Origin of the sequence: Algoriphagus boritolerans DSM 17298 = JCM 18970 (assembly GCF_900108085.1) — a bacterium.
In the GTDB taxonomy this organism is placed as follows: Bacteria; Bacteroidota; Bacteroidia; order Cytophagales; family Cyclobacteriaceae; genus Algoriphagus; species Algoriphagus boritolerans.
This window is the reverse complement of record NZ_FNVR01000011.1, coordinates 78,537-136,207: the sequence shown is the minus strand read 5'-3', so window position 1 is coordinate 136,207 and position 57,671 is coordinate 78,537. Positions and strand designations below refer to the sequence as shown.

The following is a 57,671-nucleotide window of genomic DNA, read 5'->3' as shown; positions in this document are numbered from 1 at the left end:
TAGGCTTTTTCGTCTAAAAGAAGTAGGGTCTTTTCGAAGTTCTCCTTACTTCCGCCAATGATCCACTTCATTTTAGCGATTGTCCCCATACCCGCTTCTACTGCCACCCCTGCTGTGGCACCCAAAAGTCCTGACTTAAATTAATGGGTCGGCACTCCCCCAATCCAATAAATCAGTACACTTCTCACTTTGCTTCCTTTTCAGAAGGCTACACTTAGTTTCCTAACCCAACTTTTCAAAAAATAATAAGCTTAAAAAACTGATTTGCAGATTTTACTTTTTTAAACCCTTACCTTTCAGAATCTTTGTATAAATCAGTCAATTACACTAGTTAATTTTTTAAAATATGAGCAACGCAAAAAAAAGATGCTTCGTAGTCATGGGATTCGGAATTAAAACCGACTACATCAATGGCCGAAAATTAGATCTGAATAAATCCTATCGCCTACTGATCAAACCCGTGGTGGAAGCCAAAGGAATAGATTGTGTCCGGGCAGATGAAATTACGCATTCCGGTTCTATTGATGTACAGATGTACAAAGAACTGCTTCAGGCCGATCTTGTAATTGCTGACTTATCCACGCTAAATGCCAATGCGCTCTACGAATTGGGGGTTCGGCATGCACTGCGACCCTACACCACGATTGTTATTTCTGAGGATAAGTTGATGTATCCATTCGATCTCAATCATGTGGTCATCCATAGCTATCAGCACTTGGGCGATGCGATAGATTACGAGGAAGTGGAGCGTTTTCGGGGAGCTTTGGGAAATATAATTCAGACTGTGCTGGACAAAAATGAAGCTGACAGTCCAGTCTACACCTATCTCAATTCGCTAATCCCGCCAAAACTACAGGCTGAACTGGAAAAAGCGGTGGTCGATAGCGAAAAGAAAAAACCGACTCAAGAGGTAGGCAAAGCACTTTCGCTGATTATCCAGGAAGCCGAAGACGCCATAGATGTGATGGAGTTTTCCAAAGCAAGGGATTTATTCCGGTCTGCCATCTTTCTTTCAGGAGGCAATATCGGTCAAAGAGACCACTACCTCATCCACAGACTTTCATATACCAATTACAAGGCCGAGGAACCTGATCTGATTACAGCATTATACCAATCGTTGAGCTATTTACAATCCATTAATCTAGCCCATTCCAATGATCCTGAGACAGTGTCCACGGCGGGAGCAGTAGAGAAAAAACTATTTGAATGCGGGGAAGGTGAGCAGCATCTTGAAGATTCTATCCTGTACTTCCAAAGAAGTTATTATCTCCTCAACAACCGATATAATGGTATAAATCTGGCCTTAACTTTTGTCTATCGCGCTACTTCCAAATTGGCCAATTGCGATCAGGAACGAATTGCTGATCTGGTTTTTGCACAGCGAACCTGGAAGCGAGTCTTGTTTTTGTGTGATCGGGATTGGGATATGATTTTCGAAAAAGAAAAAAATGATCAGACTTTGATCAACGACGGTACTAAAGAAGGAAAAGAATTACAGGAATATTACAACATTCAGAAATACTGGATTTTAGTAAATCGAGCCGAGTCCTACTTCGGATTGGGTGATTTTGATTTGTATCGGAAAAATAGGGACGCGTCGAATAATGTTCCTTTTCACCAATGGCAACTCGAAAGCTTTACTGAACAAATTGGTAAATTAGCTGCTGAAATGAAAAAAGTGGGGCATCTCCTCGAACCAAAATGGATTTCTCCCGATTAATTACCCAAACGATTATCCTTTCCCATGACCAACCCTCTTTTGGCTGATTTTTCCAGCCCTTTTGAAACTGCACCTTTTGACCTAATAAAAAACGAACATTTTCTTCCAGCTATCCGGGAAGCCATCAAGTGGGCCAAATCAGATATTGAAAGAATTAAAAAAGAATCCCGTCCTACTTTTGAAAACACCCTCGAGGCCCTCGATCGCTCAGGGAAGAAACTAAGTGTCATTTCAGCTATATTTTTCAATCTCAATTCAGCTGAGACGAATGATGAAATACAAAAACTCGCGCGGGAAATTTCCCCTCTTTTGACAGAATACTCCAATGACATTCTCCTGGATCAAGAGCTATTCCAACATGTAGCGCAGGTCTTTTCAGAAAAAGAAAAACTCAGTCTGACACCCGAGCAAACTACGCTATTGGAAAAAACCTATAAGTCATTTGTCCGTAATGGCGCAAATTTAAATTCTGATGACGCCGCCAAACTCAGAAAAATCGATCAGGAACTTGCTCAGTTGAGTTTAAAATTTGGCGAAAATGTACTGGCCGAAACAAACAAATATGTTCATTTTGTTGAAGATGAAGCTGAAATTGAAGGCTTACCGGAAGGAATCAAAGAGGCTGCAGCACAGATTGCAGCGGAAAAAGGACAACCGGACAAATGGGCCTTTACGCTGGACTACCCAAGCTATGTTCCTGCTCTGACTTATGCCAAAAATCGGAATCTCCGAAAAACTCTTTTCCTAGCCTACAATACCAAATCAGCCAAAGGCGATGAACTTGATAATCAGGAGATCATCAAAAATTTGCTTAACCTTCGACACCAACGCGCAAATCTATTGGGATACGCCTCTCATGCTGATTTTGTTTTGGAGGAGCGAATGGCCAAAAGCCCAAAGGCCGTCATGGATTTTTTGGAGTCTTTACTCGAAAAAGCAAAACCAAAAGCAGAAAAAGAAGTCGAGGAAGTCACCGAATTCGCAAAGAAACAGGATGGGTTGGAGCGATTGGAGCGTTGGGACTTTGCCTACTACTCCGAACAGCTCAAGAAAGAAAAATATGCTTTGGATGATGAGTTGTTGCGTCCATATTTCAAATTGGAAAATGTAATAGAAGGGGTTTTTCAAACAGCCGGAAAGCTATTTGGGATTACATTCCACCCCAACACCGAAATACCCACCTATCATCCTGAAGTAACAGCATACGAAGTGAATGATCGAAACGGGAAGCATCTAGCGGTATTTTATGCGGATTTTTTTCCTCGACCGGGAAAAAGAAACGGTGCTTGGATGACCTCATTTCGAGGTCAAAGCAAGGAAAACGGCATCGATCGCCGTCCTCACATTTCTATTGTCTGCAATTTCACCAAACCGACCAAAAGTAAGCCCAGCCTTCTGACATTTATTGAGGTGACTACCCTTTTTCATGAATTTGGACATGCCCTTCACGGAATGCTCGCCAGAGGCACTTATGAGTCACTTACAGGCACCAGTGTTTTCTGGGATTTTGTGGAATTACCCTCTCAGATCTTTGAAAACTGGTGTTACGAGAAAGAATGCCTTGATTTGTTTGCAAAGCATTACCAAACGGATGAGAAAATCCCGGAAGAACTGATCGAAAAAATCAAAAAATCGGCAAATTTTCAGCAAGGCTACATGACCATGCGTCAGATCAGTCTTGGACTACTCGATATGGCCTACCACAGTAAGGATCCAAGTGCAATTGCCGACCTTAGGAAATTTGAGGAGGAAGTGATGGAAAAAACAGATTTACTTCCAAAAGTACCCGGGACCATGGCCAGTACGAGCTTTTCGCATATTTTCCAGGGAGGCTATTCATCAGGATATTACAGCTACAAATGGGCTGAAGTCTTGGATGCAGATGCGTTTGAATTGTTTTTGGAGCGGGGAGTATTCGATCAGAGAACTGCAATTTCTTTTGAAACCAATATCCTTTCTGCCGGAGGGACAGAGCATCCCGCCATTCTGTACAAGCGATTTAGAGGTAGGGACCCGAAGGCGGATGCTTTACTGAAGCGATCAGGACTTATTTCGGCTTAATTGTATTATCAGTGGAATTACCCTATCTTTTTGAAATTTCAACTTTTCAAATTATGGAATCAAAACGTCTGGAAATGCAGCCCTACCTGAAAGCACTGTCTGTCATGGTATTTATCATCGTTCTGATTTTTTTCCTGATTATCGGAAGGAGTCTCTTGATTCCCTTATTTATGGGTGGATTTTTTGCGATACTGTTTACACCGCTTACCATCTTTCTGGAAAAACACAAAGTCCCAAAAACCCTGGCATCCGTTATTTCCCTGTTGTTGATGGTTGCATTGGTTGCTGGACTGATCAGTTTTATCATCAGTAATGTAGTGAGCTTCACCAAAGACTTTAACAATGTCTCCGATCGACTGGTAACCGTAGCTGAACAGATTGATAACTGGACAGCTAGGGTATTTGGAATAAATGAAAATCTGGCAGAAAAGGCAGAGTCAAAATATCTCGTGGAGCTGCTCAACCAAAACAGTTTAAGTATTTCCGCTTTTGCCTTGAATGCGATCGGCTCACTTTCAGGCTTGGTTTTGATACCTGTTTTTATGTTTTTCTTTCTCCTATACCGCGATCATCTCACCAAAATGATGGTTTTGATTTATCGTGATAGAGATCCTGTTTTGGTTAAAATGAGAATTACCAACCTAAGAAAGGTCATTCAAAACTACATCACAGGAGTCGGCAAGGTGATGGTGATCCTGGCCGTTTTGAATATTTCCGCCTATTCTATTTTGGGGATTAAGCATGCGATTTTCTTTGGAATAATTGGTGCAGTCTTAAATATCATTCCCTACGTGGGCCCCTTCTTTGGAGTACTGCTCCCCATCGTTTATTCGTTTTTGACGATGGACAGCCTGTTTTATCCAATAGCCGTGCTGGTGATCTATCAAGTCATTCAGATGGTAGAAGGTAATTTTCTGACTCCAAAAATCGTCGGTGGCAATGTGAACCTGAATGCGTTCATTACTTTCCTTGGTTTGCTCGTCGGAGCGGCAATCTGGGGAGTTGCCGGAATGATCTTGGTCATTCCGACGATGGCTATTCTACGGGAGATTTTTGAGTTAAGTGAAAACACCAAACCCTTCGCATTACTTTTGGGAGAGGAAAAAGACGATGAGAAATATCAATCAAAAGATGAGAATAAGGAATAAAATCATAGTGGCTTTTTTCCTGTCGGCATTGATAAGTTGTGACTCTGACGAAACGAAAAAAGGAAGATTTCTTTTGAAGGGAAATGAAAAACTCGAAGAAAACGACCCTAAATCCGCAATTGCATTCTATAATGAAGCCATCAGCATGGACTCCACCTATGCTGATGCTTATTTTAACAAAGCAATGGCTCACCTTCGACTGAATGAGCTGGAAGAATCCATAGCTGATCTCAGCCTTGCCATTAAGTTTCGGCCGGATTACTTTGAGGCAATTTTTCAAAGAGGATTAGGCTATCTCGACAATGGTGAATTTTACAAAGCCCGTGAAGATTCTGAAAGGCTTCTAAAGCTGGATTCTGACCATTGGAAATCACATTTTTTGGCTGGATTAAGTCAGGAAAAGCTTAAAAATTTTCCATCAGCTTTGACCGCGTTTGAAAATGCCGCCAAACTTCAACCTGACAATTCAGACCTCTTGGTCAATCAGGCTACTATTTTGTACTATCAGAAGAAATTTGGGGAAGCTCAAGCCCTTCTTTTGAAAGCGGAGGAAATGAACCCAAACGAACCAAACTTGCATAACCTGAAGTCGATGATCCTTTTCGAAGAGGGTAAGCTACCAGAAGCGCTGAATGCTGTCGAAAAAGCCATCACGCTTGATAACAGACAGGCCTACTTTTACAATAACAAGGGGTTGTATTTGCTTTTTTTGGATCGACCTGAAGAAGCCATCGAGTTAATTAACCAGAGTATTCAGATGGATCCTAAAAACCCCTTTGCTCTCCGGAATAAGGGGATTTATTATGTAATAAAAGGTGACAAAATCTCCGCATTGCAATACCTGACGGATTTGGCTACTGATTATCCTGAAATGGAGCTGGTGAAAGAATATTTGCAAAAGGCTCAGGACTTGTAGATTTTCTCCGCAATTACTTCTTTGATTTTTTTCAAAAGTTCGGCAGCATCAATCGGTTTGGCTACAAATCCCTCAAATTCGCAAGCATCAATACGCTCCATGATTTCAAGTTTTGCGGCGGCTGTCAGTGCGATAATTGGGGTATCTGAAAACTTCTTGATTTCGACAGTTGCTTCAAAACCGTCCATCACAGGCATTTGAATATCCATTAGGATGCAGTCAAATTTACCTTTCCTGGCAGCTTCCACTGCTTCTTTGCCATCGTGAACCCGCTCATAAGTGTATCCCCATTTTTTGATAATCTTGCCCAATACAAGAGAATTCACCTCATTGTCCTCTGCCATCAACAAATGCAGTCCAGCATAGGACGGGGTATTTGATTCCGTTCTAGGAATTGAATTCAAGGATTCTTCTGCTTTTTCAAATTCCAGTTCAAAGAAAAATCTACTCCCCTTGCCCACTTCGGATTCCAATTTAATTTTACCCCCCATCAAATTGAGCAGTTTTCTGGTAATGGATAATCCCAGACCAGTTCCGCCGTATTTCGAATTGAAGGTTGGCTTTACTTGATCAAAATCGTCAAAAATCTTTTCCTGATGCTCAGGAGCAATTCCGATTCCGGTATCCTTTACCTCAAAATAAACTTTAACCTTATTTTTCACCTGACTCAGCAGCTCAACTTTCACATCCACATTTCCACTTGGTGTAAATTTGAGTGCATTGGTAATCAGATTGTTCATTACCTGCGAAAGCCGGGTTTTATCTCCCTTCACGGAAATGTTGAGGCCTTCTGAGAGATGGAGATCCAGCTTGTTTTTACTGTCTTTGGCATGGAAAGACAATCCTTTTAGCACCTGTTCCAAAAGATTTTGCAAGTTGAAAGGAACCTGCTCGATGGTGAGTTTACCTGCTTCAATTTTTTGGAAATCAAGGAGGTCATTGATCATGATAATCAAATTATCCACCGCAAAATTGATGGTATTCAAGGCTGATTTTTGATTCTCTGTATGATCCTCTTGGAATAGCGAATAAACTGACCCTGAGATGGCATTGAGCGGAGTCCTCAATTCATGACTGATCATGGAAAGGAAATCGGACTTGATCTGATTGGCCTTTTCAGCAGCCATCCGTGCTTCATCCAGTTTGGCTTCAAATTCCTTCTGCTTGGAAATATCAGTGAGGTAGCCGTACCAAACCATGTCGCCATTTTCCAATGCCTGTGGCCTCGCCGCCCCCAAAACCCATTGATACTCCTGATTATTCTCTCCTGATTTGACCCGAAATTGGCACTGCCAAGGCTCCAACTTACGTGCAGAGGCTACTGATGACATGATGACCTGGGGAAGGTCCTGAGGATGTACCTTTGAGATCGCGGACGAAATGTCGGTGAATTCATGGATTTTTTGCGGGGACAGTCCCAGCACAGAATTGATTCCTTTCGAAAGGAAGGAGAAATTCATTTGTCCTTCGGTGTTCAAAACCAGCTGATATAAACCTCCCGGCACCTGATCAGTTAGATTCATCAAGAAATTGCTGCTCGCCTCGACTTCCTTCTCCAGATGTATTTTTTCAGATATATTTCTGAAGGAAAGTGTGAAAAACTCAGCTTGGTCAAACTCCATCTTGCTGACCGCCAATTCCAATGTAAGTTGATTCCCTCTTTCGTTAATTAAAAGGGTAGAAAACCTTGAGATTGTCGTATCACCTTTGGCAGAGTTAATCCACTCTGACCAATCATAGGCCTCTTCAAAAAACACACTCAAATCCTCCAAATGAGAAATTTTGGTGTTTTTCTCAAAACCGAAAAGTTGAATGACTTCCTGATTGGCCAACACCACCTCCCCGTTTGGCTTAACGATTATCATCGCCTCAGGACATTCCATCCAAGCCTTGGTATAGAAATCCAAGTCCTGTTGAATCCTTTGGCTTTGGCTCTTATCCCAAATCACCCCCCAGACAATGGACTTACCCTTCTCAGGAAAAAAAGCAGTGTAATTCACTTTATTCTTTCTCGAAACCGAGAGTTGTCCTGCAAATTCCTGTTGCATGGGATCTAAGGTTGCAACAGTTTCTTTGATTTGATTTAATAAACTAAGTTGGGTGGCTTCCAAGGAAACCTCTTTATCCAATAGGGCTTCGATTATTCTCTCAGAAGATTGATCCAAGACCACAACTTCCGCTTCTAAATCAAACTTCCACTTACCGGATTTAGTCATCTCCGGGACCTCGTCGCGCAGGGAATCCAGTTTTTTATCATTGGCTGCTTGTGCATGCCGATATGAGACATCTCGGGCTATGACGAAAAAGGTTTCAGGATTAAACTGAATAGAGCACTCCAAGTGCCTGTAGTTCCCGTCTTTTCCCAAAAATCGAAATTCGAGAAAAGTTACCTCTTGGTTTTTCTGAATTGCTTTCCAGATTTTTTGAACCCGCTCCAGATCATCTTCATGAATGAAAGGGCAAAGGTTGGTATTTAATAATTCCTCCACTTCATAGCCCAAAACTGACAAAACGGTAGAATTAAGATAAGTCAGGTGGTCGTACTTTCCGATAGCGATCAGGTCAAGCTTGGAAGTAAAAAACTGGTAGGCCTCCCTTCTACTTGGAAGCCCATGTGTTTTGACTTCTTTTCCTTTATAAAAAAGAAAATAATTGGAGCCGCTATCCTGTGGCAATTCCAGCTTGAAGGAGAAGTCCTTCTTTCCATGTGAAAGGATAAGCTCTTCTTTAAAAATATACGCATTGATATCAAGCCCTAACCCTACCAAGGTCTTTTCTTTCAGCGCACCTCCAATCTCCTCTTCGAAGGACTCATTTCCGTAAAAAATGGAATATGGATAAGAATCATCAGCAAGAAAGACCATTTCCGAGGATTCGTAAATGATCTTCTTAAATGTGCTGTTTATGCCTTTATCCTGCATCGAATTTTTATTGCTGAGCTGAAATGATTTAAAAAGAGTAACCCTCTTTCTAAATTTCATCAAACATACAGCAATTTGTATTTCATAGCAAGCTTTTTACTTTTTGAATACTATTTTTCGCTTTAAAAATTATAGTAATAACTGATTTTTGCCCATAAACGCGTCCTGAACCCTTCTTGAATAAAACCATCTGTGCGATAATCCACAGCCCATTCCAATTTTTCATTGGAATTGAACAATTTTCCCAGTGCTATCGCCGTCCGATTTTCGATTTCAAACTCACCCCCTTTACCACTAAAAATCGGTTCCTCAGAAATCACTAAATAAAATTCGGTTGGATCTACCTCATCACCCTCCAAGGGAATCTCAACAGAAAAACGGTATCTAAAACGTAGTTCAATATCGTCATTCCGTGTAAAAGTCTGATCTGTCCTAAATCGGTGATTGATTCTCAGATTACGCAAGCGCTGTAACAAAGCTAACTGCTGGATTATCCTATTTCCATCTTCATTATCCTGAAACCGATGAAATACACCCAAAGCCACACTCACTCCCGGACGTAGACTTCGGTCAAAAAACAACATCAGGTCAGTTCGGTAATGGGTAAACTGAGGATTTTCAAATTCCGTGTCCCTATTATCAAAAATCACCTCCTGATTTTCAACCTTGAAATTCAACTTATTCCGTTGGCTAATCTTTTTGGTTAAAGAAATTTCAGGGAAAATACCCGTGAAAAAGATCTGTTTATCCTGTGCAGCTGAAGTCTTTATAATAAAAAGCAGAGCTATTAAAAAGATTAATCTTCTCATTAAAAAATCAGATTATCGACTGGACGGATTTGTACTTTTAATTTTGAAATAAACTTGCCCGAATCATCAAAAACAGCTTCCCAAAGCTCCCAAAGCTCATTTTTCCCTTGATACACTATTTCATAGCGGGTCAACACAGCTTCGGAATTTCCTTCCTTGAAAAAATGTTTCAACCCTGATTTTGATCCGGTAAATTGTCTTTGGATCTTTTCCACCTTTACCTGTCGGTATTCGGATTCAAAATAATTCCGGATTTCCTTCCAAACTTCCTGAGCCACCTCTGACTCCATTATTTCAATTTCTATGTCTTGGATATTCCCCAAAGAATCAAACTCAACACTATGGTAGTGACCTTGATATTGAAACTTTGCTTCATAAGATTTTCCAGTTTGAGAATATTCAAGAAACCATTTCGATTTTCCAGACTCTCCAAAAGCACCCCTCAACCAATCTTTTGCGTTTTCAGGAACTTCCCCCGTTTTTATCCTTGATTCTTTTTCGAATTTCTCCTGGGAAAAAGAGAAATTAAAAATCCCAAGGCTAAAAATTAGAATTGGGATAATTTTGAATGAATTGGAAAACATCATATCTAAGAAAAGCCGCGGGATTTAACTCCGCGGCTTTTGATTTATTTTACAATAGCTGCCTTGATCAAGTTCAAAGCAGAACCTGCCTTGAACCATTCGATCTGACCTTCATTATAAGTATGATTCACCGAGATGGTATCACTTGAACCATCTTTATGATTCAATACTACTTGAAGTGGTTTACCAGGCGCAAATGAAGTCAATCCAATGATATCTATCGTATCATCTTCCTGAATCAATTCATAATCGGAAGGATTGGCGAAAGTCAAAGCCAGCATGCCTTGTTTCTTCAGGTTAGTCTCGTGGATTCTGGCAAAAGATTTCACCAGAATAGCGCGAACTCCAAGAAATCTAGGTTCCATGGCCGCATGTTCTCTCGAGGAGCCTTCCCCGTAGTTTTCATCTCCCACTACGATAGAACCAATTCCATGCTGCTTATAAATTCGCTGAGTAGCCGGCACTTCACCATATTCACCTGACAACTGATTTTTCACCCTGTTGGTGGAGTCATTGAAATAATTGACCGCTCCAATCAACATGTTGTTGGAAATATTGTCCAGGTGACCTCTGTACTTAAGCCAAGGGCCAGCCATGGAAATATGATCGGTAGTGCACTTTCCTTTGGCTTTAATCAGGAGCTTCAATCCTTTCAGGTCGGTACCTTCCCAAGGTTTGAAAGAATCAAGCAATTGAAGACGGTCTGAATTGGGGTCAACCACCACGCTTGCTTTTGAGCCATCCTCTGCAGGAGCCTGATAACCGGCATCTTCTACCGCGAAGCCTTTGGTTGGAAGTTCCAAACCAGTAGGTTCATCCAGCTTTACAGCATTTCCATCAGCATTGGTCAGGGAATCGGTAAGAGGATTGAATGTCAAATCTCCTGCAATTGCCAAAGCAGTCACAATCTCAGGTGATGCCACGAATGCATGCGTATTGGGGTTACCATCCGCTCGCTTTGCAAAGTTTCTGTTGAAGGAAGTGATGATGGAGTTTTTCTCTTGCTTTTCAGCACCATGACGTGCCCACTGACCAATGCAAGGTCCACAAGCGTTGGCAAGAACCACACCACCCATTTTACCGAAAGTATCCAAAAATCCATCACGCTCTACGGTGAAGCGAACCTGCTCCGATCCCGGAGTAATGGTAAATTCTGATTTTGCCGTCAATTTTTTATCCACGGCTTGCTGAGCTAGAGAAGCAGCACGTGAAATATCTTCGTAAGAAGAATTGGTACAAGAACCAATCAAACCCACATCCAATTTAGCTGGCCAGCCATTTTCCCTGACAGCAGCGCCAAACTTAGAAATAGGCCAAGCCAAATCCGGGGTAAAAGGACCATTGACATGCGGCTCCAACTCAGAAAGGTTGATTTCGATGACTTGATCAAAATAGGACGCTGGATCAGCATATACTTCAGGATCACCGGTAAGATGCTCAGCTATGGAGTCAGCAAGTGTCGCCACATCCTCACGACCTGTTCCTTTAAAATATGCTGCAGATTTTTGGTCATAACCAAAGATCGAAGTGGTAGCTCCGATTTCCGCACCCATGTTACAGATAGTGCCTTTTCCTGTGGCAGAGAGCGAACGAGCTCCTTCGCCAAAATATTCTACTACCGCTCCTGTGCCACCTTTCACAGTCAGGATTCCGGCGACTTTAAGTATTACGTCTTTGGCAGAGGTCCAGCCGGACATTTTTCCGGTAAGTTTTACGCCGATTAATTTTGGAAATTTAAGCTCCCAAGCCAATCCTGCCATCACATCGCAGGCATCAGCTCCGCCTACGCCAATGGCAATCATTCCGAGTCCACCTGCATTTGGGGTATGAGAATCAGTTCCGATCATCATTCCACCCGGAAAAGCATAATTCTCCAATACTACTTGGTGAATAATCCCAGCTCCCGGTTTCCAAAATCCAATTCCATATTTGTTGGAAACTGAAGCCAAAAAGTCATACACTTCTCTGTTTTTGTCCTTGGCTTTGGACAGATCTTTTTCTGCCCCAACTTCCGCTTGAATCAAGTGATCGCAATGAACAGTAGAAGGAACTGCCACCTTATCTCTTCCTGCCTGCATGAACTGTAGCAAGGCCATTTGAGCAGTCGCATCCTGCATCGCGACACGATCCGGCTGAAAATCAACATAGGAAACACCTCTTTTATAAGCCTGAGAAGCAGGACCTTCGCTCAAGTGAGCGTAAAGAATTTTTTCTGTCAAAGTAAGTGGTTTCCCCACAGCTTTGCGTGCTGCAGCAATCCGCTCCGGAAACCGGGCATACACCGCTTTGATCATCTCGATATCAAAAGCCATTATTTTGGATATTTATGTGGATAAAAGGTTCGATTTTTCGAATGCGAATATATGAAAAAGCCCTAAGAAAAGGTAATCCATAACAAACTCGATTGCAGGTATTGATCCCCTTTTAGGGCAATTCAATTCATTATTGACTCAAAAAAACAAGAAAAGAGACATACTCAGCCAAAATAATCCAACGATAAAAAAAATCAGGGTGTACGGGAATATTTTCCTGACCGAAACGCCGGTAATCGACAAAAGCGGAAGTGCCCAGAAAGGCTGTAAAAGATTACTGATCTGATCGCCATAGGCAAAAACCATGATCATTTTCCCAGTATCCAAGCTAAGCGCTGTCGCAGTTTCAAAAATAATCGGACCCTGAATAGCCCATTGCCCACCTCCCGAAGGCACAAATAAATTGACCAATCCTGCACTGAAAAAAGTGAAAATAGGGAATAATTCAGGACTTATCAATTCAATACTCACCTCTGCAAAAGTGGCTAAAAGACCGGAGTCAGTGATCAGTCCCAATATTCCGGCATAAAATGGAAACTGAATAAATATATCAGCAGAACTTTTCAGTCCCTTGGCTACTGCATTCGAAAAATTCACGGGGCTTCTGTAGACGATCAGCGTAACCGCAAAAAGCAGAAAATTTATCCAATTGAGCGAAATGAAACCAAGCCCCTGATCTTTTCCAAAAACAACTCCTAAGATCACTAGAAGGAGCATAAACAATCCTGCAACCCTTGCCAGATTATTTTCAACTCCAGGCCCCATCGGATCTAGGGATACTGCTTCATTCCCCTCGTAGGATTTGGAACCGGACTTTGCCAAAAACCATGCTGTAAGCAAAAAAACAAATACAAGTCCACCTGTAATAAGAAGGTTAAACTCTGAAAAAATTGTCGCCTCCACGGGGATCACTCCTAGTTCCTTTTCCAGAAAATGTCCCTGCTCTGCTACGGTCAAAGGCGCGGATCCTGACAGACCTCCATGCCAAACACTCATCCCAAGGTATCCCGTTGCGGCCAGTAGCGCAGCATTGGTTCCAATCCCTTTCTCTACTAACGCTTCATGAACAAACCGAGCTAGCAAAGCACCCACAATCAATCCAAAGCCCCAATTTAGCAAGCCGGCAACCAAGGTGACTGAAGCAGTAAGCAAAACCGCGGTAACCAAGTTTTTTGGTATCTGTGAAATAGATCTAAGAAATGAATTGACCGGTTTAAAAATTGCCAAGGCATATCCAAAAACCAAGATCATCATCATTTGAAGGGTAAACCCCATCAACCCAAAAAATCCATTCTGCCAAAATCCAAGAACCTCCCCTATTCCGTAGCTTGTACTCAAATCCTCTTTAGAATTATTAGTCAGAACTAAAAAAAAAGTGAAAAATGTAAGAATCAGCACTAAGCCAAAAGGCGAAACCAACGATTCCAAATGGTTTTTTGCAGGTGATTTTCCCAACACTTTTTTAAGTCTAGTATTAAAGTTTAATATTGAATTTCCGATTCAAACATTCCAGTCACAGGTAGGTCATTTTCAAATTACGTGGAACTCACTCTCAATCCCTACGCTTCTACGCTGATTCTGTCAAGCCTTCTGGTAGCCGGTCTTTCGGTCTATATCGGTCTCAAATTAGAGGATTCTGTTCGATGGATTGTATTTGCGATGGCCTCATTTTCAGTTTGGGGATTTTTTTATGGCATCGAATTAGCTTCTCAGACTGTCGATAGTATGCTCTTTTGGAGCAAATGGCAATACATAGGCTTGGTCTTGGCGCCTGCGTGTTGGATGGTTTTTACCCTGAAGTATACCGAATTTGACACTTCAAAAAAGCGCTGGATTTACCCGTCCATTTTTTTCCTGCCCATCATCACCTACCTGATCGTACTGACCAATGATTGGCATCATCTTCATTATAAAAGCAATTGGCTGATCACCTCAGGACCTTTTCCGATTTTAGGAGTGGAAAAGGGGGTCTGGTACCCTGTTTTGGTAGCCTATTCGTATTTATTCTATTTTCTGGGGACCGTCATACTTTGGAGAAGGTTTCGCTATGCAAATATTCACTTCAAACTTCAGACAAGACTGTTGATTATCGGAGGTTTTTTCCCTTTGATCATTAATGTATTTTACCAACTCTCTTGGATCAAACCGTACGAAGGACTGGATTTGACTCCTTACGCGTTTCTATTTACCTATTTCTTTATTGCGATTGCCATTCTTCAATTCAATCTGCTCAACCTAAAACCTGTAGCCAGAGATAAAATCCTCGAAGTAATGACCCGTGGAGTTTTGGTTTTTGATCATCGGAATAAACTGATTGATTTCAACTCGGCTTCAAAAAAGTTTAGCTTCCAACCGGAGCAAATTAAAATTGGACAACACGCCTCGATAATCTTTTCAGAAAGGCCTGAAATCTTGGATTTAATTCTTGGAAGAGAAAATAAGACCATTGAGAGTCGATTCACAATCGATCATTCGGAGCGGGTGTTGCGTGTCGAATCAGTTCAAATCGCTGATCAAAAATCATTGGTTTTAGGCATCTTGGTACTTTTCGATGATATCACCGAACAAATCAAAACTACTGAACAGCTCAAGAAACAAGCTGAAGAACTTACAAAACTCAATGAACTCAAGAATAAATTTTTCAGCATCATTTCTCATGATTTAAAAGGACCTGTATTTGGGGTAAAGGAACTCATCCATTTGACCCAAAACGGACTGGTGACTGAAGAGGAGTTTTTGGAAATGCTGCCGGAAGTTTCCAAAAACATGGAAAACGTAGCTTTGCTTTTGGAAAATTTATTGGCTTGGACCAGTTCACAGATTTTGGGGGAATTCATTCAGGCTCAATCCATCGATTTATTCAAGCTGGTAACCAGTCAAAAGAATCTTCTAAACCGGATGGCATCGGAAAAATCTGTAGCGATCGAACTTCTGGGATTTGAGAACACTTGGGCGTATGGGGATAAAAACATGTTGGAATTAATCGTAAGAAACCTGATATCCAATGCGGTTAAATTTTCCAAGCCAAACGATCAAATCCTGATTTCCTGTGAAACCAAAAATGAAAAACTGAAGCTCTGCGCTAGGGATTTTGGAATTGGTATATCGGAAGAAAACCTCAAAAAATTAAACGAGGGAATTTCCTTCACAACCCGAGGTCAGGCCAATGAGACCGGAACGGGTCTTGGCCTAATCCTGGTCCGCGAGTACATCGTGAAAAACGGCGGAACGATGACCGTCGAGTCAGTTTTGGGAGAAGGAACAAAATTCTGCGTAACGATTCCGGAGGGAATTAATCCACACAAGGCTTAAATCATCCAAGTGCAATCAGAAACTTCATCGTATCCACCTTGTCAGCGTAATCCCAAGGTTCGGGATATTGAGCCTCACCAAATGGTGTAGCACCGGGAATAACTTCCGGATCAGCAACAATGCATTGAATTTTAGATTCCTGGGATCTAAGCAATTCCAGCAAATCCTCAGTGGAATCATATACTTCATAAAACAGGACTCCGATCGGAGAGACAAGGTCTTTGCTTTCTCTAAGGATCAAAAATCCATTATCCAAATGCGGCTCACTATTAACCAGGTAAATGGACTTGATGTAGTCGTAATTATTGAGGTATTTGTGATTCAATGCTACCCACTTAAACTTCTCCATCACATCCAAAAAATGCTGCAACTGCTCCACATTTTTAACAAAAATCTTTGAGACATTTCGGCAGCCGAGTCCGAAGTAGAGAAAAATATCATTCCCAAATTTATTTAAGGCATCTTCACTTTCCTCTCCAGTCAAAACACCCACAGAAGTCCGATTTGCCCTTATTATGCTTGGATATTTCCCGAAGTAGTAATTGAAATATCGGGCTGAATTGTCACTTCCCGTGGCAATGTAAGCATCCATCCCCTTGAGCATCTCTTCGATTTGAAGGTGTTTTTCAAATCTTGGCTCCACTTCTATTAATTTTTTGATCAACCAATTGGAAAACAAAGAATCCGCCGAACTCAGTTTGACTACTGCAGTGTGGCCTGAAATCAACACACTCATTAAGTCGTGAAATCCAACGCCAGGAATATTTCCGGCCATCAGAATTCCCACTTTTCGAGGAGACACAATTTCTGGAAATGAATAGGTAGCCAGCCATTTTTCCAGTTTTTGTTTTTCCAAAAGACGTAAAATTCCGGTCAACGCCGAATCCATTGAAACTTGGGTAAACCAGCTATTTTGGTTATTGGCCTTTTGGAATAAAACTTCCTTTTCCTCGGTATTCAAGTTGCGTAGCGAATCTCCGAGTCGACAAAATGCTTCAATTCTCTCTTTTGACGATAGTGTTGCTGTCATTCGGCAAAGGTACCAAAACAGCCCAAGCTTGGAATAAATTTAAATTAATTAGTATGACAACTTTTTTATTGCCTTGGAGCTATTGAGATTGTACTTTTGGAATCTTAATCGATTGAACCATGGCAATAATGATTACGGACGAATGCATCAATTGTGGTGCATGCGAACCTGAATGTCCGAATACAGCAATTTATGAAGGTGGGGTAGAGTGGACTTGGGGCGGAGGTACAGCTCTTAAGCAAGTGACACTCGAAGATGGATCGGTAATAGACGCTACCGCAAAGCAGGCGCCTATTTCAGACGAGTTCTATTACATCGTGACTGCTAAATGCACCGAGTGTAATGGCTTCCATGAAGAACCTCAGTGCGCGGCTGTTTGTCCCGTCGACTGCTGCGTAGACGATCCTGACCATCGGGAAACAGAAGAAGAATTGCTTGCTAAAAAAGCTTTTTTGCATGGCGAATAAGAGTGGTCCAAAGACCACTCTTTTCATTTACAAATTCAGCGAGTTGAAAACCTTTTTTTAGCATTCTGTACCCAATCGGAAAAATCAATTTAAAAAAAATCAAAAATCATTTTTGAATTCTACGAGGCTTTTGTTTTACTTTATCTCATTATTTAGTACAACCCAACCCTAAAATCAGAAAGCACTGTGGAAGATCATCGAGGATACGACAGAGAGGAAATTTTCTCCAAAAAAGTAAAAGCCGGGAAAAGAACTTATTTTTTTGACATCAAGTCCACCCGGGCAAATGACTACTACCTCACCATCACTGAGAGTAAGCGAAGAATGAACGGCGACGGCTTTACGTATGAAAAACACAAAATTTTCCTCTACAAAGAAGATTTCTTCAAGTTTGTAAATGCGCTCAACGAAACTGTGGATCATGTAAAGGAGGAGCTGATGCCTGAGGTTGATTTCACCCAGTTTGAAAAGGAAGACTCAGAAAATGAAATCAAGGACGAACTGAAATGGGAATAAATCCACAACCAATTGGAGGTTGCAAAACCCGCATTGATTAAATTATATTTAAGGGGGCAAGTGCCTCCTTTTCTTTTGTAGCCATGCAGCGGTTTTTCGTTTATCTCGTTTTGTTAATAGCAGCCTTTTTACTGTTTGGCTGGTATTTTTCCAATGTCACCCTGTACCTCATCATTTCATTGATTTTGGCTGCCTTACTCCGGCCTTTGACTAACCGAATCCATGATTTTCATCTAGTCAAACAGCATATTCCGAGATGGTTGGCCATTCTTATCTCTTATGCGGCCATTATTTTATTGATATTTCTCCTGAGTTTGATGTTTTTACCACTGCTAAACGATCAGTTACTGATCCTTTCCGAAATGGATCTTGAAGGTATTTACACTCAAATCCAAGAACCGATCAGCCGAATGGAGCGCTTTTTATTTCGCTACCAGTTGCTGGAAAACAAGCCGGGATCGTTGTTTGAGGAGCTCAAAAATTCTATAATTGATTTCATCAAGACCTTTGATTTTGGTGGCTTCATCAGCGGCTTGATCACCTTGACCAGCAGTTTGCTGATCGGGGTCATTGCAGTAGCATTTATCACCTTTTTCTTATTGCTGGAGAATGGACTTCTTCGCAGAAATCTGTTGAATCTGATCCCAAACGCCTATTTCGAATTGTCAGTGGCCACCTTCACAAAGGTGGAGAAACTACTATCCAACTACCTTTTTGGACTGTTGATACAGATGCTTTTCATTTTTTCACTTGCCAGCCTAGGACTTACCCTGGCAGGTGTAGAATATGCGCTGACTATCGCCCTATTCGCAGCGGTGGCCAACCTTATTCCCTATGCAGGACCTATTCTTGGTTCAGTTTTTGGAATTGTAGTAGGCATCTCGACGGGTACATTCGGCAGTGATGCGGAGTATACCTATTTCCTTTTTAAGATTCTTTCAGTTTTTGCGATAGTGCAACTCACGGACAATATAGTACTCCAGCCGATGATTTTTTCCAAAACAGTAAAGGCACACCCGCTTGAGATATTTGTTATTATCTTTGTCGGGGCAAAAATAGCGGGTATCCTGGGGATGATCTTTGCGATCCCGGTTTATACCATTTTCAGAGTCTCCGTGATGGAGTTCTTCAGAGGGTACAAATCCTATCGAATATTTAAAATTAAAGCAACAAATTAATGGCATTACAATGTGGCATTGTTGGACTCCCTAATGTGGGAAAATCTACCTTGTTTAATGCGCTTTCCAGCGCCAAAGCTGAAGCAGCAAACTTCCCTTTTTGTACCATCGAGCCTAACGTAGGTGTAGTTTCAGTGCCTGATAAGCGCTTACAAATCCTTGAAGAATTGGTCAATCCCCAACGTGTGGTTCCCACGATTATCGAATTTGTGGATATAGCAGGTCTCGTAAAGGGAGCTTCAAAAGGAGAAGGACTGGGTAATAAGTTCTTGGCAAATATTCGGGAAGTAGACGCAATCATTCACGTAATCCGATGCTTCGAGGATGACAATATTGTGCACGTGGCCGGTGGTGTGGACCCTATTTTTGACAAGGAGGTAATCGATACTGAACTTCAGTTGAAGGATCTGGAATCTGTGGAGAAGAAAGTTCAGAAAGTAGAAAAGATCGCTAAAGCAGGAGATGCAAAAGCCAGGGTCGAACTAGAAATCCTCAACAGATTTAAGCAGGGACTTTCTTCAGGATTGAATGCCAGAGCTATCGAAGCTGACAAGGAAGAACTTGAAGCGGTAAGAGATTTACATTTGTTGACCATCAAACCGGTGCTTTATGTCGCAAACGTAGATGAAAGCAGCATTCTGACGGGCAACAAATTTGTGGACATACTAAAAGAAAAGGTAAAAGAAGAAAACGCAGATGTGATTCTTCTTTGCGCAGCAATTGAATCACAAATTGCAGAATTTGATGACCCGGAAGAAAAAGCAATGTTCCTCTCAGAGTACGGATTGGAAGAAAGTGGTCTGAACCGTCTGATTTATGGAGCATACGCATTATTGGATCTGATTACCTATTTCACTGCAGGGGTCCAGGAGGTCCGGGCTTGGACTATTAAAAAAGGATGGAAAGCACCTCAGGCAGCTGGAGTCATTCATACTGATTTTGAGCGGGGATTTATCAAGGCAGAAGTTATCAAACTCGCTGATTACCAACAATTCAAAAATGAAGCTGGATGCCGTGAAAATGGAAAAATCTCAATCGAAGGAAAAGAATATGTCGTAAAAGATGGTGACATTATGCATTTTAGATTCAACATTTGACTTTTTTTAAAATTTATTTGTATTTTTACGCTCGCTTATTCACCCAAACAAGTAAGTATTTTCATTCATAATTGTCTCATTTTATTTTTAATTCACCGTGAGAGTTAGACTAATATTTTCACTTAAGAACAAAGGCTCCTACTTGCCTTTCCATCACCAGTATATCCTGGCGCAATTCCTCAAGGGGTTAATTGTGAAAGGAGGAAGAGAAGAATTCTTCAACTACAACTTCTTTAATTTCTCCGGCCTCAAAGGCCAGACGAAAGTAAGTAGAAGTGGCTTGCATTATTATTCAAGTCTGGTCACCCTGGTTCTATCTTCGCAGAGCGAAGATTTCATGGACTACTTGCTTGAGCAGGTTTTTGCTACGCAAAAAATCGAACTCGGCAACTTGATCCTATCGCCTGAGTACACCGAATTGGAAACCGAGCCTACCCTGGAGACCAATAATAAATTCGTGTGTATTTCACCGCTTGTATTAATCACTCCGGCTTTTAATGAAGAAGCAGGGAAGCGATTTATCAATCCGGACAGCGATGAATTTTCTGATTTGCTTTACGAATCTACCTTGACCCGAATGGAAAAATCCGGCTGGTATACTCCTGAGCAGATGGAATCCTTCTTTAAGTTCCAGGTAGTTCCAGACATGGTTTACGTCAACAAGCTAAAAGAGCAACAGAAGAAATTTGCCAGGATCTATGCTGTTTATGACATGGATGTGAAATATGAAGTTCGAGGCTATACACTTCCGTTCACACTCTATGCTGCACCTGAAGTTCAGGATTTTGTCTTCAAATGTGGTTTAGGAGCATTTACTCACAAAGGTTTCGGAATGTTGGACCTGGCCAATCATCCGGCAGGATCAAACAGAACCACAAGCTACAAGTTCAAAAGAGAGGGCTTCGTTCCCTACAAACCTACCGAGCGAGTGAGGCAAAATGTAGCCCCATCCTCGGAAGAAGGTGAAAGTGATCTTCCTGAAGAATTATAACAAATCAAATCCTCTCCCATCGAGAGGATTTTTTTTTAGATTCTTCTGCGGTTTGGATGCAAGTACACATAACCCACGAGCTGATCATATCGGGAACCCAAAGCCCGATAGTAAACCAAAACCTCGTACTCATTTTCTGTCTCAAAAAAACTTCCTTCAATCGGATCGGACTCGTATCCATTAGCAGTAGGAAATCCAAACTGATAATCATACCAACCCTGCTTCGTCAAGATAGAAGTACTGTATAATCCGGATTTTGGGTCATAAACCATTTTGGATTCAGGGCTTTTTCCCCAAGCGGTCAAGGCCCCGAGCATGACTATGTCACGTCCGGGATCTGCCTGAAGATAAAAAGTAGTATAAATGTATTCACTTTCTACTTCGGGGTCTCCACCGGGACGGTCATTGGTAAAAACGATGTATTGCCCATTCAAATCAAGGTATTGAGAATATGTGCCACCCGGCCTGGGTCTATCCACTAAGGTGTTGGCTAAAATTACGGTTTCCTCGACTTTCACTTCGGCAATATTTACTCCGGTAGCCCGAATAAAACGAAGGTCCACAAATCGGAATTCATTTCCAGCTCTGAATGTATTGGATCCGTCAAATGGCTCATAGCGAATGCTTTTTGAGCTTTGATTCAGGAATGTCGGCTTCGCCAGAAACTTTGCATTATCCCAGCGCTGATTTTGGCGAATGACTACCTTGACTTGTGTCGTTGGATCAATCAGATCTACTTTCGAGTAATTAACCGCCACATTCACCTGTTGCAAAGCACGGCGTTCTTCGGATTGTGTAGGTGGTACGATCGAAGCTCCCACGGTAAAGAGTTCTTCATAAACCATAAACCTACGAGTCAGAATAACCTCCTTCTCGTCCCTGTTCCGATATACCTTTACTACATAATTCCCTGACTTTGTAACTCTGGGGATTGTAAAGGCATAATGAATGTAAGGTATTCGAGTATTAACCGAATAGCTGTATTCCTGAATATTAAATTCATTGAAATTCACTGAAAAATCATTGTTCCTGAGCGCTGATTGCTTCCAATCTGCATCACAGTGAATCAATTTGGCAGAATATTGCTCCGGATCGTAGGCGATGTCATCGAATAACAAAACAAGTTGCCTCGAATCTGACAAGGAGACTACAGGAGCATCCAACTGACTGTCCTGCTGTGCTCCCTGAGGGAATAACCTCACCGAATGAATGTGCTCAGAAAACACCCTATCCTCGAGGATTTGGGAATAAGTGACACCAATCCCGAGAAAGAATACCACTATTAAACTAAAGAAATTTTTATTTGACATGATTCAAAATAGCAATTTTAGATTGAAATCAGTTGCTATTACCCTGCCAATTCCTGCAAAGATGAGATTTGATCCACAAGTTGTTCCCATTTTGCATTTAATTCATACAAACTGTTTTGGATGTTTTGGTAACTATCCTGGAGTTTTTGCGCTTTCACTTCATCCACATAAATGTCCGGATCAGCCATTTTCTTCTCAGTTTCAGTCTTCAAAAGTTCCAGGGATTCAATTTCCTTTTCGATTTTAGAAACCTGCTCTTCCAGTTTTTTCAAATCCTTTTTAGCCTGTATCGCCTCCGGAGTCGATTTCAAAACTGTCGGCTGTGGCTTTTTTTCTAACTTTTCTACAGGAGTTGGCACGACTTTCACCTCAGATTGCTGACTTTTCCAAAATTCATACTCATCGTAAGTACCAGGGTATTCTTTGATCTCTTGGTCCTCGATATACCAAATCTTATTGGCAACACCTTTAATAAAATGACGGTCGTGAGAAACGGTGATAAAAGTCCCTTCGTATTGTTGAAGGGCTTGAATGAGGATATTTACCGACTGAAAATCCAAGTGGTTTGTTGGTTCATCGAGCAAGAGAAAATTGGCTTCTGAAATCAGGGTTTTGGCCAAAGCAACACGGGATTTTTCCCCTCCTGAAAGTACTTTGATCTTCTTGAAGACCTCCTCATTGGAAAAGAGGAAGCAGCCCAATACGCCACGAAGTTCCATTTCCGTTTTCTTAGTTCCAGCCTGCGCCATTTCCTGAATGATTTCATTATCCAAGGTCAGTGCTTCGAGCTGATGCTGTGCAAAGAAAGCTTTGATCACATTATGTCCTTCAATCCTTTGGCCCTCGAATTTTTCAGTCCCGTCTATTACTCTGAGCAGCGTGGATTTACCTTTACCGTTGGCTCCGATCAAAGCAATTTTATCTCCCCTTTCGATTCTTGCGGTGGTGTTTTTCAAAATGACCAAATCCCCATAGGATTTGGAGATATTGTCCAAAATCACCACGTCCCTGCCTGATTTTTGCGAGAACTTGAATTTGAAGTTGACAAAGGCCTCATCGTTTACCACCTCATTGACCCGATCCAAGCGATCCAGTGCTTTGATACGGGATTGAACTTGATTTGACTTGGTGGCTTTGGCACGAAATCGCTCAATAAATCGCTCCGTCTGCTTGATCATCTGCTGCTGATTCTCATAAGCATTTTGCTGGAGTTCCATTCTGAGCTTCTTCTCTTCCTTGTAAAAGGAGTAATTGCCCGGATAGGAAGTCAACGTTTGATTTGCCACCTCCACAGTAGTACTAATGCAATTATCCAGGAAGGTCTGATCATGAGAAACGACAATCACGGCGCCTTCATAGTTTTTCAGGTAATTTTCCACCCATTGAATGGAAGGTAAATCCAGGTGGTTAGTAGGCTCATCAAGCAGCAGAAGAGCGGGTTTCTCCAAAAGCAGTTTTGCCAACATCACCCGCATTCTCCAACCTCCGGAAAAATTCCTCAATGGCCTGTCCAAATCAGCGGTCTGGAAACCAATTCCTTCCAAAACTTCCTCTGCCTTGGCTTTGATGGTGTATCCTTCATTGGATTCAAATCGTTCCTGAAGAAATGCCAGTCGATTAATAATCTCTTCGGAGTAATCGGTTTCCATTTTCTTCAAAACTTCATCAATTTCATCCTGAAGTTTAAGCGTTTCTTTGAACGCTGCTAAAGCCACATTCAGAATACTTTCATCCGACTGAAAAGAAAGAAGGTCTTGATTCAAAAACCCAATGGTACAATCTTTGGCTTTTTGTACTTCCCCTGTAGTTGCTTGATAGTCGCCGTTGATAATTTTTAGCAAAGTAGACTTTCCCGTCCCGTTTTGTCCAACGAGTCCGATTTTGTCTTTCGGCTTAATGTGAAGGTTAGCATTTTCGTAGAGCGGTCGCCCTCCGATGAAATAAGAAAGATTACTGATTGAAAGCATGGCGCAAAAATAACCATTAACCCGTTTATACCCCTTTGCTGGGAAAACAATCTTAAAATGTTTAGCTTATTTTATCAAATCGAACCCCATGAATCAATTCAAACCCCTAGTTATAATTCTTAGCCTTGCTTTGGTATCATTGCAGACAAGCTGTCAGAGCAATTCTCAGGAAGCAAATATCCTAAATGGCCAAAACAAAATAGACATCAGCAATGCAAAGGCAGAAGTTCAGTTAGATCAAATCAAGCTTCAACCCGGCTTCAAAATCGAAGTTTGGGCAGGGGATGTCCCCAATGCCAGGTCCATGGCCATTTCTGACGGTGGGATTGTTTTCGTGGGTAATCGGCAAGGCAATAATGTCTATGCCCTCGTCGACGAAAACAGTGACGGAAAAGCGGATACCAAGTATATTTTGGCCGAAGGCCTAAAAATGCCCAATGGTGTCGCCTACAAAGATGGAGACCTCTTCGTCGCAGAAGTCAGCCGAATACTCCGGTTCAAAGACATCAAGAATAACTTGAATACCCCAAGCTACGAAGTGGTGTACAATCAATATCCAACCAAAACCCTCCATGGATGGAAATTTATCGCCTTTGGACCGGATGGAATGCTTTACGTTCCTGTTGGCGCCCCTTGCAATATCTGCGAATCCGATGAGGAAATTTTCGCCAGCATCACACGCTTGGACGTCGATACACCCGGCTCAAAACCGGAAATAGTAGCTCATGGGGTTCGAAATACGGTTGGATTTGATTGGCATCCCGAAACTAAGGAATTGTGGTTTACGGAAAATGGCCGAGACATGCTGGGAGATGATACACCGGATTGCGAGTTGAACCGAGTCGCTGCTGAAGGACAACATTTTGGGTACCCCTATTGGCACGCAGGAACAGTAAAAGATCCCGACTTTGGCTCTAGGGGAAAAGATGCATCAGCTTATGTCGCACCTGCTGCTAAACTCGGGGCCCATGTGGCACCGCTCGGAATGCGTTTTTATAAAGGGACAATGTTTCCAACTTCATTCAAAAACCAAATCATCATTGCAAAGCATGGCAGTTGGAATCGGAGCAAAAAATCTGGCTATGAGGTTGTATTGACTGAATTAGACAATTCGGGAAATGTGACAGAGCAAAAGGTCTTCGCAAGTGGCTGGCTGGACGAGGCATCTCAGGAAGTCTGGGGAAGGCCAGTTGATGTCCAGGAATTACCTGACGGGAGTCTGTTGATTTCAGACGATATGGCTGGTTGTATCTATCGTGTCAGTTATTCGAAATAAATAGAAAAGGAAGGTTAAAAGCTCCCCAATCTATTTAATCAAAAGCTGAACAGGAATGTTAAATTCATCCCGAAGGTTTTTTATCTGCCTTAAGCTTAAAGGTCTTTTTTTGTTCAATATTTCTGAAACTCTACTTGCTGGCCCTAATGCTGGAATTAGATCTTTTTGTTGTAGTCCTTTTTCCTCCAAAAAATAGTTTAACCAATCAATAGGATCAGATTTCAGCCCCTCCAATTTATATCCTTTTTCTTCCTCATATTTTTCAATAAGAACAGATAGAACCTCCAATGTATTTTCCTCTTCTGTTCCGGGTAAAGCAAACCCCTCATCAATTAGATATTTTACATATTCTAAAGCTTGTTCATACTCGGCATTGGTTTCGAGGATTTTCAGCTTGGGCTTATCAATCAGTTCCATTGTAATTTAGATTTTGTTTGCATCAATTTTGTCATACTCAGCATGAGTTCCTATCCAAATCGTAAATACAATATCCTGTTTTCCAGGCTGTGCTAAATGAATACCAGTAATTAATCTATACTTGTTTCCACTGATATTAAATACGATTCTATTTTTGGGAAGAATATCAGCTGACCTGAAATATTCTTTAATCTGATTTAAGTTTGTAAGCTTTAGACTTTTAACGGTCTCTTTCCATTTTTCTAAAGAAGACCTTGAGTCAGGATGGCTCCTAACAAAGTCAACCAGCACTTTTTCAGAAATGATACACATCTCATCAAAAGTTATACTTTTTGGATAGGAAACAAATAAAATCCCCGAAAAATTCGAGGATCTGTATTTCTAAACTTTGTCTTATTTCAACCAATCCGGCTTAGTAGTAATCACCTCAGCCTGAAGCTGATTGAGCAGATTGTATAGCCCAAAATAGGTTCTGTTGATGTATAAGCCATGTCGTGAACCTCTAGCTTGTCTGGACTTTCGGAACATTTTGTCATTTGAGATTCGATCACCCAATTGGAAAATCTGCTCAAAGAAACTGTCATCCGCAAAGTCAAACTTTTCTACATGGAATGGCTTGCCCAGTAGTGAGATCATTTCCCGGAAAACACCTTTGAAGTAGACCTGCTCAGTCTCATTATCTTTATCCGAAATGAATTCCAAATCAAAGAAAATCTGATCCAACTCTTCCTGATTGATCAGCAATTCCTTTTTGATAAGCGCAAAATATCCTTGATAAAAATCCTCAGGAATTACCTTTACGCAGCCAAAATCAATGATTCCCAACTGATCGCCTTCTTGTATAATAAAGTTACCGGGATGGGGATCGGCATGAACCTGCTTCAGATTGTGAACTTGGTGGTGATAAAAATCCCAAAGCGCTTGGCCAATTTGATTTTTGGATTCCTGAGAGGGATTGGTATCCATCCATTCTTTGATATGCTTACCGGAAATCCAATCCATCGTGATGATCCGATCCGAACTCAATTCATCATAATAAGTTGGAAACCTGAGATTTGGAATGTGAGCACATGCCTCAGAAATCTCCCTTGAGCGCTCCACTTCCAGGACATAATCCGTCTCCTCCACGAGTCTTTCCTCCACCTCTCCCATATAATGGTCGAGTTCTTTTTCATTCATATTAAGCAAGCGAAGTGCAAAAGGTCTTACCAGCTTTAAGTCTGAACTGACAGAATCAGCCACCCCAGGATATTGGATTTTAACAGCGAGGGTTTTGCCGTTTTGAGTCGCCTGATGGACTTGTCCAATGGAGGCCGCGTTGACAGCCGACCTGGTAAATGTATCAAACATCTGATCGGGAGTCTTGCCAAAACACTTCTGAAAAGTCTTGACTACCAATGGATAAGATAACGGAGGCGCGGAGTATTGCGCCATCGTAAATTTGTCCTGATAGGCTCTTGGAAGTAAGTTCTTATCCATGGACATCATTTGGGCTACTTTCAAGGCCGAGCCTTTCAATTCACTCAATGATTTATAGATATCGGTGGCATTATTCTGATGAAGTTCTTCCTTATCCATCGATGGATTGACCATCTTTTTGGCATAATGCTTCACATAATTTCCTCCAACCTTGGCTCCCGTGGTAATAAATTTAGCCGCACGCTGTACTTTGGATACCGGGATGGTTTCCTGTTCTGATACCTTGGTAGCCATGATTATTTGTTTTGATAAAGGAACTTTGCGAAGTCTAAAAAACTATCCAATGCGCTTTTGCCCATCAGATCAAAGGTCAAATTCACGGACTTTTCGATAGCAGCGTCGGTTTTTTCAAACCTTGGCGAGCGATCATCCAACCAATACCTGAAAATAAATGCAACCTGAAGCCAAAGTGCTTCATCGTATCGATCAGAAATAATAGGTCTATTGGCTATTTCCTGCGTTTCTTTTCCCTCAAGAATTATTTCTCCTGCAAAATCCTTAAACTTCTCCTTAAACTCTTTCGCATCCAAAGTCAGGGATTTCATGGGTTGAGTTTTGTCCTGATATAAGCTCAAAAGGTAAGACCTGTTCTTTTTCAGCTCCTCGATCCAGGTAAAAAGGAAACTCAGGAATTTTTCTCTTACGCTATATTCTTTGAATACTTCCTGGGATTCGATCTGATCTAGGGTACTGTCGAAAATCGATACCCAGATTGCGGATTTGATGGACTCAAATGAAGTAAAATAGGTGTAAAATTCCTCTTCCTTCATTTTAAGATCCTTTGCAAATTTGAAAACCGACTTTGGTGCATTGCCATGCTCAAGGACATGAGTGACAAAACCCTCCAAAATCATTTTTCTATAATCCTTCTTTGCGGTCTTTTTTGTTGTTGTAGTTTCCATGTGGTGAAATCAATTCACGTCAATAACAGCAATAACTAGGGTGGGGTTTGGAAAAGGCACAAAAAAACCGAAGAAATATCCTTCGGTAAGCTTTTGGTCGATTTAACTCTTTACTTTTTCGATGACCAAGTTGTGATTGGTATAGATGCAGACATCCGCCGCTATATGCAAACTTTCCCTTACCATATCCTCAGCGGTCATGTGGGGAGCAAACTGTTTCATTGCACGCGCAGCCGATTGTGCAAACATACTTCCTGAACCGATCGTCGCGATTTCCATATCCGGCTCAATAACGTCGCCCGTCCCGGAAATAATCAAAATATCGTCCTTATCGGCCACGATCATCATCGCTTCCAAGCGACTGAGCATTCGATCCATTCGCCATTCTTTGGCTAATTCCACGGCAGCTCGCTTCATATTATTGCCGAAAGCACCCAGTTTTTCTTCAAATTTTTCTAAAAGTGTAAAGGCATCCGCTGTAGACCCAGCGAATCCAGTGACTATTTTACCTCCCTGAAGTACACGGAGTTTTTTTACCGTACTTTTTGCTACAGTGTTCCCTAAAGTCGCCTGCCCATCAGCTCCAATGACGACTTGTCCATTATGTCGAATAGCAACTACGGTTGTTGATTTGATTTTTTCCACGGGTAAAAGTGATTGGTTATTAGTATGTAAGTTATTGGTTATTAAGTTATTGGTTAGCTAAAGTTAGCATCAAGATGGGATAGAAGTTAATGGTGTTGGAGTTATTGGGATCAACAATTTCTAAATCCCGAAATAGGCCTATGGCACTATTCACTAATTCCCAATAATTGAATAACTACTGCACCAATAACCATACAAAAGCCAAAAAGTCCTGCTGAAACAGGACTTTTTGGCAGATATTTTTTAGATAAGGATTCTGACGGGATCTTCGAGTAGACTTTTCAAGGTCAGGAGGAATGCGGAGCCAATTGCCCCATCTACGACTCGGTGGTCACAGGAAAGTGTCACTTTCATCACATTTCCGATCTTCATTTGACCGTCTTTGACAATGACCGTTTCTTTTATACCCCCTACTGCCAGAATACAGGCATCGGGTGGATTGATAATCGCTGTAAATTCATCAATCCCAAACATTCCCAAATTGGAAATCGTGAAGGTATTACCTTCCCAATCTTTGGGTTGCAATTCCTTGTTTTTGGCTTTACCACCCAACGTCTTTGCTTGATTGGAGATCTGGGAAAGTGAAAGCTGATCTGCAAATCTAATGACTGGTACCAGCAAACCTTCGTCCACCGCCACTGCCATACCGATATGAATGTGGTCGTTGTAGCGGATTTTATCTCCCAGCCAGCTTGAATTTACTTTAGGATGCTGGCGCAAAGCTGCAGCTGAAGCTTTGATTACCATATCATTAAATGAGATTTTTACGGGAGAAATCTCATTCATACTCTTCCTGGCTTCCATCGCTTTGTCCATATTGATCTCCATGGTGAGATAGAAGTGAGGCGCTCCAAACTTGCTTTCAGCCAGTCGTTTTGCAATCACCTTTCTCATTTGGGATACTTTCTCCTCATGGAAGCTTTCCTGTCCTAATGCAGGGGTGGTAGCACCCGAAGCAGTCGCTACTGCAGCTGCAACCGCAGGAACAAAATTCTCAACATCTCGCTTGACGATTCGTCCCCCCTCACCTGAGCCAGACACCGCTCGGATATCCAAGCCTTTTTCCTCTGCAATTTTCTTTGCCAATGGAGAAGCTTTTACTCTTTCTCCTGTAGAAGATCCAGACCCTGTATTGGCAGACACTTGGGTTACAGGAGCGGAATATCCAGCTGGATTTTCAGTTTTCGGTTCCTGTTTTGGCGCTTCTTTATTCTCAGCCGGAGCTGATTCTTTTCCACCGGATTGTTGGGCCTTCAGCAAGGTCTGAAAATCTGCTCCTTTCTCTCCAATCACCGCAATGACTCCATCTACAGGAACACTTTCTCCAGCCTCTACTCCAATATATAACAGAACTCCGTCTTCGTAGGATTCCAATTCCATGGTGGCTTTGTCGGTCTCCACTTCGGCGATGATTTCGCCTGACTTCACGGTATCACCTACTTTTTTCAACCAAGTAGAGATAGTCCCTTCCTGCATGGTATCACTCATTTTAGGCATGGTGATTACCGTTGCGTTGATATTGGAAGTATCTATTTTTTCCTCAGGAGCTTTTGGTTTTTCAGTTTCTGGTTTTTTTACCTCTTTAGTTTCCAGTTTTTGTTCTTCCGATTTTGAGGTATCAGCTTTGGATTCAGTTGAGGGATTTGATCCATTAAGCAAGTGCTCGTAAGCCTCCCCTTTTTCACCAATGATTGCTATCACACCATTGACAGGCACTGAGTCTTTCTCTTGCACACCTATATATAACAGGACTCCCTCATCATAGGATTCCAACTCCATCGTTGCTTTGTCAGTCTCCACTTCGGCAAGGATATCTCCCGGCTTGACAGTATCTCCTACTTTTTTCAGCCAAGAAGCGATCACCCCCTCTTCCATTGTGTCACTCATTTTTGGCATTCTGATTATTTCGGCCATAGGTAATTTCGAGCTTTATCGTTTTTTAAAGTGTCCAAAAATAGTTTTTAAAAACGCTTTATTCAAATTTATATCCTGTATTTTCCAAGTTGAATTAGGCCAAGTCATTTCATGCCACTCATCTCCGAAAGCTTTTACCAACGACCAAAATGGCTATTTAGCGGACATTTGGAAACTATTTACCCTGCCCTTTTCAGACAGGTAGCCTTACAAGAACCTGAGAGAGAAAGAATAACGACAGAAGACGATGACTTTCTCGACCTGGATTGGTACAAGAAAGGAAACAGCCGACTGGTAGTCCTCAGTCACGGTCTGGAGGGCAATAGCACCAGACCCTATATGCTGGGAATGGCTCGGGAATTTTTACAGAAAGGCTTCGATGTCCTAAGTTGGAACTACCGGGGTTGCAGTGAAGAGCTGAATCAAAAGGTGATTTTCTACCATAGTGGCGCCACTTACGACCTGGATGCCGTAGTCCGCCATGCAGCGAAAAACTATTCGGAACTATTCCTGATAGGATTCAGCCTGGGAGGGAATCTTTCACTGAAATTCCTGGGCGAAAAAAAACTTTCTGTCCAAAAAATAAAAAAAGCAGTCGCTATTTCTGTTCCGTTGGACCTTGCAGGTTCCTGTGAAAAGATCTCCTCAGGGCAAAATATCATTTACTCCAAACGCTTTCTAAATACGCTTAAAGAAAAGGTGATTAGAAAATCACTGGCATTCCCCGGGGAGTTACCGGTAGGACTCTTAAGGAAAATTAAAACACTTCGGGATTTTGATGACTATTTCACAGGACCACTACATGGATTTTCAGATGCAGCGGAATATTACCGGGTCAACTCATCCTTGCAGTTTTTGGAGCATATAGAAGTGCCAACGCTGATCCTAAATGCCCAAAATGATCCGTTTCTAAGCGAGTCATGTTTTCCCGTCAAACTGGCCAGAAGCTTGAGAAATATTCATTTTGAATTCCCCAAACATGGAGGTCATGTGGGCTTCACCGGTCCATCCCACCAAAAAAGCTTCTACTCTGAGCTTCGGGCAGTTGAATTTATAACCCGTGATCTCTAACTTCCGAAAAAATCTATTAATGTCCTGACTATGTGCGGAAGATACTCCCTTAGCAAAAGTAAAATTGAATTGGAAGAACGGTTTCAGGCGGAGCTGGTGGCAGATTTTAATCCAAGGTATAATATCGCTCCTACACAACTCCTGCCCGTCATCACTTCCGACAGTCCCAAGGGATTTTCATTCTTTTACTGGGGAATCACTCCTGATTTCGGGCAAAATAAACCCGTTGCCCAAAAGCTAATCAATGCCAAAGCCGAAACTATAAATGAAAAAATCTCCTTTAAGGGATCTTTTCAAAAAAGACGCTGCCTGGTTCCCGCAGATGGTTTTTTTGAATGGAAGAAACTTGGAAAAAAGACTAAGATTCCCTATCGCTTTACACTTAGGGACGAGGCTTTGTTTGCTTTTGCCGGGATTTGGGAAGAATATGAGACCGTCTCAGGGGAATCTCATCATACTTTTTTGATTTTGACCTCCCAGCGCAATGAAGTGGTAGGCGAAATTCATGACCGAATGCCTGTAATTATCAGTCGGGATCAAGAAAAAAAATGGCTGGATAAGTACACTTCAGAGTCAGATCTTTTAGCCATGCTGAAACCCTATCCGGGAGAACTAATGATGAGTTATACTGTCTCGCCTTTGGTTAATTCAGTTCAGAATGATTCGCCTGGGATTATTCGGAAAACCTCTCCAATGGATCAATTTGGAAACTATACCCTATTCGGATAAATAAAGTATTCCCCATTCACCTGATTTCGCTTTTGCAGTATGCCTCCGATCACCGATATTGGCGTACTTTTTTATTTTTCCAATTATAGACCCAAATACTAATGAAAAAGTCCAGAATTCTTGGAGCAGGTCACTACGTGCCTGAGCGAATCGTGACAAATGAGGAGCTTTCCAAAATGATGAACACTACGGATGAATGGATCGTGGAGCGAACTGGGATTCATGAGCGACGATGGTTTACCCCTGGTGTGGACACCGTGACTAATATGTCTTTGAAAGCCAGCAGAATGGCAATGGAACGGGCTGGAGTCGGGGCTAAGGAGATTGAATTCATCGTCTTTGCCACCATCACCTCTGACTATTTCTTACCCGGGAATGGAGTTTTACTACAGCGGGAATTAGGACTCTCCAGTATTGGAGCTATTGACATCAAAAATGCATGTTCCGGTTTTGTTTATGCACTTTCGGTGGCAGATCAATTCATCCGATCCGGGATGTACAAGAAAATCCTGGTGGTGGGTGCTGAGATCCAGTCCTCAGCTTTGGACAAAAGCGACGAGGGTCGTTCGAGTGCTGTGATATTTGCTGATGGTGCCGGAGCTGTAGTTTTGGGGGCTGTAGAACCAGATCAGCATGGAATTCTTAGCACCCATCTGCATGCCGATGGTTCTTTTGCGGAGGAGTTGTATTGCATAGCTCCGAGTAGCAGCGGGAAAGTGCGACTCTCACAGGAAATGATCGATCGAGGTGATTTTTTTCTCAAAATGAATGGAAATGCGGTATTCAAACATGCCATAGTCCGATTCATGGAAGTGATCAAGGAGGCTTTGGATCACAATGGTTTCACTAAAGAAAACCTTGACCTTCTTGTGCCTCATCAGGCAAATCTGAGAATCAGCCAATACATCCAGCAAAAACTTCAACTTCCTGACGAAAAGGTATTTAACAACATCATGTATCTGGGAAATACAACTGCAGGGACAATTCCGATTGCCCTATCACAAGCATGGGAACAAGGAAGATTGAAAGAAGGAAATTTGGTATGCTTGGCGGCCTTTGGTTCTGGGTTTGCTTGGGCTTCCGCATTGTTACGCTGGTAAAAAAATGGACTCCTTCCAAAAACCCATTGACCTCAAACTCTGGTTGAATGCAGACTTAATTCAACAGCAAAATCTGCTAAAAAGGCAATTCACTGCTATTTTTGAGGAAGTTGGCTCAGCTTTTTCACAGAAGGAACTACAGCAGATTTCGCAGAAATCAAGAGGAGTCAAACTTTCCAAGGGAAATGATTTGCTGGGATTTCCATATCAGGTACTTGACTTGATTCGGGACTTCGACCTGATGAGTGGCGCAAATATTCGAATTCTTAATTGGTTTGGAAATGGGATCTACACCACAGTTTATCTTGGAAAAAACCGAAAAAACCCCATTCATGAGCTAATTTCCTCGGGTTTCTCTTTTGGCTTAAGCACAAATCAATGGGACTATGCTGATTTGATATTGAATAAAAATCTCACCGACTCAGCGCCGGAGATAACAGGCACAAAGCTTGAATTCTATCATTGGATAAAGAAAGTTGAACCGACGCCTAATCCCACTTCACTTCAGGAAGGGCTGACAAATGAGCTAAAAAAAATCCTTGATATTCTGAGACTTTCATAAGAACTCCACAGGAATTAAATTAATTTTAAACAGGATTTGGATTCATACGTAAAATCATTTCGAATCTGTTAATTTGATCGTTCACCTATGAATTAAAACGATCGTTACCGAAACCTACGAGATATGAGATATTTGCTTTTTGCAGTTTTTACCTTCTTTTATTTTTCAGCCTTCTCGCAGGAAGCTCAGGTTATCCAGCAGTTCAATTCCGACTCAACTTTGATGGCGACTGGCGTAGTATCCAATAACCAACGAGAAGGACTTTGGAAATTCTACAACCCAAAAACCAACACGCTTTTAGCTGAGGGCAATTTTTCAAAAGGAAAAAGAGAAGGAACTTGGTCCAAATATTACCAAAACGGCAAAAAAGCAGAAATCGCGGAATATCGCGATGGTAAACTATTTGGTCCGGCCCAATACTTTGATGCTGATGGAGCCCTGAAAAAACAAATGATTTTCCAGGATAGCATTTTGGTAGGTAAGTATGTGGAGTATTTCGGAAAAACCGGAAACCCAAGCTACATTGATCCAAACCAGGTTATGGTGGAGGGGCAGTATGAAAATGGCAGACGGACGGGTCAATGGGTTACTTTTTATGATTTTGGAGAGTTAGCCATTCGAGAATTCTATCAAAATGGACTTCGGGAGGGGCCTTATTTGGAATACGACCCGGAAGGAAATGTCATCACAGAAGCAACCTACTCCAAAGGTCAGATGGAGGGGCAATTTAAGCGATTTGCATTCCCCAACCTCCCTCTGGAGTTAGGGACTTACAAAAACGGAGAAAAAGTTGGTGAGTGGAAGAGGTATTTTCCAGGGACTAAGATAGTGGAGGCCGAAGAGTATTACGATCAGGATGGAAACAGAAACGGAGAATGGAAATATTACTATGAATCCGGAAGACTGGCTAGGATCGAAAAATACAAGGATGATATAGCTGTTGGTGTTTGGGAGGAATATTTTCCCAACAAATCACTATCCAAACGAAAAACCTATGAATTGGGCGTACCGGTAGGAGAGTATACGGAATACCACAGTACAGGTAAGGTATCTGTGCAGGGTCAATATCAAAATGGTGCCAAAACAGGGATTTGGAAGAGCTTTTTCCCGGACGGAGAAATTTATTCCATCGGAGAATATAGAAATGATCTCAAATCCGGTCTTTGGAAATACTTTAATAAAGTAGGGATTCTCATCGCCGAAGGCGAATATACCCTAGGGATGGAAACAGGTCAATGGTTCTATTACTACGACGGAGGACAACTCAAGTCAGTAGGCTCTTACAATCTGGGGTTTGAAGACGGGATTTGGGGACTTTTCTACGATAATAAACAATTAACCCAAGAAGAATATTGGGAAAACGGCCGATTAAAAAACGTAGGAGATTACTTCAGCTATGATGGCCAACGAAAGTTGGAAAAAGGAACCCTTAAAGACGGAAACGGCACCCGAATCACCTATTATGTAAATGGTCAAAAGGAATCCGAAGGAACTTTTAAATCCGGTAAAGCAGAAGGTCTATGGATATTCTACCATGAAAATGGAAGAAAAGCCTCAGAAGGTACAATGATAGATGGCAAAAAAGAAGGTCCGTGGAGGTATTACAACCCTGCCGGGAGGTTGGAAGATCTGATCAATTTCAAAAATGACGAAATCGTCGCTTCAAACTGATCTCGAGAATAGAAATTTGAACATTGGGGCTATTGATTGGTTCATTTAGAAAATCAACACTTATGTTCGGATTATTCAAGAAAAAATCAGAAAAACAAAAGCTACAGGACACTTACGCAAAGATGTTGTCTGAAGCGCACAAACTATCGCATTCCAATCGTACCGCCGCTGACAAGCTCATGGCGGAAGCGGAAGAAATCGCCAAAAAAATCGAAAAACTCTAATTCACCCAGAAAAAAAACACAGGCAATAAATTTCGCTTGTAATTCTTTGGATTTTAAATCTTTATCTTTAATTTCATTGACTTCTTTGGACTTGTCCGCAGTCGTTTTTTATACTTTGATTGATTATTTTAAGGGTGATTGAGCTACGGACTACTATTTCAAACTTTTAGAGCTCGGGGCAAAACCCCGAGCTTCTTTATTTTCTGGAGTAATCATCCTGTAGTCTGATGATATCATTTTCGTCCGATGGATTCTCGGGATCAGCGTGCATCCAAATCTCCGCTACCACTCCCCAATTGTCAGTTCCGATAAGTCGGTGGCGTTCGCCTTTATCCAGTGAAACCACTTCGCCCAAAGTCATTTCCTGCACCGGGCCCTGTTCGTCGGAGTGACTCCTGGAGATGGATGACTTTCCCGCGATCAACTTCCAAAGCTCGGATCTTCTATGGTGATATTGCCAGGAAAGTCTGGCTCCAGGCGCGACAAGAAGAAATTTTGGACTTAATTTTTGCTTCAACTGTGATTCAGTCAAACCTACTTCGTTGAAAAAGTGCTCCCTAAATTTTAAAATCTGGGATTCATCGAGGACAAAAAATCCTCCCCAGGGCCGGTTCAAATCCTTGGAAGAAACTACAAACCCTAATTCGTCAAGAAAATCACCGACAGTTTCAAAAACTTCGGATTTACTCAAATGAGCTGCAACAGATATTTTTTTCATAATTAAAAATCAAACTACAAACATAACGAAAGTCTAATGAACTGAAAATTCAAGTTTGAAATTTTAAATCTTTTTCAAAAACCATCTCTTATTCAAAAATAAATTGCCTTTCCTTCAAGAAATATGTACTCATTAGACGATATTTTTTAAGAAGTCTTTTTTGAAATCTAAAATTCACCTTAATTCAGGCATCACAATTTGCCATGAACCTAAAAAACCCTCAAGAAATCATCTCCAAAATGGATGGTGTGGTAGAAATCAAAAGCTACCTGAATAAAATCAAGATCATCAAAAACCTTTACCTCAAAGGAGCAAACACCGCAAGTGAAATCTGCAATGAAGTCGGAATATCACTTCCAACCGTGAATGCCCTCTTGGGAGACCTGATGAGCAGTGGTGAAGTAATCAAACAAGGTCGGGCCGAATCACAGGGCGGTCGAAAGCCTGATCTCTACAGACTGGCGGAAAATGCCTTTTATGTGCTTTCGGTTGACCTCTCCAAATTCAACATGCACTTGGCTCTTTATTCCTGCAATCATGAGTTGGCTTTTGAAAAAGAAAATCATAAAATCACCCTCAACAATGAAAAGGAGACTTTTGACCAAATCTGTAGTCTGATAGATTCTTATTTGGAAAAAACCAAAATCACCGCGGATAAGATCATTGCGATCGGATTCTCCATGCCCGGTTTGCTCGATTCGGTCGGAGGCGTGAATTATACCTATCTTAGGTTTGGCAAGAAGACACTACAGGAAAATCTGGAAACCCATTTTCAAAAAAAGATCTTTCTGGAAAATGACGCCAGAGCCATGACACTGGCGGAATATAAATTTGGTTCCGAACACAACTACAAAAATGTCCTTGGACTTTTTATCGGTTGGGGAATCGGATTGGGGATCATCATCGATGGCAAGATCTATCAGGGTGCCTCGGGATTTGCAGGAGAATTTTCCCACTCTCCTATCTTCGAGTCGAGAGACATCACCTGTACTTGCGGCAAAAAAGGCTGTTTGGAAGCCGTTGCATCCGGTACTGCGATCGTTAGGATGGCCGAAGATGCGATAAAGCTCGATAAGGACAGTATTCTGGCGAGAATGGTAAGAGATCACGAGGGTGAACTCGAACCTGACTTGGTGGTAGAAGCCGCCCTTGCGGGAGATCAGCGGGCCATTACCATTCTCTCAGAAGCCGGTTTGGATTTGGGTCGGGGGATTTCGATGCTGATACAAATCCTCAATCCAGAGCTGATCATCATCGGAGGCTCTGTCGCCGAGGCAAATCAATACCTCATTACACCAATTCAGCAGGCTCTCAACATCTACAGTATGGCAAAATCCCGTGAAAAGTCTAAACTGGCACTTTACCAGCTCGGTAAAGACGTCGGATTGTTGGGAGGAGTGGCAGTGGTCAATGAAAAATTATTTGACGATGTCATTAACAGGTTGGGTTAAAATGACTTATTAAATCATGCGTACCGAGTTTAGATTCCTGAGTTTTTTCTTTTTTGGCTTAGGATTGGTTTGCATTCACTCCTTTCAATTAATTGCTCAGGTCAATCCTGTAAAATTTGAAAAGCTTCCTCAAAAAAAGACAGGGATCAACTTCAAAAACCAGCTCAAAGAAGACTCAAAAAACAACATTCTCCGCTACGAATACTTCTACAATGGTGGTGGAGTAGCAGTTGGGGATTTAAACGATGATGGCTTAGACGATATTTTTTTCACCGGAAACATGACCGGGAATAAACTCTATAAAAACCTCGGAGCACTCAAATTTGAAGAATTAACTAAGTCAGCAGGCGTGGAAGGAAAAGACACCTGGACCACCGGCGTCAGCTTTGCAGATGTAAGCGGAGACGGTCTGCTTGACATCTATGTCTGCTATTCGGGAAAGGGATCCCCCGAATCCCGGAAAAACGAACTATGGATCAATCAGGGGAATTTCAAGTTTGTGGAGAAAGCCGAAGAGTTTGGAATCGCTGATCCCTCCAACAGTACCCAGTCCTTATTTTTTGACTTTGACCAAGACGGAGATCTTGATCTTTACCTACTCAACCATCACATCCAAGTGATCAATGAAATGGAATTTGACGCCGCAAGGGATACCCGTCATCCCTTTGCCGGGGATAAATTGTATCGTAACGACAACGGAAAATTCACCGACATCAGCGAGCAGGCGGGAATCAAGGGCTCCGCATTGGGTTTTGGTCTGGCAGTCATTTCATCTGATATCAATCAGGACGGATGGCCTGATCTCCTGGTCACCAACGACTACATCGAGCCGGATTACCTCTACATCAACCATGGCAACGGGACGTTCACCGATCAATTGACCGATCACTTTCAGCACATTTCCCATTTTTCGATGGGGGCAGATATTGCTGACATCAATCGTGACGGCTTACCCGATATCTTTACCCTTGACATGCTTCCTGAGCACAATGAGCGGCAAAAATTGCTTTACGGACCTGAAAACTACGAGCAATACGCACTCATGATCAAGCGGGGATTTCATCATCAAAACATGCGGAATATGCTCCAATTGAATCGGGGAGCAGGTTTGTTTTCGGAAATTGGACAAATGGCGGGAATTTCCAACACAGACTGGAGCTGGTCCGCCTTGTTTCTGGACGCAGATAATAATGGAGAAAAGGATCTTTTCGTTACCAACGGATACTACCGGGACTACACCAACAGGGACTTTTTGAAGTACAAAGGTGACTATTATTTCAAGCAAGCTGTCGCAAAAGAAAAAGCTGACACGCTGCATTTGGTTACTTCCATGACTTCCACTCCGATTCAGGATTATTTCTTCCAAAACATCGGGGATTTGCAGTTCAAAAACACCTCCAGTTCATCGGGCTTTGAAGCAAAAAACTTTTCTAATGGTGCCGCTTATTCAGACTTGGACAACGACGGAGATTTGGATTTGGTTGTAAATCACTTAAATGAAGTCGCGGGCGTTTTCGAAAACAAAAGCCAATCCGGCAATTGGCTTCAAATTGACTTAAAGGGAAAAGCTGGAAACAATTTCGGAATTGGTTCAAAAATACTGGCCTATGCCGGTGGAGAACTCACCTTTCTGGAACAGAATCCAGTCCGTGGATTTCAGTCTTCAAGCACCTATCGGCTTCAGATAGGAATGGGTGAAGCCTTATCACTTGACAGCCTGATTGTCATTTGGCCTGACCAGACCAGAAGCAAACGGGAAAGCATACGAGCCAATCAAGTGGTGGAAATCGAACAAAACAGCGGCACTTTACTGGTAAAAGCGAACAATGAAACTTCCCCATTGCTCATAAAAAGTCAAGCTCCTGATTTCCTCTCCACCGCCTCCAATGTCAATGATTTCAAACGTCAGCCGCTCATGGTGACCATGCCAAGTCACATCGGTCCGTCAATGGCTCATACAGATCTAAACGGCGATGGAAATCCAGAAGTCCTGATAGGTGGCACTAAAGGTACCCCGGCAAGAATTTACTCGTTCAGAAACGGGGTTTGGGAAGTTTACCGAGGTTTCCGATCGGCTTCAGATTTCACCGATGCGGTGGTAATTTTTTATGATTTCAACGGGGATGGCCACCTTGACCTATTTATAGGAAGTGGAGGTTACCATGATTATTTAGGTTCGGATGAGTCCCTTCGTGACAGGCTCTACCTCAATGACGGAACCGGAGTGATGATCGCTCAGACAGATTTCCCAACGTATACTATCAGCACCGGTACAGCGACAGTTTTGGATGCGAATGGAGACGGCTACCCGGATTTATTTGTGGGAGGAAAAGTGGTCCCGGGACGCTATCCCGAGTCACCGCTGAGTAAACTCCTCATCAATGATGGAAAAGGGAAATTTACAGACCAAACCAGTACTTTTCTCCCAAATGAAGGTAAGCTTGGTATGATCACCGGGGCCGTCACACAAGATCTAAATAGTGACCAAAAGGCAGATTTGATTCTGGTTGGAGAATTTATGGCTCCAACTGCCTTAATCAATCAGAATGGAAAATCATTTGAAAATCAATCCACCGCCTACTTTCCTTCAAATCTTTCAGGTTGGTGGTCCACTTTGGTTCAGGTAGATATCGATGGAGATGGAGATCTGGACTTGGTCGCCGGAAACTTCGGCTTGAACTCTCAATTGGTTGCCAATCCTGAAAAACCCATCCGGCTTTTCGCTGCAGATTTTGACCAAAACGGAAGCATCGATCCGATTTTCGAATGCTTCATAGGTGATGGGCATTACCCTTTTCCCAGTCGGGATGAATTGCTGGATCAAATGGTGAGCATGCGAAGCAAATTCACGGATTATGCTTCCTATTCCAAAGCGAAAATAACGGATCTCTTTTCTGCCGAAGAGCTTGAAAAAGGGCTGAAACTGGAAATCCAGTCCTTAGAGTCCATGTATTTTGAAAATACCGGAAATGGGTTTATCCCTCGGGCCCTCCCCCGCCTCGCACAGATTTCGCCGATTTATTCCATCCTGCCAATGGATATCAACGGAGATGGAAACATGGATTTGATCCTAGGAGGCAATCAGAATCACACCCGAATCCGGATCGGTAAAATCGATGCGAGTTTGGGTTTGATTTTGCTTGGAGATGGCACGGGTAATTTTACTTCTCTTTCACCCACTGAATCCGGATTGGGAATCAAAGGTGACATCAAATCAATTCTAAAATTGAAAATTGGAAATTCTGATTTTCTTATATTCGGAATCAATCAACAGCGTCCAGAAGTTTATCAAATTCGAAGATGAATCGACTCCCTGTCCTTTTATTCTGCTTTGTGTTTTCCATGGGAATTGGGACAATTTTTGCCCAGAAACAAAATTTGAATTGGGCGAAAATCTATGCGGATCAGCTTTTTCATATCACTGAAGTCATGGTCACCGACGTGGCAAGTCCACCGGTAGCAGCAAGAATTTATGCCTATACAAATCTGGCAGCCTACCAGACAATTTTGGAGTCCGGAGGAAATTTTAAGCAGGGAGAAATTCCGTTCATTCTTCAAGTAAAGAGGCTTGAAAAAAGTCCTTCCCCAACCAAACTTGAGTCGCCGGAGTTTACGGCAATTTATGCCATGCTTTTGGTAGGCGAAAAGGTGATGCCTTCTGGATATCTACTCAAGGAAAAACAAAAGGCATGGCAGGATTGGGGCTTAAAAAGCAGGGTGGTCACCAAAAAAAATCTAGAGACGCACCTCGACTTTGCAAAAGCTGTTTCAATACAGGTATTGGAATTAGCAAAATCTGACGGATACATTCAATTGACCGCGCTCAATCGGTACACACCGACAGAAGGTGAGGGATTTTGGTATCCTACTCCTCCTGCCTATATGGCTGCAGTAGAACCGGAATGGAGAACGATCCGAACGTTTTTTCTGGAAAATCTGGAAGGGTTTGAACCTGCACCCATGGCAGAATTTGATCTGAAAATGGGAAGTTCATTTCAAAAACAAGTACAGGAAGTCTATGAAGTGACACAGAAATTGACCGAGGAACAAAAATTAATTGCCAACTTTTGGGACTGTAATCCATTCAAAGTGGAATTTTCGGGCCACATGGCTATCGGTGTCAAAAAGATTTCTCCCGGTGGACATTGGATAGGCATCACAGGGATATCCGCCGCTCAAAAAAACTTATCCTTTACCGAGACTGCTTACATCCACACCTTGGTAGCGATGACCTTGCATGATGCTTTTGTCTCCTGCTGGAAAACCAAGTACGAAACCAACCGATTTCGTCCTGAGACAGTAATCAATGAGAAGCTGGACTCAAAGTGGAAACCCTTGCTTCAAACCCCACCCTTTCCTGAATACACCTCTGGACACTCGGTAATCAGCACAGCGGCTGCGGAGATTTTGACCAGTTATTTTGGGGATGATTTTGAGTTTTTAGATACCTCTGAAGTGTATTTTGGGTTACCTGAGCGTAAATTCAGATCCTTTCACCAAGCTGCAGCTGAAGCCGCTATTTCCAGATTATATGGAGGGATTCACTTCCGTGATGCGATCGAAAACGGAGTCATTCAGGGAAGAAATATCGGTGCATCGATCAGAAAAAAGATTGAAAAATTGTAGGATTTAAAAATTGAAAATTGATATGGCTACCTATTTCCTTCTACCCTTTGTTTCCCTTTTTACTCTTCTGACCGATCTAAATCAGCCTGTTGAACCCTCAGAACGACCCAATATCATTTTGATTTTTGCAGATGACATGGCCTATGGGGATTTGGGGAGCTATGGTGCTGTAGGATGGGAAACACCCCATCTCGATCAGCTTGCTGCGGATGGGGCACGATTCACACAGTTCTATGTTCCTCATGCCGTTTGTACCGCCTCACGAGCAGCAATGCTGACGGGAACTTATTCCAACCGACTAGAGCTCTATGGAGCCCTTGACCACACTGCCAACCATGGACTTAATCCCGAAGAAACAACCATCGCCGAAACCTTAAAGTCCAATGGCTACCAAACCGGAATAGTTGGCAAATGGCATCTGGGACATCACAAGGAATTTCTCCCAACCCAACAGGGATTTGATAGCTATTTTGGCCTCCCCTATTCCAACGACATGTGGCCCAATCATCCTGAAACGAAGAATTACTATCCTCCCCTTCCTTTGATCGCTGGAGATAGCACGATTGCCTACTTGGAAGATCAGCGGGAATTGACTTCCTGGTACACGTACAAATCCTTGGAATTCATTGAGAAAAACAAGGAAAAGCCCTTTTTCCTCTATTTGGCACACAGCATGCCCCACGTTCCGCTTTTTGTGTCAGAAAAGTTTGCCGGCAAATCCGAACAGGGGGCCTATGGTGATGTGATGATGGAGATCGACTGGTCGGTCGGTGAAATCCGCAAAAAGCTAAAGGAATTGGGTTTGTCTGAGAATACCCTGATCATCTTTACTTCAGACAATGGTCCTTGGCTTTCCTACGGAGGACATGCAGGACTTCAAGTAGGTCTGAAAGAAGGAAAAGGTACCTCTTGGGATGGAGGCATCCGGGTACCCGCAATCTTCACCTGGCCGGGAAAAATCCCCGCTGGAATGGTACAGAACCAAGCAGCAATGACGATTGATATCCTACCGACTTTGGCAAAACTCACCGGTTCACCTCTTCCTAAATTGAAAATTGACGGTGCAGACATCTGGCCTTTGATTCAGGGGAAAAAAACGGAATTGAAACCCTATTTTGCTTATTACAATACCAATGAACTACAGGCTGTCATCTATGGTAAATGGAAGCTGGTGTTTCCCCATACCTACCGCACCATTCCTTCTGGAACTGAGCTGAGAAATGATGGTATTCCGGTAAAATATTCTTACATCAAACTGGAAACGCCCCTACTCTTCGATCTCTCCCTAGACAAGGGGGAAACGACAGACGTATCCGCCCAATACCCTGAAATACTGGCTCAACTCAATGGTTTTGCTGATCAGGCGAGAACAGATATGGGTGATAAATTGACCGGAATAGAAGGAACTGGCAATCGGAAGGCGGGGAGAATCAGTCAAGAATAGATTTGGAGTAATAGAAGTAATTCTTATTCTCAAATTCATTTCGTATTTCCAAAAAACATGAATTATTTGAGAAAGTCGCCCTTCCAATCCACTTCCATTTCAAAGAAACTCAGTAACTCATCCAAAAGAACAGAGACTTCTCTTCGGTTCAAGTTCTTTTCCATGGAGAAATCAATCCCCAAACCTCTACTGTTCAAAGCGGTTAGAAGGTCTTCTTCATTTAATTCATGCTTGATCACTTGCAAAAAGATCAAAAGTCGTGCTGCTGTCAAATACTCTCCCGATGCTCCCCAAAACTCTTTTAATGCAGGATACAAAGGTCGAAGACCAGCTACCACTTCGAATTCTGTTGCCAGTCTTTCCGGATAAAACCAAGTCTGATTAGCCCAGAGGTAAGGAACGCCCTCTCCTTTGAAGATGCCGGCTGCCCCGGCTTTTTGCATGGCCTGAAAGTGAGGGTCCCCGGGATTCATATCCAAAAAAGGCATGATGTAAGCCTTTTGGTCCAGGAGCAACTGTTGAACTCTGCGGATTGAAACTTCAGCCAGCGGTTTCTGATCTTCCAACGCCGCCGTTGCCAACACTCCGGCGGCATGACCAATTCCCAATACCACAGGCTGGAGTCTCGAGGCGCCATTTACGATATTGGACACAGAAATGCTCTTCTCAGCTAAAATTAATGCGGGATGATTTACAGGAATCAAGGCTCCTAGAGGAACATTGTAAGAAGGCACACGAATCTTGATAAAATCAATCGCCGGAGCCTTAGGATTCTTTTTGTGATGGTGATCAATCGTATAATCGCCAACTGCGATTCCAGTCCGGTACAGCGGACTAGGTGCTGAATATGGTGTCCTTACATAGGGTAAAGTAAAATCAACCAAGCCTCGGAATCTCCTGGATTCCCGATGGTAAGGAATCATCGGTAATTTATCAACGGTAGGATATTCTTTTTCCGCCAATCCTAAATGCCTAAACCCGAGGTCATGCTGAATGTAATAGACGAATCTAAGGGTAGTTTGCTTGGCCTTTTCAATTTCAACAAGCCGTTTCTCGGGGCTCAATTCCACGAGATCCACATAGTGATCATTCCCGCAATTGGGCCAATTGATCATGAATTTGCCATTGGGAAGCTTTCCATAATCCAACATTTTACCACAGTCAAGGGTTGGCGCATCATCCGTGGTAGGGTCAGCATGCGCACAGGCACAGGCAAACTCAGCAGGATCGTAATTGGCGGGTTTGGGAATAGTCTTGTCAGCACCTTCCCCGTAGTCCTGCAAAGTGGCCACGAATGTCAGATCCTGAATAATGTTGTTGGCAGTTTCGGGAGCAAACTCCTCCCCGATTTCATCACGGGCATCCATTCCGAGTCGGTAAGGCAATTCTTGAGCCGCAGCTACATCTCCAAGCTCAGTGGCATCAATGAGAAGCGGAGCGTAGATAGTTTCTTCCTTTCCATTTTTGGAAAAAGTCACTCTCCAAACGCCGTTTTCATAGCTTGCGTTTTTCCAGTCACTTTCGTAGGAAATCGTCAAATTCTTGACCTCTGAAGCCATTTTCTTAAGGATTTCATTTCCTACTTTGGGTTCAAAAAGTGTATTGCTCACCCAACCTGTCGCAAGCTTTTCAGGCCCACCGTAGTATGCTTCAAGTTCGGCTTTGAATTCACCCCATATCCCTGATGGCAGTCGATGGTTCCCATCAATAGCCGATACACCTGCAGCCGTAAGCATCCCACCCAGCCAGGGGGAAGACTCGATGATCAGCGTTTTTGTGCCCAATCTACCGGCTGCAATTCCGGCAGCAGTTCCACTCGCTCCGCCTCCTACGATAATCAAATCATAGGATTGCTGTGAAAAAGCTGGAGATTGACAGAGAATGAGACAAAAGATTAAAAGAAAGTACTTCATAACTACGACGTTTTAACTTTCGAAATAAATGGAAAGCAGGCGCCTATCAGGGCTGATTTATCTTCCAATTCTGAAATTTTGATTTCAAGTGGATAATCCAATTTGCTCAGATAAGCTTGAGTGTAGGGTAAAAAATGAATACCGGCTCGGGCTATTTTACCACCTAAAACCACACCCTGACAGTGCAATCGAATCATATATTGCGCTAAAAATTCACCGAGTGAATAGCCAAATTCTGAGAAGATTTCATTTGAGATGGCGGGATCAAAATCAGGCGCTAACAAGTCTTTGACTCCGTCGATAGTTAAACCGAATTGTTCCAAGGTAAATTTCCGAAACCATGCTGTTCCCAAATAATCTTCCGCAATCCCATCCCGAAATGGAGCTGTCCAAAGTTTCCCATCTTTGACTTTATCGTGTATTTTGATGGCAGATCCCAACCCAGTACCCAAGGTTAATCCCAGTGCATTGGTAAAACCACGACTCGCACCGGCAAAACTTTCTCCAATCAAGAAAGCTTCCGCATCATTGGTGAAAAAGATGTTTTCCGGCTTGATGTTCAAGCTTTCGGCAAGTAGTTGTTTGACCGATAAATCATAGAGAGCCTTCATCTTTCCTTGATCCTTGATCAAAGAAATCCCATTCACATAATCGTAGGGCCCCGGCATAGCGATTCCCAGCTCAACTTCCGTATGGTTTCCAATTGCCAGACGAATCAAAGAAGACCATGCTGAAATGATTTCCGGCGCCCTACCCGACGTATCAACATCCGCTTCATGAAATGCTAAGATTTTTACTTCATGGTCTTCTAATCCAATTTGAGCCGCTGAAATATGAGAACCACCAATGTCTACTCCGATCCACGCCATACCTATTCTTTGGCTCCGACCGGGTTCAATGCCTCGTGCAGGGCATCTAAAAGGGCTCCGGTATTATCCTCAGACATTTCCCAAAACATGGCACCGGCAAGTCCATTCTCTTTAACAAATTTCATTTTTAGCCCAATAGATTCAGCATCTTCATAGGTGATATAGGTGGAATCTTTCAAGGAAAAAAGGTAAGGAGCACCAGCTTTTACATCCCAAAATCGAGAATAAGCGGAATTTTTAGAAAGTGCGAAAACCTGTTGATACGGAATACCCATCTCAAATTTGCCAGACTGAAAAAGTCCATTATCCTGGGGATTAACGCTCTTCCACATCCGACCGTAAAAAGGAACTCCCAAGACCAGTTTGGAGGCAGGCACACCAAACTCGATGTGTTCTTCCACGGTGGTTTGCGCTGATCGTCCTTTGGCACCACTTGGGTAAAGATTGGCATGGTGCCCCGTCACCGAATCACCCGCCGTATAAAAATCATAAGCCATGATATTAACAAAGTCCAAGTACTTCTGGGCTTCTTTGAGATCATTTAATTCAAGGTATTTCCGAAATCCCCCGGAGGCGATCGTGCTGAGATAATGCTTATCGTCGACAGAACTCAAAGAATCCAGTGCTTCGCGAAAGCTTTTGAGCATCGCTACAAAGTTTTCTTTGTCCTCAGGTCTGACGACATTATTATCGCCCTGAAGTGCGGGATATTCCCAGTCAAAATCCAACCCGTCCAGCTTATACTTTTGTAAAAAAGCAATTCCAGAGTCGGTCAACTTTTTACGTCTTTCCGCTGTCAAAACAGCATCTGAAAACCCCTTCGAATGAGTCCAACCCCCGATGGAAACCAAAATTTTAAGGTCAGGATTTCTTTTTTTCAGCTCCTGAAGCTTTAAAAAATTTACACTGTCTTTTTCAGATTTTCCCTCCATGTGAGTCACCACTCCATCTGCTACATTGGCAAAAGCATAATTGATATGGGTTAATTTCTCGGCAGGTATATTTTTCGGATTTATAGTCTTCCAGCCCGCCACATAGCCTATGATATGATAGGATGTAGGATCTGTTTCTTCTACCTGCGTTTTTTCGGAACAGGAGAAAAAGACCAATAAACTTGCAATCAGCCAGTATTTCATAAGTGTGTTTTTTTTTGTAAAAATAAAAAAACAGCCGTCCTGACCGAAATCAAAACGGCTGTCTAGAGCCTAAATTAAGGAATTCTTAATTTCCTCCATCCCACCACATCTTGGTAATCCAATCATCGCCCCCCATACGTGCAACAGCACTATTCAATGCGTCCGTATTTAATGATGTTTCACCATTTGGGAAAGGTTGTCTTCTTGGAATTTGTCCAGATGAGAAATTACTTGGGAAATTCACAGGGGTGAGTTCTGGATATCCAGAACGCTTCCAATTGTTCCATGCTTCAACGAAATTAGCAAATAAAGATGTAGTTGCCCAAATTTGTTCATTGATCATTTTCATTGATGCATTCATTGAACTCAAATTGAGCGGATTGGCATTCAAATAAGCCGTAGCCTCCTCAGGAGAAACTGTTTGTCCACCAAATTTACCCATAGAAGTGAATGCACCCATCACGCCGTTTTTGTAGAAATCAGAAGGTGATCCAGTAGTCCAACCTCTTAAGGCAGCCTCAGCGAGAAGTAATTGAACTTCTGCATAGGTCAAAGCAAAAACGGGGGCATTTCGATTTCTATAGATTCCAGATGGTCTTGAATAAGCACCGATTGGAGCCAAATCGTCCCCGGTACCAGTTCCTCCCGGAAAATCGGGATGTTTAGAAATATCAAATTGTCCACCTCTAAGATCAAAGCCATTGGGAAGGCCAATTTGTACTGCAGGATCACTATTTCCAGGAGCTCCAGTTCGATTAGCAGCTAGCCCTGGATTTGGCACTTCCGCTACTATTCTTAGTCTTGGGTCGTTGGTGGATTTTAGATAATCAATCATGACTTTTGACCATCTTACTTCATAAATATCATCAGGAACATTGAGTGCATTTGCACTTGCGTTTGAATAACCATTAGCTTCATCACCTGGAACCAGAGCATCATCAGCAGGAGATGAAAACACGCCACCTGCTACTGCCTTTTGAACCCATGCCTGGGCGGCAGAAGGATCCTTTTTGGAAAGGCGCATTGCCATTTTCAACATCAACGAATAGCCGAACTTTTTCCACTTAGTGATATCACCCCGATAGATTACGTCATTTCTGATCTGATCTCCGGACGTATTCAATATATTGAGAGATGCCTCAAGCTCGGCAAGCATACTTAAATATGCTTGTGCTTGATTATCATACGCCGGCTGGGTTATTCCTTCATCAGCCTTCAGAGCCTCAGAATATGGGACATCTCCATAAACGTCTGAAATAAAAGAAACCGTAAGAACCTTGAAAATTCCTCCTACTGCAGCCAGGTTAGCCATTTCCTTCGTCTGAGCAAGCTTTTGCATTTGCTGAATGCGAGAAGCAGTGGAGTAACCAGAATTCCAGACGCCCGCGATATAGGAATTGGTACTTCCTGAGATCACATACTTATCAGCGTTGGAATAATAATTGGCACCACCAGTGGAAGTAGAAGCCAAGGCCTGAATCCACATACTTTGGAACAAAATTGCCCCAGTGTATCCAGACATCATGTTACCATAGCTACTCGAAGCAGTAGGAAGAATCAAATTTGGGTCAAATACAGAAGCTCCAGCCCTATTAGGATCAGTATTAAGTTCTTCAAAATGTGAGTCACAAGAAGTTACCCAAAAGAAGCTCAGTAATAAAATTACACCGATATGTTTTTTCATGATTAATTCAATTTAAAGTTTAAGTTGAATCCAATAGACCGAGTACTTGGCAAACTTGTGCCTTCAATCCCTAAATAGTTGATATTGGAGCCAAAAGTAGCCTCAGGGTCAATATTCTCAGCCTTACGCATTAAAATGGCAAGGTTTCTGGCAACAATAGAAGCTGTGAGTCCCTTTAACACTGGAACTGAATTGAACAATTCACTTGGAAAGGTATAGCCTAAGGTCAATTGACGAAGCTTGACAAAATCACCATCAACTATACTTGTACGGGTAACATTCTGAACCAGTCCTTGGTAGTAGTTTTCAGCATTAGCAGTGATCTCATTAGTAGTCACACCGCCTTCTCTACCCTCGAGGGTATTTTGGTGTAAGCCTCTGAAATGAGAATAGAACTCAGTTGCAGACAATACTTTGTTTCCAAAATTGTAATCAATCAAGAAAGAGAAGGAAAGTCTCTTAAAGTTGAATTCATTATTCCACCCTCCATAAATCGTAGGAAGTACTGAACCCCAGTTTTTAAGTTCTCCTCTTTCGGGAATACCAGCACTATTCACTACTACATTGCCATTCGCATCATATCGATAATCATATGCGCGAATCTGAGGACCAGGTAGGCCTACCACGTAGGCAGTAACAGCATTTCCCAAGGTTGCTCTATTTTGTCCCAAATTGATAGGATTATTATTTGGATCAGTGCTTAGAACCTCGTTTTTCACATTGGTGAAATTAAGCGAAGATTTCCAAGAGAAATTAGCTGTCTGAATAGGGACGCCGGTAATCAAAACCTCAATCCCTGTGTTGCGAGTTGAACCCGTAGCTACCACGCCTGAACCAAATCCTGAAGAAATTGAATAATTCGCATTCATAATCTCATTATTGGTCGTCTTGGTAAAATAAGCAACATCAAATGAGAGTCTGGTTTTGAAGAAACTAAGGTCAAATCCCAATTCTATTTCATCTGTGGTGAATGGTTTCAACGATAGGTTAGGAAGTCCAAGTGGTGAAGAACCTGCAGGGACTCCTGCATAAGCATTTGCAGAACTGTAATAAAACTGAGTCTGATATGCTCCAAAGGGCTCACCGCTCGTTACTGCATATGCCGCTCTAAACTTACCAAAATCCAAAGCAGAAATATTAAGGAAACGATCAAACAGGAATGCACCTGTAACTGATGGGGAGAATATACTATTATTGTTAGTAGGCAAGGTGCTATACACGTCGTAACGACCTGTGGTAGTCAATGTCAAGAAATCTTTATATCCAAGTCCTATTGAGTAAAATCCTGACTGAACTTCTCTTTCTTGAAATCCATAAGATCTACCGAAATTCACCAAATTAAACGGAGAGTATAATTCAGGAATTACGAATCTTGACCCATTTACTCCAACTGTTTCAAATCGATTTTTCCTTAAAGTACCTCCAATCAATCCATCGATTTCTATGTCATCGTTTAACTTCAAGTCTGCTCCAAAAAGGGCATCTACGTTTAACTCTGATCGATTGGATAATCCTCTACCACCAAGACCTCCCTGTAAGTTTGCTGAATAGGCTAGACCGGTTGGATCCACAGAATAAAAGTCATCATTGGAAGTGTCATTACCTACGCGTAGCATCGCATATACTTTAGGAGTAAAGGCATATTTTGCAGAAAGCGCTGAAATGGTACGCTTTCTTCCCAAGTCATTTATACCCTTGTTAGTAATGAAATATGGGTTAGTCACGAAAATATCATCACTAAAAACAATTTCGCTTCTATCCGGATTAAATCCGGGTGCAAAAATGCTTGGGCGGATGTTCGGAGCCAAAAACAAAAAGTTATTTGGATTTTTTGGACCATCACTGAGCGAAGGAATATTAGTAGACTGCTGGTCCACATAATTAATCATCGCCGTTACACTTAATTTATCCGTAATATTTTGATCGACGTTTAGATTGATATTCAATCGATCTACTCCGCTATTGGGTACAATCGATTTGGAATTCAAATTGGAAATGGACATACGGAATGCCCCGTCTTTACCTAACCCTTTGGATACAGCTACAGTATTGGTAATGTTAGATCCAGTTCGGTAGAAGTCAATGTACCGTTCGCTAGCAGGAGCATATGGGTATTGATTGCCATCAAATCCAATTACATTACCTCCCATGCGCTCACCCCATGCAAATCGGCCCGTTGTCCGAGCATCAGTTGCAGTTTGAGGACGAAGTCCGCCAGTACCTTGACCATATTGATCTTGGAAATTTGTGAAATCCACAGCCTGCTCACCCATTACGTTTAGATTGTAGGTAAGTGTCCAATCTCCTCCTTTTTGCGCTCCTTTGGTGGTGATCAAAATCACCCCGTTTGAAGCTCTTGAACCATAAAGCGCAGAAGCAGCCTGACCTTTCAATACTGTCATGGATTCGATATCATCAGGGCTTAGGTTTCCGATACCATCTCCATTATCACTTCCTCCCCACTGACCTGCGGATCCTCGCTGCGTGTTATCCATAGGTACACCATTGATTACAAATAGCGGTGAGCCTGTTCCTGATATACTTGGCAATCCTCGAAGAACAATATTTGACGAACCTCCCGGACCTCCATTCGTGCCTTTTACCACCAAGCCCGCCACTTGTCCAGCAAGAGAATTTGCAACGTTGGTTTCTCTTGCTTTGTCCATCACATCGCTACTTACTGTAGAGATAGAATAACCAAGCTTCTCTTTTTCTTTAGTTAGACCGAGGGCGACTACTACCACTTCCGAAAGATCGCTTGCCGACTCGTCCAACACCACATTCAACTCGGTCCGATTCCCGACAGTAAACTCCTGACTGGTAAAACCGATGAATGAGAAAACTAACACGGACTGCTCCGTTACCGGGATCGAGTACATCCCATCCACATCCGTGGTGGTACCCGTCTGATTACTTTTGTCCAGAATCGTAACTCCTGGCATAGCAAGACCATCTGACGACGCAGTGACCTTACCTTTCAATACTCTCTGTTGGCTCTGTGCTGTGGCGGATATGCCTAGAAGTAAAGCCAAAGAGAAAGCAATTGATAGAAACTTTCTCATAAGTGGGAATAAAGGGTTAGAAATAATTGGATTGGATTATCCGGACTTCCGGATGCTTTTTTGGAAAGAGAATCGTGTAGATTTTTTACCATAAAATTTCGATTTAGAAACAAAGACAGCTGAAAACGACTAGCAAATGGAAATAAACAATCGATAAAAACTAATTGAATCTACCATCCCTAGTCTATTCGATATAAAGCTAGAAAAATCAAAATTCTTTCAAAAAGAATTATAAATTTTTTTTGATCAAAGAATAATTATTTTATTAAATTTTTTAGAAAAGTTGAATTTTAGATAGCCTATTTTTTGGTATAGTTTTTAAACTTCCATTACATTTCACAAAACACGATTGGAAAAAGACAAAAAAACTCCCTCGAACTGATAAACTTCATCAAAATTTCTTTAAGAATTTGACAAGAAGTCCAATCAAACATTCTGTTTCGCCTATTTTTAGAAGCCAAAACCATTCAAATATTCTGGAAACCATTAAAACTAATTTTCAGCGGCAAGTAATAAAAAAAACCGCCCAAACAGAGCGGTTTTCTATCAACTAAATTAATTCTTTGAATTACCGGATAAATAACATTTCCCGGTATTTTACCAAAGGCCAGCTTTCGTCATCCACCAACAGTTCAAGCTTATCGACCGCATAGCGGATTTTGTCGAAATAGGCTTCTTTGACCTCCTTCTGATACCCCTTTGCCCGCTTGGACACATTTTCTTCTTTATTGAGACGCTTTCTGGCCTCCACCATGTCAGTCACATTAGATTTCACTGACTCGATGTGCTTAGAGACTTCTTTGATGGTCTCTACGGCAGCAGAATGATCCAAACCAAGCCCTTTTAGACCATTCGCATTTTCGATCAGTTTATTTTGATACAGAATGGCAGTTGGAATGATGTGATTCAACGCAAGATCTCCCATTACGCGGCTTTCGATCTGTACTTTCTTAATAAAGTCTTCGAGCATGATCTCATGACGGGCATGAACTTCAACATGATTCAAAACATTATGTCGCTCAAACAGCTCTTTTGTAGCTTTCTTCTCGTACACATCCAATGCCTCCGGAGTTGATTTCAAATTGGAAAGGCCCCTCTTCTCGGCTTCTTTTGTCCATCCTTCAGAGTAGCCGTCGCCTTCAAATCTTACTTTTTTCGAATCCTTGATGTATTTTCTGAGGACGTTGACAATTGCGATTTTCTTCTCCTTGCCGGCATTCATTTCCTTCTCGATATCTTTTAGCATTTGCTTTAAGACATCTGCCACGATCACGTTCAACGTGGTCATCGGACCTCCAACATTAGCCTGAGAACCCACTGCCCGGAATTCAAACTTATTTCCGGTGAAGGCAAAAGGAGATGTTCTGTTTCTGTCAGTATTGTCAAGGATGATTTCAGGAATCTTGGAGATACCCAATTTCATATACATGTTATCCCCTTTCTCAATTTTGACATTTCCGTTTTTCTCCAACTCATCCAACAGTTCAGAAAGTGTCGCTCCCAAGAATACAGAGATGATCGCAGGAGGAGCCTCGTTAGCGCCCAATCGGAAGTCGTTGCCTGCTGAAGCGATGCTCGCACGTAGCAAATCTGCATAATCATGCACCGCCTTTACTGTAGCCACCAGGAAGGTTAGAAACTGAAGATTCTCTCTCGCCGAATTGCTTGGCTGGAAAAGATTGATTCCGGTATCAGTGATCAAAGACCAGTTGTTGTGCTTTCCGGATCCATTGACGCCAGCGAAAGGTTTCTCATGGAAAAGGACTTTCAATGAATGCTTCTCGGCTACTTTATCCATCACATCCATCAGAAGTTGGTTGTGATCTGTTGCTTTGTTGATTTCTTCAAAAATCGGTGCAACTTCAAACTGGCCTGGAGCCACCTCATTGTGACGGGTCATCACGGGAATGCCCAATTTCAGTGCTTCGATTTCAAACTCCATCATGAAGTCTTTCACCCGAGTAGGAATAGATCCAAAATAGTGATCCTCCAACTGCTGCCCTCTGGCCGGTATGTGACCAAATACTGATCTTCCAGCCATCACCAAGTCAGGACGTGCTGCGAAAAGCGCCTTATCAATCACAAAATACTCCTGCTCCACACCCAAGGATGGGGTAACCTTGCGCACGTTTCTGTCAAAAAGCTGACAAACTGCTACAGAAGCCTCATTGATTGCTTCCATAGACTTGAGAAGCGGAGTTTTGTAATCCAATGCCTCGCCTGTGTAAGACACAAAGATGGTAGGGATACAAAGCGTCTTCTCCAAAATGAAAATCGGTGAAGAGGGGTCCCATGCCGTGTAACCACGTGCCTCAAATGTCGAACGGATACCGCCATTTGGAAAAGAGGACGCATCAGGTTCTTGCTGAACCAGTGCTGATCCTTTGAATTTCTCCATTCCGGCATACATATCAAAGAAGGAATCATGCTTCTCGGCGGTAGAACCTGTCAAAGGCTGGAACCAGTGCGTATAATGTGTCACACCTTTGGACATAGCCCAGGTTTTGACAGCAGAGGCGATTTCTTCCGCAGTCGCAGGATCGATTTTAGAACCTTTGTCTATGGCTTCCATTACCTTTTTGAATACGGAAGGAGCCAGAGACTGCTTCATTTGGCTGGTACCAAAAACATTGGTTCCGAAGAAGTCTGAAATTTTGGAAGCGGGCGGGATTACAGCGACGCGCTGTCTTGCCTGCACCATTGCCAAGGCTTGTTGTCTGAGTGTTGCCATTTCTACAATATGTGGTTTAAGATTATGACCACAAAAATAGAAAAATAGTAACGTGAAAAAGCTTTTGCCTAATTTTTAGAGTCATTTTCTGAAAAATTTCCACTTTTTTCAATAAAACATGGTGTTTTAAGAGCCAAATACTCAAAAAAAGTGTGTTTTGTCCTCGAAAATTGGAGAATTGAAAAAAGATCGGGAATAGTTACCTTTGCTGCTGATCAATAAAATGGAATAAAGTGAAAAAAGTCGCCTTTTATACCTTGGGTTGTAAGCTCAACTTCTCCGAAACGTCTACTATCGGCCGTCAATTCGAAGATAAAGGTTACCTAAAAGTCGATTTTCAGGAAAATCCCGACATTTTTATCATCAACACTTGCTCTGTTACCGAAAATGCAGACAAAAAGTGTAAAAAGATCGTCAGGGAGGCAAAAAAGATATCACCGGACTCCTATGTGGCCATAATTGGTTGCTATGCCCAGTTGAAACCAACCGAAATTTCGGAAATTGAGGGAGTAGACGCCGTATTGGGAGCGGCTGAGAAATTCCGCCTGATTGAGCTGCTCGATGATTTCGCGAAAGTCCAGGAGACCAAAGTGCTGGCATCTGAAATCACGGAAGCGACTACATTTAACAATGCCTTTTCCATCAATGACCGTACCCGAACCTTTCTCAAAGTTCAGGACGGCTGCAACTATGGCTGCGCTTTTTGCACCATTCCTTTGGCCAGGGGAAAAAGCCGAAGCAACACCATTGAGTCCGTATTGGCTTCTGCACGAGAAATCGCGGCCACAAACGTGAAGGAAATTGTCCTTACCGGAGTGAATATCGGAGACTTTGGAATAGTGGAAGGAAAACGAAATGAACGCTTTGCAGACTTAGTCTACGCCTTGGATGAAGTACATGGCATCGATCGATTCCGCATCTCCTCGATTGAGCCCAACCTTTTGACCAATGAGATCATCGAATTCGCTTCTCAATCCAAGCGGTTTGTACCCCATTTTCATATTCCACTTCAATCAGGATCAAATACCATCCTGCGAAAAATGGGAAGGCGCTACCTTCGGGAACTGTATATGGATCGGGTCAGCAAAATCAAAACCCTGATGCCACAGGCCTGTATCGGCGTAGATGTGATAGTGGGTTTCCCAGGTGAGACAGATGAGCTTTTCCTCGAAACCTACAACTTCCTCAACCAACTGGATATTTCCTACCTCCACGTCTTCACTTATTCCGAGCGGGCTAATACCCGGGCTGTGGAAATGGAGGGAGTCGTCCCAATGAAAAAAAGAAACGAGCGATCCAAAATGCTTCGAATCCTTTCCGAAAAGAAGCGCAGGAAGTTTTATGAAGAAAATCTGGGTAAGACCTTTACCGTACTTTTTGAAGAAGATGTAGAAGAGGGCAAGATTCACGGCTTTACCGAAAACTACATCCGAGTCGCTGCCAAATACGATCCGATGCTGGTCAATGAACTCAAATTGGTGACGCTCGATCAAATCAATGAAGCAGGAAATGTGGAGGTAAGAGAGCCGGAGATGGTGTATGAAAAACATTAGTCTCAGCAATAATAAGATCACCCCTTCGGGGCTCTTTTTGCTCGGTATCTAATTTACCCACAGCTCCTTGCAGTCACTGGGGGTCATGATGAGTAGCGATCCTTCGGATCTTTTGCCTAGCCAAAGCCGACAGCTACCACCTAAGTTTCTTTTAA

General features: G+C 42.3%; 43 protein-coding genes. 22 read left to right on the top strand and 21 right to left on the bottom strand.

The window, feature by feature from the left end:
- Nucleotides 1-346 precede the first annotated feature (346 nt).
- Genes C4S61_RS11655 through C4S61_RS11640 form a run of 4 tightly spaced genes read left to right on the top strand, consistent with a single transcriptional unit; the run spans nt 347 to nt 5,845 of the window.
- Entirely contained in the window at nt 347-1,720 is a 1,374-nt protein-coding gene (locus tag C4S61_RS11655) for a tetratricopeptide repeat-containing protein (RefSeq protein WP_146064385.1), read from the top strand.
- A 24-nt stretch (nt 1,721-1,744) separates the two neighbouring features.
- Nucleotides 1,745-3,781 carry a M3 family metallopeptidase gene (locus C4S61_RS11650; RefSeq protein ID WP_103924974.1) on the top strand — a complete coding sequence of 679 codons (2,037 nt, stop codon included), beginning with the start codon at nt 1,745-1,747 and terminating at the stop codon, nt 3,779-3,781.
- A gap of 53 nt (nt 3,782-3,834) precedes the next feature.
- Nucleotides 3,835-4,929 (top strand): AI-2E family transporter, encoded by a 1,095-nt coding sequence (locus tag C4S61_RS11645; RefSeq protein WP_103924973.1) that lies wholly within the window; start codon nt 3,835-3,837, stop codon nt 4,927-4,929.
- On the top strand, nt 4,913-5,845 hold the full coding sequence (locus C4S61_RS11640; protein ID WP_103924986.1) for a tetratricopeptide repeat protein: 933 nt from the start codon (nt 4,913-4,915) through the stop codon (nt 5,843-5,845). The genes C4S61_RS11645 and C4S61_RS11640 overlap by 17 nt, the downstream gene beginning before the upstream one ends.
- On the opposite strand, the gene C4S61_RS11635 is transcribed toward C4S61_RS11640, so the two are convergent.
- The 5 genes from C4S61_RS11635 to C4S61_RS11615 form a co-directional block, all read right to left on the bottom strand.
- Nucleotides 5,833-8,766: an ATP-binding protein gene (locus C4S61_RS11635; protein ID WP_103924985.1), complete on the bottom strand. Its 2,934-nt coding sequence runs from the start codon at nt 8,764-8,766 to the stop codon at nt 5,833-5,835. The genes C4S61_RS11640 and C4S61_RS11635 overlap by 13 nt on opposite strands.
- 122 nt (nt 8,767-8,888) lie before the next feature.
- Nucleotides 8,889-9,575 carry a DUF2490 domain-containing protein gene (locus C4S61_RS11630; protein WP_103924972.1) on the bottom strand — a complete coding sequence of 229 codons (687 nt, stop codon included), beginning with the start codon at nt 9,573-9,575 and terminating at the stop codon, nt 8,889-8,891.
- Nucleotides 9,575-10,162: a hypothetical protein gene (locus tag C4S61_RS11625; protein WP_103924971.1), complete on the bottom strand. Its 588-nt coding sequence runs from the start codon at nt 10,160-10,162 to the stop codon at nt 9,575-9,577. Before C4S61_RS11625 ends, C4S61_RS11630 begins: the two co-directional genes overlap by 1 nt.
- A 41-nt stretch (nt 10,163-10,203) precedes the next feature.
- Nucleotides 10,204-12,471, bottom strand: a complete 2,268-nt coding sequence (locus C4S61_RS11620) for an aconitate hydratase (protein ID WP_103924970.1) — start codon at nt 12,469-12,471, stop codon at nt 10,204-10,206.
- 138 nt (nt 12,472-12,609) lie between these two features.
- Nucleotides 12,610-13,929, bottom strand: a complete 1,320-nt coding sequence (locus tag C4S61_RS11615) for a TIGR00366 family protein (RefSeq protein WP_262495018.1) — start codon at nt 13,927-13,929, stop codon at nt 12,610-12,612.
- A gap of 81 nt (nt 13,930-14,010) precedes the next feature.
- Here C4S61_RS11615 and C4S61_RS11610 point away from each other — a divergent pair, with 81 nt between their 5' ends.
- Nucleotides 14,011-15,783: a sensor histidine kinase gene (locus C4S61_RS11610; protein ID WP_103924968.1), complete on the top strand. Its 1,773-nt coding sequence runs from the start codon at nt 14,011-14,013 to the stop codon at nt 15,781-15,783.
- Nucleotide 15,784: 1 nt separating this feature from the next.
- Here the strand turns inward: C4S61_RS11610 and C4S61_RS11605 are convergent, their stop codons facing one another.
- Entirely contained in the window at nt 15,785-16,813 is a 1,029-nt protein-coding gene (locus C4S61_RS11605; protein ID WP_103924967.1) for an acyl-CoA reductase, read from the bottom strand.
- A 119-nt stretch (nt 16,814-16,932) separates the two neighbouring features.
- On the opposite strand from C4S61_RS11605, the gene C4S61_RS11600 reads away from it, so the two are divergent.
- The 5 genes from C4S61_RS11600 (at nt 16,933) to cas6 (ending at nt 21,062) form a co-directional block, all read left to right on the top strand.
- Complete coding sequence (locus C4S61_RS11600) at nt 16,933-17,280, top strand: 4Fe-4S binding protein (protein WP_103924966.1); 348 nt, start codon at nt 16,933-16,935, stop codon at nt 17,278-17,280.
- A 186-nt stretch (nt 17,281-17,466) separates the two neighbouring features.
- Nucleotides 17,467-17,796, top strand: coding sequence for a DUF3276 family protein (locus C4S61_RS11595; RefSeq protein ID WP_103924965.1), 330 nt, complete (start codon nt 17,467-17,469; stop codon nt 17,794-17,796).
- A gap of 83 nt (nt 17,797-17,879) precedes the next feature.
- The gene (locus C4S61_RS11590) at nt 17,880-18,974 is read left to right on the top strand and encodes an AI-2E family transporter (RefSeq protein ID WP_103924964.1); all 1,095 of its coding nucleotides are present in this window, start codon (nt 17,880-17,882) and stop codon (nt 18,972-18,974) included.
- Complete coding sequence (ychF, locus tag C4S61_RS11585) at nt 18,974-20,071, top strand: redox-regulated ATPase YchF (protein WP_103924963.1); 1,098 nt, start codon at nt 18,974-18,976, stop codon at nt 20,069-20,071. Before C4S61_RS11590 ends, ychF begins: the two co-directional genes overlap by 1 nt.
- 97 nt (nt 20,072-20,168) lie before the next feature.
- Nucleotides 20,169-21,062 carry a CRISPR-associated endoribonuclease Cas6 gene (gene cas6 / locus C4S61_RS11580; RefSeq protein WP_103924962.1) on the top strand — a complete coding sequence of 298 codons (894 nt, stop codon included), beginning with the start codon at nt 20,169-20,171 and terminating at the stop codon, nt 21,060-21,062.
- Nucleotides 21,063-21,097: 35 nt separating this feature from the next.
- On the opposite strand, the gene C4S61_RS11575 is transcribed toward cas6, so the two are convergent.
- On the bottom strand, nt 21,098-22,372 hold the full coding sequence (locus C4S61_RS11575) for a type IX secretion system plug protein (RefSeq protein WP_103924961.1): 1,275 nt from the start codon (nt 22,370-22,372) through the stop codon (nt 21,098-21,100).
- A gap of 38 nt (nt 22,373-22,410) precedes the next feature.
- On the bottom strand, nt 22,411-24,339 hold the full coding sequence (locus tag C4S61_RS11570) for an ABC-F family ATP-binding cassette domain-containing protein (RefSeq protein WP_103924960.1): 1,929 nt from the start codon (nt 24,337-24,339) through the stop codon (nt 22,411-22,413).
- Nucleotides 24,340-24,427: 88 nt separating this feature from the next.
- Here C4S61_RS11570 and C4S61_RS11565 point away from each other — a divergent pair, with 88 nt between their 5' ends.
- Entirely contained in the window at nt 24,428-25,615 is a 1,188-nt protein-coding gene (locus tag C4S61_RS11565) for a PQQ-dependent sugar dehydrogenase (protein WP_103924959.1), read from the top strand.
- A gap of 30 nt (nt 25,616-25,645) precedes the next feature.
- Here C4S61_RS11565 and C4S61_RS11560 read toward each other — a convergent pair whose 3' ends face one another.
- From C4S61_RS11560 to C4S61_RS11535, 6 genes are all read right to left on the bottom strand, one after another.
- A complete protein-coding gene (locus C4S61_RS11560; protein ID WP_103924958.1) occupies nt 25,646-26,032 on the bottom strand; it encodes a helix-turn-helix domain-containing protein in 387 nt (128 codons plus the stop codon).
- 6 nt (nt 26,033-26,038) lie between these two features.
- A complete protein-coding gene (locus C4S61_RS11555) occupies nt 26,039-26,344 on the bottom strand; it encodes a type II toxin-antitoxin system HigB family toxin (RefSeq protein ID WP_103924957.1) in 306 nt (101 codons plus the stop codon).
- Nucleotides 26,345-26,425: 81 nt separating this feature from the next.
- Nucleotides 26,426-27,745 (bottom strand): ABC1 kinase family protein, encoded by a 1,320-nt coding sequence (locus C4S61_RS11550; RefSeq protein ID WP_103924956.1) that lies wholly within the window; start codon nt 27,743-27,745, stop codon nt 26,426-26,428.
- A 2-nt stretch (nt 27,746-27,747) separates the two neighbouring features.
- Nucleotides 27,748-28,413, bottom strand: coding sequence for a TetR family transcriptional regulator C-terminal domain-containing protein (locus C4S61_RS11545; RefSeq protein WP_103924955.1), 666 nt, complete (start codon nt 28,411-28,413; stop codon nt 27,748-27,750).
- A gap of 102 nt (nt 28,414-28,515) precedes the next feature.
- A complete protein-coding gene (gene hslV, locus C4S61_RS11540) occupies nt 28,516-29,058 on the bottom strand; it encodes an ATP-dependent protease subunit HslV (protein ID WP_103924954.1) in 543 nt (180 codons plus the stop codon).
- Between the two features lie 243 nt (nt 29,059-29,301).
- Nucleotides 29,302-30,972, bottom strand: coding sequence for a pyruvate dehydrogenase complex dihydrolipoamide acetyltransferase (locus tag C4S61_RS11535; protein WP_103924953.1), 1,671 nt, complete (start codon nt 30,970-30,972; stop codon nt 29,302-29,304).
- Between the two features lie 111 nt (nt 30,973-31,083).
- Here C4S61_RS11535 and C4S61_RS11530 point away from each other — a divergent pair, with 111 nt between their 5' ends.
- The 6 genes from C4S61_RS11530 to C4S61_RS11505 all read left to right on the top strand — a co-directional run bounded on the left by C4S61_RS11530 (nt 31,084) and on the right by C4S61_RS11505 (nt 36,329).
- Nucleotides 31,084-32,043, top strand: coding sequence for a YheT family hydrolase (locus tag C4S61_RS11530; RefSeq protein WP_103924952.1), 960 nt, complete (start codon nt 31,084-31,086; stop codon nt 32,041-32,043).
- A gap of 30 nt (nt 32,044-32,073) precedes the next feature.
- Nucleotides 32,074-32,772, top strand: a complete 699-nt coding sequence (locus tag C4S61_RS11525; RefSeq protein ID WP_103924951.1) for an SOS response-associated peptidase — start codon at nt 32,074-32,076, stop codon at nt 32,770-32,772.
- A gap of 101 nt (nt 32,773-32,873) precedes the next feature.
- Nucleotides 32,874-33,872, top strand: a complete 999-nt coding sequence (locus C4S61_RS11520; RefSeq protein ID WP_103924950.1) for a 3-oxoacyl-ACP synthase III family protein — start codon at nt 32,874-32,876, stop codon at nt 33,870-33,872.
- Nucleotides 33,873-33,876: 4 nt separating this feature from the next.
- Nucleotides 33,877-34,434 (top strand): hypothetical protein, encoded by a 558-nt coding sequence (locus C4S61_RS11515; RefSeq protein ID WP_103924949.1) that lies wholly within the window; start codon nt 33,877-33,879, stop codon nt 34,432-34,434.
- Between the two features lie 123 nt (nt 34,435-34,557).
- Nucleotides 34,558-36,105 (top strand): toxin-antitoxin system YwqK family antitoxin, encoded by a 1,548-nt coding sequence (locus C4S61_RS11510; RefSeq protein ID WP_103924948.1) that lies wholly within the window; start codon nt 34,558-34,560, stop codon nt 36,103-36,105.
- Nucleotides 36,106-36,167: 62 nt separating this feature from the next.
- Nucleotides 36,168-36,329 carry a Lacal_2735 family protein gene (locus C4S61_RS11505; RefSeq protein WP_103924947.1) on the top strand — a complete coding sequence of 54 codons (162 nt, stop codon included), beginning with the start codon at nt 36,168-36,170 and terminating at the stop codon, nt 36,327-36,329.
- A 196-nt stretch (nt 36,330-36,525) separates the two neighbouring features.
- Here C4S61_RS11505 and C4S61_RS11500 read toward each other — a convergent pair whose 3' ends face one another.
- Nucleotides 36,526-37,047, bottom strand: a complete 522-nt coding sequence (locus tag C4S61_RS11500; RefSeq protein ID WP_103924946.1) for a cupin domain-containing protein — start codon at nt 37,045-37,047, stop codon at nt 36,526-36,528.
- A 203-nt stretch (nt 37,048-37,250) separates the two neighbouring features.
- Here C4S61_RS11500 and C4S61_RS11495 point away from each other — a divergent pair, with 203 nt between their 5' ends.
- The 4 genes from C4S61_RS11495 to C4S61_RS11480 are packed head-to-tail and all read left to right on the top strand — an operon-like array spanning nt 37,251 to nt 44,568.
- Complete coding sequence (locus tag C4S61_RS11495) at nt 37,251-38,498, top strand: ROK family transcriptional regulator (RefSeq protein WP_103924945.1); 1,248 nt, start codon at nt 37,251-37,253, stop codon at nt 38,496-38,498.
- A 16-nt stretch (nt 38,499-38,514) separates the two neighbouring features.
- Nucleotides 38,515-41,802, top strand: a complete 3,288-nt coding sequence (locus tag C4S61_RS11490; RefSeq protein ID WP_103924944.1) for a VCBS repeat-containing protein — start codon at nt 38,515-38,517, stop codon at nt 41,800-41,802.
- A complete protein-coding gene (locus C4S61_RS11485) occupies nt 41,799-43,124 on the top strand; it encodes a vanadium-dependent haloperoxidase (RefSeq protein WP_103924943.1) in 1,326 nt (441 codons plus the stop codon). Before C4S61_RS11490 ends, C4S61_RS11485 begins: the two co-directional genes overlap by 4 nt.
- A gap of 22 nt (nt 43,125-43,146) precedes the next feature.
- Nucleotides 43,147-44,568 (top strand): sulfatase family protein, encoded by a 1,422-nt coding sequence (locus C4S61_RS11480; RefSeq protein ID WP_103924942.1) that lies wholly within the window; start codon nt 43,147-43,149, stop codon nt 44,566-44,568.
- Between the two features lie 62 nt (nt 44,569-44,630).
- Here C4S61_RS11480 and C4S61_RS11475 read toward each other — a convergent pair whose 3' ends face one another.
- The 6 genes from C4S61_RS11475 to C4S61_RS11450 all read right to left on the bottom strand — a co-directional run bounded on the left by C4S61_RS11475 (nt 44,631) and on the right by C4S61_RS11450 (nt 55,963).
- The gene (locus C4S61_RS11475) at nt 44,631-46,481 is read right to left on the bottom strand and encodes an FAD-dependent oxidoreductase (RefSeq protein ID WP_103924941.1); all 1,851 of its coding nucleotides are present in this window, start codon (nt 46,479-46,481) and stop codon (nt 44,631-44,633) included.
- 2 nt (nt 46,482-46,483) lie between these two features.
- Complete coding sequence (locus C4S61_RS11470; protein ID WP_103924940.1) at nt 46,484-47,350, bottom strand: ROK family protein; 867 nt, start codon at nt 47,348-47,350, stop codon at nt 46,484-46,486.
- Nucleotides 47,351-47,352: 2 nt separating this feature from the next.
- The gene (locus tag C4S61_RS11465; protein ID WP_103924939.1) at nt 47,353-48,486 is read right to left on the bottom strand and encodes a glycoside hydrolase family 18 protein; all 1,134 of its coding nucleotides are present in this window, start codon (nt 48,484-48,486) and stop codon (nt 47,353-47,355) included.
- Nucleotides 48,487-48,571: 85 nt separating this feature from the next.
- Complete coding sequence (locus C4S61_RS11460) at nt 48,572-50,170, bottom strand: SusD/RagB family nutrient-binding outer membrane lipoprotein (RefSeq protein ID WP_200820571.1); 1,599 nt, start codon at nt 50,168-50,170, stop codon at nt 48,572-48,574.
- Nucleotides 50,171-50,172: 2 nt separating this feature from the next.
- Nucleotides 50,173-53,232 (bottom strand): SusC/RagA family TonB-linked outer membrane protein, encoded by a 3,060-nt coding sequence (locus tag C4S61_RS11455; protein WP_103924937.1) that lies wholly within the window; start codon nt 53,230-53,232, stop codon nt 50,173-50,175.
- 568 nt (nt 53,233-53,800) lie between these two features.
- Entirely contained in the window at nt 53,801-55,963 is a 2,163-nt protein-coding gene (locus C4S61_RS11450) for a glutamine synthetase III family protein (RefSeq protein ID WP_103924936.1), read from the bottom strand.
- A 233-nt stretch (nt 55,964-56,196) separates the two neighbouring features.
- Between C4S61_RS11450 and mtaB the strand changes: the two genes are divergently transcribed.
- Nucleotides 56,197-57,516 (top strand): tRNA (N(6)-L-threonylcarbamoyladenosine(37)-C(2))-methylthiotransferase MtaB, encoded by a 1,320-nt coding sequence (gene mtaB / locus C4S61_RS11445; RefSeq protein WP_103924935.1) that lies wholly within the window; start codon nt 56,197-56,199, stop codon nt 57,514-57,516.
- Nucleotides 57,517-57,671: the final 155 nt, after the last annotated feature.

Excerpts from the sequence above, each read along its gene's own strand:
- C4S61_RS11525 (WP_103924951.1), top strand. The coding sequence starts at position 32,074 with ATGTGCGGAAGATACTCCCTTAGCAAAAGTAAAATTGAATTGGAAGAA.
- C4S61_RS11650 (WP_103924974.1), top strand. The coding sequence starts at position 1,745 with ATGACCAACCCTCTTTTGGCTGATTTTTCCAGCCCTTTTGAAACTGCA.
- C4S61_RS11625 (WP_103924971.1), bottom strand. The coding sequence starts at position 10,162 with ATGATGTTTTCCAATTCATTCAAAATTATCCCAATTCTAATTTTTAGC.
- C4S61_RS11555 (WP_103924957.1), bottom strand. The coding sequence starts at position 26,344 with ATGTGTATCATTTCTGAAAAAGTGCTGGTTGACTTTGTTAGGAGCCAT.
- C4S61_RS11635 (WP_103924985.1), bottom strand. The coding sequence starts at position 8,766 with ATGCAGGATAAAGGCATAAACAGCACATTTAAGAAGATCATTTACGAA.
- C4S61_RS11500 (WP_103924946.1), bottom strand. The coding sequence starts at position 37,047 with ATGAAAAAAATATCTGTTGCAGCTCATTTGAGTAAATCCGAAGTTTTT.
- C4S61_RS11550 (WP_103924956.1), bottom strand. The coding sequence starts at position 27,745 with ATGGCTACCAAGGTATCAGAACAGGAAACCATCCCGGTATCCAAAGTA.
- C4S61_RS11645 (WP_103924973.1), top strand. The coding sequence starts at position 3,835 with ATGGAATCAAAACGTCTGGAAATGCAGCCCTACCTGAAAGCACTGTCT.
- ychF (WP_103924963.1), top strand. The coding sequence starts at position 18,974 with ATGGCATTACAATGTGGCATTGTTGGACTCCCTAATGTGGGAAAATCT.
- C4S61_RS11465 (WP_103924939.1), bottom strand. The coding sequence starts at position 48,486 with ATGAAATACTGGCTGATTGCAAGTTTATTGGTCTTTTTCTCCTGTTCC.
- C4S61_RS11520 (WP_103924950.1), top strand. The coding sequence starts at position 32,874 with ATGAAAAAGTCCAGAATTCTTGGAGCAGGTCACTACGTGCCTGAGCGA.
- C4S61_RS11475 (WP_103924941.1), bottom strand. The coding sequence starts at position 46,481 with ATGAAGTACTTTCTTTTAATCTTTTGTCTCATTCTCTGTCAATCTCCA.
- C4S61_RS11630 (WP_103924972.1), bottom strand. The coding sequence starts at position 9,575 with ATGAGAAGATTAATCTTTTTAATAGCTCTGCTTTTTATTATAAAGACT.
- C4S61_RS11590 (WP_103924964.1), top strand. The coding sequence starts at position 17,880 with ATGCAGCGGTTTTTCGTTTATCTCGTTTTGTTAATAGCAGCCTTTTTA.
- C4S61_RS11620 (WP_103924970.1), bottom strand. The coding sequence starts at position 12,471 with ATGGCTTTTGATATCGAGATGATCAAAGCGGTGTATGCCCGGTTTCCG.
- C4S61_RS11490 (WP_103924944.1), top strand. The coding sequence starts at position 38,515 with ATGCGTACCGAGTTTAGATTCCTGAGTTTTTTCTTTTTTGGCTTAGGA.
- C4S61_RS11510 (WP_103924948.1), top strand. The coding sequence starts at position 34,558 with ATGAGATATTTGCTTTTTGCAGTTTTTACCTTCTTTTATTTTTCAGCC.
- C4S61_RS11640 (WP_103924986.1), top strand. The coding sequence starts at position 4,913 with ATGAGAATAAGGAATAAAATCATAGTGGCTTTTTTCCTGTCGGCATTG.
- C4S61_RS11505 (WP_103924947.1), top strand. The coding sequence starts at position 36,168 with ATGTTCGGATTATTCAAGAAAAAATCAGAAAAACAAAAGCTACAGGAC.
- C4S61_RS11515 (WP_103924949.1), top strand. The coding sequence starts at position 33,877 with ATGGACTCCTTCCAAAAACCCATTGACCTCAAACTCTGGTTGAATGCA.
- C4S61_RS11470 (WP_103924940.1), bottom strand. The coding sequence starts at position 47,350 with ATGGCGTGGATCGGAGTAGACATTGGTGGTTCTCATATTTCAGCGGCT.
- C4S61_RS11545 (WP_103924955.1), bottom strand. The coding sequence starts at position 28,413 with ATGGAAACTACAACAACAAAAAAGACCGCAAAGAAGGATTATAGAAAA.
- C4S61_RS11565 (WP_103924959.1), top strand. The coding sequence starts at position 24,428 with ATGAATCAATTCAAACCCCTAGTTATAATTCTTAGCCTTGCTTTGGTA.
- C4S61_RS11535 (WP_103924953.1), bottom strand. The coding sequence starts at position 30,972 with ATGGCCGAAATAATCAGAATGCCAAAAATGAGTGACACAATGGAAGAG.
- C4S61_RS11450 (WP_103924936.1), bottom strand. The coding sequence starts at position 55,963 with ATGGCAACACTCAGACAACAAGCCTTGGCAATGGTGCAGGCAAGACAG.
- C4S61_RS11530 (WP_103924952.1), top strand. The coding sequence starts at position 31,084 with ATGCCACTCATCTCCGAAAGCTTTTACCAACGACCAAAATGGCTATTT.
- C4S61_RS11560 (WP_103924958.1), bottom strand. The coding sequence starts at position 26,032 with ATGGAACTGATTGATAAGCCCAAGCTGAAAATCCTCGAAACCAATGCC.
- C4S61_RS11600 (WP_103924966.1), top strand. The coding sequence starts at position 16,933 with ATGGCAATAATGATTACGGACGAATGCATCAATTGTGGTGCATGCGAA.
- C4S61_RS11575 (WP_103924961.1), bottom strand. The coding sequence starts at position 22,372 with ATGTCAAATAAAAATTTCTTTAGTTTAATAGTGGTATTCTTTCTCGGG.
- C4S61_RS11655 (WP_146064385.1), top strand. The coding sequence starts at position 347 with ATGAGCAACGCAAAAAAAAGATGCTTCGTAGTCATGGGATTCGGAATT.
- C4S61_RS11495 (WP_103924945.1), top strand. The coding sequence starts at position 37,251 with ATGAACCTAAAAAACCCTCAAGAAATCATCTCCAAAATGGATGGTGTG.
- C4S61_RS11460 (WP_200820571.1), bottom strand. The coding sequence starts at position 50,170 with ATGAAAAAACATATCGGTGTAATTTTATTACTGAGCTTCTTTTGGGTA.
- C4S61_RS11485 (WP_103924943.1), top strand. The coding sequence starts at position 41,799 with ATGAATCGACTCCCTGTCCTTTTATTCTGCTTTGTGTTTTCCATGGGA.
- C4S61_RS11570 (WP_103924960.1), bottom strand. The coding sequence starts at position 24,339 with ATGCTTTCAATCAGTAATCTTTCTTATTTCATCGGAGGGCGACCGCTC.
- C4S61_RS11480 (WP_103924942.1), top strand. The coding sequence starts at position 43,147 with ATGGCTACCTATTTCCTTCTACCCTTTGTTTCCCTTTTTACTCTTCTG.
- C4S61_RS11605 (WP_103924967.1), bottom strand. The coding sequence starts at position 16,813 with ATGACAGCAACACTATCGTCAAAAGAGAGAATTGAAGCATTTTGTCGA.
- C4S61_RS11455 (WP_103924937.1), bottom strand. The coding sequence starts at position 53,232 with ATGAGAAAGTTTCTATCAATTGCTTTCTCTTTGGCTTTACTTCTAGGC.